The 57,671-nt window shown below is 73.0% G+C and carries 46 protein-coding genes (2 of these 46 cut by a window edge); 24 read left to right on the plus strand and 22 right to left on the minus strand.

From position 1 onward, the window contains the following. On the minus strand, nt 1-282 hold the 5' portion of the coding sequence (locus tag ACZ7L0_RS36590; protein WP_471246881.1) for a hypothetical protein. The gene continues 240 nt to the left of window position 1, outside the view; the window shows 282 of its 522 coding nt (coding positions 1-282); its start codon is at nt 280-282; its stop codon lies beyond the left edge, outside the window. A gap of 10 nt (nt 283-292) precedes the next feature. Continuing rightward, a complete protein-coding gene (locus ACZ7L0_RS36595; RefSeq protein ID WP_471246882.1) occupies nt 293-799 on the minus strand; it encodes a SigE family RNA polymerase sigma factor in 507 nt (168 codons plus the stop codon). Between the two features lie 201 nt (nt 800-1,000). Here ACZ7L0_RS36595 and ACZ7L0_RS36600 point away from each other — a divergent pair, with 201 nt between their 5' ends. From ACZ7L0_RS36600 to ACZ7L0_RS36615, 4 genes are all read left to right on the plus strand, one after another. After that, nucleotides 1,001-1,348, plus strand: coding sequence for a DUF1330 domain-containing protein (locus ACZ7L0_RS36600; protein WP_471246883.1), 348 nt, complete (start codon nt 1,001-1,003; stop codon nt 1,346-1,348). A 110-nt stretch (nt 1,349-1,458) separates the two neighbouring features. Further along, nucleotides 1,459-2,115, plus strand: coding sequence for an RNA polymerase sigma factor (locus ACZ7L0_RS36605; protein WP_471246884.1), 657 nt, complete (start codon nt 1,459-1,461; stop codon nt 2,113-2,115). Further along, a complete protein-coding gene (locus tag ACZ7L0_RS36610) occupies nt 2,108-3,046 on the plus strand; it encodes a CU044_5270 family protein (protein ID WP_471246885.1) in 939 nt (312 codons plus the stop codon). Before ACZ7L0_RS36605 ends, ACZ7L0_RS36610 begins: the two co-directional genes overlap by 8 nt. A 117-nt stretch (nt 3,047-3,163) precedes the next feature. Continuing rightward, entirely contained in the window at nt 3,164-3,409 is a 246-nt protein-coding gene (locus ACZ7L0_RS36615) for a hypothetical protein (protein ID WP_471246886.1), read from the plus strand. Here ACZ7L0_RS36615 and ACZ7L0_RS36620 read toward each other — a convergent pair. Then, nucleotides 3,348-4,361 carry an Lrp/AsnC family transcriptional regulator gene (locus ACZ7L0_RS36620; RefSeq protein WP_471246887.1) on the minus strand — a complete coding sequence of 338 codons (1,014 nt, stop codon included), beginning with the start codon at nt 4,359-4,361 and terminating at the stop codon, nt 3,348-3,350. The genes ACZ7L0_RS36615 and ACZ7L0_RS36620 overlap by 62 nt on opposite strands. 145 nt (nt 4,362-4,506) lie before the next feature. Then, nucleotides 4,507-6,054, minus strand: a complete 1,548-nt coding sequence (locus ACZ7L0_RS36625) for an MFS transporter (protein WP_471246964.1) — start codon at nt 6,052-6,054, stop codon at nt 4,507-4,509. Between the two features lie 304 nt (nt 6,055-6,358). On the opposite strand from ACZ7L0_RS36625, the gene ACZ7L0_RS36630 reads away from it, so the two are divergent. Further along, a complete protein-coding gene (locus tag ACZ7L0_RS36630) occupies nt 6,359-6,796 on the plus strand; it encodes a Fur family transcriptional regulator (protein WP_471246888.1) in 438 nt (145 codons plus the stop codon). Nucleotides 6,797-6,829: 33 nt separating this feature from the next. Then, entirely contained in the window at nt 6,830-9,049 is a 2,220-nt protein-coding gene (gene katG, locus ACZ7L0_RS36635) for a catalase/peroxidase HPI (protein ID WP_471246889.1), read from the plus strand. A 75-nt stretch (nt 9,050-9,124) separates the two neighbouring features. Here katG and ACZ7L0_RS36640 read toward each other — a convergent pair whose 3' ends face one another. Next, nucleotides 9,125-9,982: a DMT family transporter gene (locus tag ACZ7L0_RS36640; RefSeq protein ID WP_471246890.1), complete on the minus strand. Its 858-nt coding sequence runs from the start codon at nt 9,980-9,982 to the stop codon at nt 9,125-9,127. A gap of 220 nt (nt 9,983-10,202) precedes the next feature. Between ACZ7L0_RS36640 and ACZ7L0_RS36645 the strand changes: the two genes are divergently transcribed. From ACZ7L0_RS36645 to ACZ7L0_RS36695, 11 genes are all read left to right on the plus strand, one after another. Beyond that, a complete protein-coding gene (locus tag ACZ7L0_RS36645) occupies nt 10,203-10,928 on the plus strand; it encodes an FAD binding domain-containing protein (RefSeq protein ID WP_471246965.1) in 726 nt (241 codons plus the stop codon). Between the two features lie 130 nt (nt 10,929-11,058). Beyond that, nucleotides 11,059-12,498, plus strand: a complete 1,440-nt coding sequence (locus tag ACZ7L0_RS36650) for a WGR domain-containing protein (RefSeq protein ID WP_471246891.1) — start codon at nt 11,059-11,061, stop codon at nt 12,496-12,498. 81 nt (nt 12,499-12,579) lie between these two features. Continuing rightward, a complete protein-coding gene (locus ACZ7L0_RS36655; protein WP_471246892.1) occupies nt 12,580-13,002 on the plus strand; it encodes a DUF6003 family protein in 423 nt (140 codons plus the stop codon). Between the two features lie 116 nt (nt 13,003-13,118). After that, the gene (locus tag ACZ7L0_RS36660) at nt 13,119-14,813 is read left to right on the plus strand and encodes a purine-cytosine permease family protein (RefSeq protein ID WP_471246893.1); all 1,695 of its coding nucleotides are present in this window, start codon (nt 13,119-13,121) and stop codon (nt 14,811-14,813) included. Between the two features lie 178 nt (nt 14,814-14,991). Next, the gene (locus tag ACZ7L0_RS36665; RefSeq protein ID WP_471246894.1) at nt 14,992-16,863 is read left to right on the plus strand and encodes a M1 family metallopeptidase; all 1,872 of its coding nucleotides are present in this window, start codon (nt 14,992-14,994) and stop codon (nt 16,861-16,863) included. Between the two features lie 289 nt (nt 16,864-17,152). After that, nucleotides 17,153-18,622, plus strand: coding sequence for an acyl-CoA carboxylase subunit beta (locus ACZ7L0_RS36670; protein ID WP_471246966.1), 1,470 nt, complete (start codon nt 17,153-17,155; stop codon nt 18,620-18,622). 127 nt (nt 18,623-18,749) lie between these two features. Further along, entirely contained in the window at nt 18,750-20,498 is a 1,749-nt protein-coding gene (locus ACZ7L0_RS36675; RefSeq protein WP_471246895.1) for a fatty acyl-AMP ligase, read from the plus strand. Then, nucleotides 20,495-24,484, plus strand: a complete 3,990-nt coding sequence (locus tag ACZ7L0_RS36680; RefSeq protein ID WP_471246896.1) for an acyltransferase domain-containing protein — start codon at nt 20,495-20,497, stop codon at nt 24,482-24,484. The genes ACZ7L0_RS36675 and ACZ7L0_RS36680 overlap by 4 nt, the downstream gene beginning before the upstream one ends. 21 nt (nt 24,485-24,505) lie before the next feature. Next, nucleotides 24,506-25,450 carry an alpha/beta hydrolase gene (locus ACZ7L0_RS36685; protein WP_471246897.1) on the plus strand — a complete coding sequence of 315 codons (945 nt, stop codon included), beginning with the start codon at nt 24,506-24,508 and terminating at the stop codon, nt 25,448-25,450. Between the two features lie 122 nt (nt 25,451-25,572). After that, nucleotides 25,573-26,802, plus strand: a complete 1,230-nt coding sequence (locus ACZ7L0_RS36690) for a PucR family transcriptional regulator (RefSeq protein ID WP_471246898.1) — start codon at nt 25,573-25,575, stop codon at nt 26,800-26,802. A 142-nt stretch (nt 26,803-26,944) separates the two neighbouring features. After that, a complete protein-coding gene (locus ACZ7L0_RS36695; RefSeq protein WP_471246899.1) occupies nt 26,945-27,586 on the plus strand; it encodes a cutinase family protein in 642 nt (213 codons plus the stop codon). 65 nt (nt 27,587-27,651) lie between these two features. Here ACZ7L0_RS36695 and ACZ7L0_RS36700 read toward each other — a convergent pair whose 3' ends face one another. From ACZ7L0_RS36700 to ACZ7L0_RS36720, 5 genes are all read right to left on the minus strand, one after another. Continuing rightward, nucleotides 27,652-29,382 (minus strand): hypothetical protein, encoded by a 1,731-nt coding sequence (locus ACZ7L0_RS36700; protein WP_471246900.1) that lies wholly within the window; start codon nt 29,380-29,382, stop codon nt 27,652-27,654. A gap of 152 nt (nt 29,383-29,534) precedes the next feature. After that, nucleotides 29,535-35,159, minus strand: coding sequence for an Ig-like domain repeat protein (locus ACZ7L0_RS36705; RefSeq protein WP_471246901.1), 5,625 nt, complete (start codon nt 35,157-35,159; stop codon nt 29,535-29,537). A 31-nt stretch (nt 35,160-35,190) separates the two neighbouring features. Next, nucleotides 35,191-37,563: an ATP-binding SpoIIE family protein phosphatase gene (locus tag ACZ7L0_RS36710; protein WP_471246902.1), complete on the minus strand. Its 2,373-nt coding sequence runs from the start codon at nt 37,561-37,563 to the stop codon at nt 35,191-35,193. 83 nt (nt 37,564-37,646) lie between these two features. Continuing rightward, nucleotides 37,647-38,528, minus strand: a complete 882-nt coding sequence (locus ACZ7L0_RS36715; protein ID WP_471246903.1) for a YegS/Rv2252/BmrU family lipid kinase — start codon at nt 38,526-38,528, stop codon at nt 37,647-37,649. A gap of 66 nt (nt 38,529-38,594) precedes the next feature. Next, nucleotides 38,595-40,190 (minus strand): FAD-binding oxidoreductase, encoded by a 1,596-nt coding sequence (locus ACZ7L0_RS36720; protein ID WP_471246904.1) that lies wholly within the window; start codon nt 40,188-40,190, stop codon nt 38,595-38,597. 48 nt (nt 40,191-40,238) lie between these two features. Between ACZ7L0_RS36720 and ACZ7L0_RS36725 the strand changes: the two genes are divergently transcribed. The 5 genes from ACZ7L0_RS36725 (at nt 40,239) to ACZ7L0_RS36745 (ending at nt 43,611) form a co-directional block, all read left to right on the plus strand. Then, on the plus strand, nt 40,239-40,883 hold the full coding sequence (locus tag ACZ7L0_RS36725) for a TetR/AcrR family transcriptional regulator (RefSeq protein WP_471246905.1): 645 nt from the start codon (nt 40,239-40,241) through the stop codon (nt 40,881-40,883). Then, nucleotides 40,880-42,466, plus strand: a complete 1,587-nt coding sequence (locus ACZ7L0_RS36730; protein ID WP_471246906.1) for a glycerol-3-phosphate dehydrogenase/oxidase — start codon at nt 40,880-40,882, stop codon at nt 42,464-42,466. The genes ACZ7L0_RS36725 and ACZ7L0_RS36730 overlap by 4 nt, the downstream gene beginning before the upstream one ends. A gap of 71 nt (nt 42,467-42,537) precedes the next feature. After that, a complete protein-coding gene (locus ACZ7L0_RS36735; protein ID WP_471246907.1) occupies nt 42,538-42,699 on the plus strand; it encodes a hypothetical protein in 162 nt (53 codons plus the stop codon). A gap of 3 nt (nt 42,700-42,702) precedes the next feature. Continuing rightward, nucleotides 42,703-42,978 (plus strand): DUF4190 domain-containing protein, encoded by a 276-nt coding sequence (locus tag ACZ7L0_RS36740; protein ID WP_471246908.1) that lies wholly within the window; start codon nt 42,703-42,705, stop codon nt 42,976-42,978. Nucleotides 42,979-43,104: 126 nt separating this feature from the next. Beyond that, nucleotides 43,105-43,611, plus strand: coding sequence for a MarR family winged helix-turn-helix transcriptional regulator (locus ACZ7L0_RS36745; protein WP_471246967.1), 507 nt, complete (start codon nt 43,105-43,107; stop codon nt 43,609-43,611). A gap of 7 nt (nt 43,612-43,618) precedes the next feature. Here ACZ7L0_RS36745 and ACZ7L0_RS36750 read toward each other — a convergent pair whose 3' ends face one another. The 6 genes from ACZ7L0_RS36750 to ACZ7L0_RS36775 all read right to left on the minus strand — a co-directional run bounded on the left by ACZ7L0_RS36750 (nt 43,619) and on the right by ACZ7L0_RS36775 (nt 49,499). Beyond that, entirely contained in the window at nt 43,619-45,376 is a 1,758-nt protein-coding gene (locus ACZ7L0_RS36750; RefSeq protein WP_471246909.1) for a PP2C family protein-serine/threonine phosphatase, read from the minus strand. Next, nucleotides 45,360-46,433, minus strand: coding sequence for an ATP-binding SpoIIE family protein phosphatase (locus ACZ7L0_RS36755; protein ID WP_471246910.1), 1,074 nt, complete (start codon nt 46,431-46,433; stop codon nt 45,360-45,362). Before ACZ7L0_RS36755 ends, ACZ7L0_RS36750 begins: the two co-directional genes overlap by 17 nt. Beyond that, complete coding sequence (locus tag ACZ7L0_RS36760; protein ID WP_471246911.1) at nt 46,430-46,879, minus strand: ATP-binding protein; 450 nt, start codon at nt 46,877-46,879, stop codon at nt 46,430-46,432. Before ACZ7L0_RS36760 ends, ACZ7L0_RS36755 begins: the two co-directional genes overlap by 4 nt. Then, nucleotides 46,876-47,295: an STAS domain-containing protein gene (locus ACZ7L0_RS36765; protein WP_471246912.1), complete on the minus strand. Its 420-nt coding sequence runs from the start codon at nt 47,293-47,295 to the stop codon at nt 46,876-46,878. The genes ACZ7L0_RS36760 and ACZ7L0_RS36765 overlap by 4 nt, the downstream gene beginning before the upstream one ends. Next, nucleotides 47,292-48,191, minus strand: a complete 900-nt coding sequence (locus tag ACZ7L0_RS36770; RefSeq protein ID WP_471246913.1) for an STAS domain-containing protein — start codon at nt 48,189-48,191, stop codon at nt 47,292-47,294. Before ACZ7L0_RS36770 ends, ACZ7L0_RS36765 begins: the two co-directional genes overlap by 4 nt. A gap of 147 nt (nt 48,192-48,338) precedes the next feature. After that, on the minus strand, nt 48,339-49,499 hold the full coding sequence (locus tag ACZ7L0_RS36775; RefSeq protein ID WP_471246914.1) for a PP2C family protein-serine/threonine phosphatase: 1,161 nt from the start codon (nt 49,497-49,499) through the stop codon (nt 48,339-48,341). A 145-nt stretch (nt 49,500-49,644) separates the two neighbouring features. Between ACZ7L0_RS36775 and ACZ7L0_RS36780 the strand changes: the two genes are divergently transcribed. Further along, on the plus strand, nt 49,645-50,130 hold the full coding sequence (locus tag ACZ7L0_RS36780; RefSeq protein ID WP_471246915.1) for a MarR family transcriptional regulator: 486 nt from the start codon (nt 49,645-49,647) through the stop codon (nt 50,128-50,130). 170 nt (nt 50,131-50,300) lie between these two features. On the opposite strand, the gene ACZ7L0_RS36785 is transcribed toward ACZ7L0_RS36780, so the two are convergent. From ACZ7L0_RS36785 to ACZ7L0_RS36795, 3 genes are all read right to left on the minus strand, one after another. Beyond that, nucleotides 50,301-51,512, minus strand: coding sequence for a GDSL-type esterase/lipase family protein (locus tag ACZ7L0_RS36785; protein WP_471246916.1), 1,212 nt, complete (start codon nt 51,510-51,512; stop codon nt 50,301-50,303). A 16-nt stretch (nt 51,513-51,528) separates the two neighbouring features. After that, complete coding sequence (locus tag ACZ7L0_RS36790) at nt 51,529-52,107, minus strand: TetR/AcrR family transcriptional regulator (RefSeq protein ID WP_471246917.1); 579 nt, start codon at nt 52,105-52,107, stop codon at nt 51,529-51,531. Nucleotides 52,108-52,196: 89 nt separating this feature from the next. Further along, nucleotides 52,197-52,700 carry an O-methyltransferase gene (locus tag ACZ7L0_RS36795; RefSeq protein ID WP_471246918.1) on the minus strand — a complete coding sequence of 168 codons (504 nt, stop codon included), beginning with the start codon at nt 52,698-52,700 and terminating at the stop codon, nt 52,197-52,199. Between the two features lie 197 nt (nt 52,701-52,897). On the opposite strand from ACZ7L0_RS36795, the gene ACZ7L0_RS36800 reads away from it, so the two are divergent. Beyond that, complete coding sequence (locus tag ACZ7L0_RS36800; RefSeq protein ID WP_471246919.1) at nt 52,898-53,557, plus strand: DUF8017 domain-containing protein; 660 nt, start codon at nt 52,898-52,900, stop codon at nt 53,555-53,557. Between the two features lie 25 nt (nt 53,558-53,582). Here ACZ7L0_RS36800 and ACZ7L0_RS36805 read toward each other — a convergent pair whose 3' ends face one another. The 3 genes from ACZ7L0_RS36805 to ACZ7L0_RS36815 form a co-directional block, all read right to left on the minus strand. After that, nucleotides 53,583-55,382 (minus strand): SMI1/KNR4 family protein, encoded by a 1,800-nt coding sequence (locus tag ACZ7L0_RS36805; RefSeq protein WP_471246920.1) that lies wholly within the window; start codon nt 55,380-55,382, stop codon nt 53,583-53,585. 61 nt (nt 55,383-55,443) lie between these two features. Continuing rightward, nucleotides 55,444-57,012 carry a hypothetical protein gene (locus tag ACZ7L0_RS36810; RefSeq protein WP_471246921.1) on the minus strand — a complete coding sequence of 523 codons (1,569 nt, stop codon included), beginning with the start codon at nt 57,010-57,012 and terminating at the stop codon, nt 55,444-55,446. A gap of 102 nt (nt 57,013-57,114) precedes the next feature. Continuing rightward, a protein-coding gene (locus ACZ7L0_RS36815; protein WP_471246922.1) for a ferritin-like domain-containing protein crosses the window boundary here: on the minus strand, nt 57,115-57,671 show its 3' portion. It continues 148 nt past the right edge of the window; the window shows 557 of its 705 coding nt (coding positions 149-705); its start codon lies beyond the right edge, outside the window; its stop codon occupies nt 57,115-57,117.

Below are 57,671 nucleotides of genomic sequence, written 5' to 3' on the forward strand. Positions count from 1 at the left end.
CTCCGAGGTCGGCGACGGCTGCGGGCTCGGGGAGGCCGGGCTCAGCACGGGCTGCGGCAGCGGAGCCTGCGGCCTGTCCTCGACACGGTCGTGGGGCAGCAGGAAGATGCCGATACCGAGCCCGGCGACGGCCAGGACGGAGCCGACCGCCTTCTGTGCCGCGCGGGCACGGCGGCGGGCCCGCACCCGGGACCGGAGACGGACCTGGTGCTCGCTGTTGAAGGGGGTGTGCTCGTGGGCGTCGCGCATCATGCGCGCGAGCTCCCGCTCGAAGTGATCCATGGACTCCCCTTCACCCCACCGGCTCGATGACATCGGCCAGGATCCGGCGCAGCCGTGCCACGCCACGCGACGCATGGGATCGAGCGGTGCCCACCGGGCACCCCAGCACCTCGGCGACCTGTCTCTCGGACAGGTCCTGGTAGTAGCGCAGCACCACCGCGGCCCGCTGCTTCGGCGGCAACTGGGCGAGCGCGGCCTCCAGTCGCGAGCGCTCCGCCACGGAGGCGGACATGTCACCCGCCGCCGCCAGGTCCGGCAACTGCTCCACCGGGCGCTCGCCCCACCAGCGCCGGCGCGCCGAGCGGGCGGCCGCTCGCGCCAGCACCTTGCGTACGTACGCCTCCGGGGCCTCGTCCGCGATCTTGGGCCAGACGAACCAGAGCTTGACCAGCGCCTCCTGGAGCAGATCCTCCGCCCGGTGCCGGTCACCTCCCACCAGGAGCCGTGCGAGGTGGAACAACGCCGACCAACGGGCTGCCACGAACCCGTCGAACCCATCGGCCCGATCCTGCTCCATCCGCACCGTCCCCGCTCCGGCCAACCCCCTACACCTGGAGAAAGACGCTGACTCCCGCCCAGCGATGCACTCCGGCCATGTGATCCGGGTCACGCGAACCTTCCGCGGTCCCTTACCCGACAGGTCATCGACCCCGGTGGGTGCGCATGCCACGCTCATCGACGTACCGAGCCGACCCACCCGACCGAAGGGAAGGACCCCATGGCCGCCTACGCCATCGCCCACCTCCAAGAGGCCGCGCCGCACCCGGAGATCGCCGAGTACATGGAGCGCATCACGGCCACCTTCGAGCCGCACGGCGGCCGTTTCCTCGTCCACGGCACGCAGCACGAGGTACGGGAGGGCAGTTGGCCCGGGCACGTCGTGGTGATCGGCTTCCCCGGGATCGCCGAGGCGCGGGCCTGGTGGGACTCCCCCGCGTACCAGGCGATCGCCCCGCTGCGGTCTCGGCACATCCAGGGCGACATCATCCTCGTGGAAGGCGTCCCCGAGGGCTACGACGCGACCACCACGGCGAAGGCGCTGCGGGAGTCCCTGCCCGCCGAGTAGTCGTGACCCACGTCACACGCAGAGCGTGGAACTCGGGTGTGGTCAGCGGCGAACGGCAGAGGACGATGCCCGCGACCACGAGGGAAGTTCATGAACCGAAGAGGCGAGCAGTGACCGTCTCACCGAGCGTCGGGATCCGCCACGCGTCCGGCACGGACGACGTCGCCGACTCCGACGCCTCGGTCGTCGAACGGTCCTGGCAGGATCCTGATGCCTTCGCCGAGCTGTTCGAACGGTATGCCGACGACATCCACCGGTACGTGGCCAGACGGCTCGGTACCGACGTGGCGGACGATCTCATGGCGGAGACCTTCGTCATCGCCTTCCAGCGACGCCGCCGCTACGACCTGTCCCAGCCGCACGCGCGACCATGGCTGTACGGGATCGCCACCAACCTGGTCGGCCGGCACCGGCGGGCCGAGGCACGCCGGCTGCGCGCACTGTCCCGTGTGACGTCCCTGATCCCCGGCGAGGGCGGGGACGACGGCGAGCCCCTTGCGGACCGGATCGCCGACAAGGTCAGCGCCGAAAGCTCCCGCGCCGCACTCGCCGGGGCGCTGGGCCGGCTTCCCGCCCGTCACCGCGACGTGCTGCTGCTGATCACCTGGGGTGATCTCGACTACCGGGAAGCGGCGCGGGCCCTGGGGATCCCCGTGGGCACGGTGCGCTCCCGGCTGCACCGGGCCCGCGGCAAGGTGCGCCAGGCACTGGGCGAGCCGGCTTCCACCCTCCCGCACGAAGACCACAAGGAGACCCGTCATGGATGACCTCACCTCGGTACGGGAGTGGGCGGCCGACACTCCCCCGCTCACCGACGAGGCGCGCGCCGCGGCGCGTACCAGGCTGCGGCGGGCCATCGTCCAGGAGCGGCACCGGACGGCGCCGGCCGGTCTGCCCCGGCGGCTCGTGCTGCGCGGTGCGCTCGCGGGAACGGCCGCCGCGGCGACGGCGGGTGTCGTCCTCGTGGCCACGCGGGACGGCGGGGGCACCGACGCGCCGCGGATCGCCACGCTCAGCGCGGCCGAGGTGCTCCGCAAGGCCGCGGACAGGTCGCGAGCCGACGGCGACCGGCTTCCGGTGCCGCGCGACGACCAGTACTTCTACACCAAGACCTACATCACACGGACACCTCTCAAGGGCGGCAAGACCCGTACCTGGACGGACGAGAGCTGGATGTCGGTGGACGGCTCCAAGCCCTCCTGGCGCGAGGAGTACGGAAAGGTCCACCACGACCCGCCGCTGGGCAAGCACGAGGTGCGGTGGCCGCCCACCGTCTACTCCAAGCTCGCCACCATGCCGACGGACCCGGACAAGCTCCTCAGCGGCTTCCGCGGCCCGAAGAGCGCGTCTGCGACCGACCTCATGGTGTTCGTGAATGTGTGCATGCTGATGATGGGCCCCCGGGTGATGCCACCGGGGCTGCAGGCCGCCGCCTTCGAGGCCCTCGCGAAGATCCCCCGGGTCAGACTCGACTACGACGAGGTGGACGTGCTGGGCCGGCAGGGGGTCGGAGTCTCCTACCCGGGGTCCACCTTCACCTTCCTCTTCGACCGGCACACCTACGACTACCTGGGGATGCGACTCAAGGGCAGCAGTGCCAAACGCGTGCACCACGAGTGGCGGCAGGTCGGCTGGTACCACGAGACGAGGAGCCTGCGGCAGATCGGCGTGGTCGACCGAATCGGCCAGCACTCGTAGGCCTACGCGGACCCGGCACCGGCGGGCTCCAACTCCCTTGATATGTACGTCGCTTGATCCACCGTTTATTGTCAACCCTGCCAATAGGGGGGACGACATGACGGCGCGACGGCGCAGATGCTCGCCGACGGGCCGGACCGGGCCCGGATCGAGAAAGTGGTCCTGCTCGCGCTGCCCGCCGCGTACGGCTACGCGCTCGACAGGCGGTCGTGGCTGGCCGGGCGCCACGGCCCTGCCGGGCTGCCAGTGCACGTGATCCATCCGGACCGCGGCCGGCTGACCGAGGAGGAACTGGCCGCCGTCACGGAAGCGCTCGGGCACCCGGTTCGGCAGATCCTCTCCCACTTCTGGGCTCGTAGGTGAGCTGCTTCACCTGACGGAGAGTCAGGGTCGTCTCCACGGCCCGTACGCCGTCGAGGGCGCCGATCTTCTCGCTCAGGTACGTGTAGAGATCCCCGACGCCGGTGTGCAGCGTGGAGGCCGCGATGTTGGCCGGGCCGGTGATCGCCGCGGCGAAGCGGACTTCGGGGTGGGCCGCGAGCGCGTGGCCGACCTCGGCGAGCTTGGCCGGGGTCACGGTGAGCCAGAGCATGGCGTCGACTTCCTGGCCAAGGGGTTCGTGGTCGTGCTGCACGTCGAAGTAGAGCAGGCCCGTCGCCCGCAGGCTCTCCAGGCGCCGCTTGACCACGGACTCCGTCAGCCCGGTCGCGGTCTGGAGTTCGGTGAGGGGGGCACGGCCGTCGCGCCGGAGGACGGCGAGCAGGCGCTCGTCGTCCGCGTCCAGCGACACGGGGCCCGGGGCCGGTTCGCACTGCTCCGGCCGGAGAGCGGCCTCCTCCTGCGGCGTGAGGGCGTTGACCTTGGTGAGCCAGCCGAGGGGGCCGCCGTAGAAGGAGTGCAGCACACAGTGGGCGCTGACCGAGGTGACGCGCGGCGTGCGCTGGAGACGGTCGAAGAGCAGTTCGTCCCGCTCCTGCCGGCTGCGTGGCTTCATCGCGCACATCACCTCCGTACCGCCGGAGATCAGGACGACGTACGCGGTGTCGGACCGCCTGGCGAGCGCTCCGGCGAGCCGGTCGGCCACGTCCGGGGTACAGGTCAGCCGGACGATCCAGGTGTCGCGGCCGAGCCGGCCGTCGTCGGTCATGCCGAGCACACGCAGCCGTGCCGTGTCGTGCAGACGGCGAAAGCGCCGGGCGACGGTCTGGTCGGACACGCCCAGTACCTGTGCGATGCGGCTGAAGGGCGCCCGCCCGTCGAGTTGCAGCGCCTGCAGCAGCTTCAGGTCGAGCGCGTCGGGTGCGCGGGAGTTCACCGGGTCGTCTCCTGCCGGGGATGCGTCGGGGGTGCGAGGGGGATGCGTGAGGCCATCGTCCACGGCGTCGACGGCCGCGGCCCGGAACCCGCGTGACGTGGCGTTCCGGGCCTCGCGAGGGCGTCCAGGCGGGGACGCGCCGCCCTCACCGCTCGAGCGGCTCCCCGGTGGCGGTCGGCTGCCGCGGGACGGCCGCACCGCTCCCGGCCACCGCTTGCGAGGTCCCGCGCGGGCGGCGCAGCAGGACCGCGCCGATCACCGCGGCGAGCAGCATCAGGGCCGCGGAGACGAGCAGGCAGAGATGGAGACCGTCGAGAAAGGACTCGGAGAGGGCGCCCAGGGCCCGCCCCCGGGCCGCTCCGAGGTCCATCGGGGCCACCGCGGCGAGGCCGTTCGCCTCCACCGCGGAGGTGACGCGCTCGGCGGTGGCGCCGCCGATACCGGCCTCGGCGAGGTGCCCCGGCAGTGTGTCCACGGCCTCGGTGGTCAGCAGCGTGCCGAGGACGGCCGGTCCCAGTGCGGCGCCGACCTGCCGGAAGGCGTTGTTGCCCGCCGCGGCCATGCCCGCCAGGTGGTGCGGCACCGAGGCGACCGCGGTGGCCGTGATCGAGGTGAACGCCGTGCCGAGCCCCAGCCCGAGCAGGGCCAGCCGCCAGGCCAGCGAACCGAACGAGGTGTCCGCGTCGATCGTCGTCAGCGTCAGCAGCGCGCCCGCGGTGACGAGCAGGCCGCCGGTGATCAGGACGCGGGCCGGCACCCGGTGGGAGAGGCGGCCGAACACCCCGCCCAGCACGATGGGCGTCATCGTGACCATCAGCAGCCGCAGACCGGCCTCCAGCGTGCTGAGCTGCTGCACCATGCCGAAGTAGAGGCTGAGGACGAAGAAGAAGCCGATCAGCCCGAGGAAGCTGATCAGGATGACCACGGTCGTCGCGGTGAAGGCCGGGCTGCGGAAGAGGGTCAGGTCCAGCATGGGGCTGTCGGCGCGCCGCTCCGCCAGGACGAAGGCGACCGCGCCGGCCGCGGCGGCGAACAGGGCCAGCATCACCCGGGTGTCCGTGAAGGAACCGGCGCCGCCTTCGATGACCCCGTACACCAGGGCGGTGATGGTCAGCGCGGCGGTGATCTGGCCGGGCCAGTCCAGGCGGCGCGTGCCGGGGGCGCGGGAGTCGGTGAGCAGCGGGACGGCGAGCGCCATCACGAGGAGCGACACCGGGACGGGCAGCAGGAAGATCCAGCGCCAGGCGAAGTGGTCCAGGATCACCCCCGCGATCAGCGGGCCGACCGCGAGCGCCCCCATGAGGGCCGTCGCCCACAGGCCGATGAACTTTCCGCGCTCCCTCGGGTCCGGCACGGCGTGGCTGATCAGCGCGAGCGTCATCGGCAGCAGCGCGGCCGAGCCCACGCCCGAGAGCGCCTGCCCCGCCCACAGGGTCTCCACCGACCGCGCCGACAGGGACACGGCCGCCCCGAGCGCGCAGAAGGCCAGGCCCGCCTGGAACACCTTCTTGCGGCCGTGCACGTCACCGAAGACGCCGGCGGTCAGGATCAGCGCGGCCACCGGCAGTACGAACGACGAGGACACCCACGACAGCTGGGACGTCGACGCGTGCAGCGCCCGCTGGATGGCCGGCAGGCTCACGGAGACGGTGGTGACCGGCAGATAGGCGACGAACACGCCTACGCAGGCCATGACGAGCGTCACCGCCCGTCGGTCCGCCGGCGCGTTCGTTGTTCTGGCGTTCAAGTGGCCCTCCCTCGTTGCGCCGGGCAGCCCGCCCGGCTTCGACCGCGCTCACCTTCCGCTTCGAGTCGGGACGGAGCCAGCCACGTACGCCGGAATCCTGGAAATCCGACATCGGGCCCGCTGTGGCAAGGGTTTTCTTCCACGGATGCGGGCCGAGGCGGAGCGAGTGGCTCCGGGGCGACGCGGCACGCCAAACTTGAATCATTCGTTTTACTACACAGATCGTGTTTATGGAGGTAGGTTGGCCCGCATGTCCGCATCCCAGAGTCCGACCACAGCCGAGGAGCTGCGCGGTGCCGGCCTGCGGGTGACGGCCGCCCGCGTCGCGCTGCTCCAGACCGTCCGGGACGGTGATCACCTCGGCGTCGAGGCGATCGCCTCCGGAGTGCGTGAACGCGTGGGCCATATTTCGCTCCAAGCCGTCTACGAGGCGCTCCACGCGCTCACCACGGCGGGTCTCATACGCCGCATCGAACCGGCCGGCAGCCCGGCACGGTTCGAGGGACGCGTAGGAGACAACCACCACCATCTCGTGTGCCGGTCGTGCGGTGCCGTCGCGGACGTCGACTGCGCCGTCGGCGACGCGCCCTGCCTGGCCGCCTCCGACGACCACGGCTTCTCGATCGACGAGGCCGAGGTCATCTACTGGGGCCAGTGCCCCGACTGTTCCACCGCCCGTAGTTCCTGAGCACCGTGATCCACACAGTTCGGAAGGACTCCCATGACTGAGAACCATGATGCGATCGTCACGGACCCGAAGCCGGAGGAGACAGGCGGCTGCCCGGTCGCACACGGGCGCGCGCTGCACCCGACCCAGGGCGGCGGAAACCGCCAGTGGTGGCCGGAGCGGCTCAATCTGAAGATCCTTGCCAAGAATCCCGCCGTGTCCAACCCGCTCGGCGAGAAGTTCGACTACGCCGAGGCGTTCAAGGGCCTCGACCTGGCGGCCGTGAAACAGGACATCGCCGAGGTGCTGACCACCTCGCAGGACTGGTGGCCCGCCGACTTCGGCAACTACGGCCCGCTGATGATCCGCATGGCATGGCACAGCGCGGGCACCTACCGCATCAGCGACGGCCGCGGCGGCGCCGGCGCCGGCCAGCAGCGCTTCGCCCCGCTCAACAGCTGGCCGGACAACGGCAACCTCGACAAGGCCCGCCGTCTGCTGTGGCCGGTCAAGAAGAAGTACGGCCAGAGCATCTCCTGGGCCGACCTGATGATCCTCACGGGCAATGTCGCGCTGGAGCAGATGGGCTTCACGACCTTCGGCTTCGGCGGCGGCCGCGAGGACGTCTGGGAGGCCGAGGAGGACGTGTACTGGGGTCCCGAGACCACCTGGCTCGACGACCAGCGCTACTCCGGCGACCGTGAGCTGGAGAACCCGCTCGGCGCCGTCCAGATGGGCCTCATCTACGTCAACCCGGAGGGCCCGAACGGCAACCCGGACCCGCTGGCCGCGGCCCGCGACATCCGTGAGACGTTCCGCCGCATGGCGATGAACGACGAGGAGACCGTCGCCCTCATCGCCGGTGGCCACACCTTCGGCAAGACCCACGGCGCGGGCCCGGCGGACCACGTCGGCGCCGACCCCGAGGCCGCCTCGATGGAGGAGCAGGGCCTGGGCTGGAGGAACACCTTCGGCACCGGCAAGGGCGCGGACGCCATCACCTCCGGCCTGGAGGTCACCTGGACCACCACGCCGACCCAGTGGAGCAACGGGTTCTTCAAGAACCTCTTCGAGTACGAGTACGAGCTCACCCAGAGCCCGGCCGGCGCCCACCAGTGGGTGGCGAAGGACGCCCCGGAGATCGTCCCCGACGCGCACGACCCGTCGAAGAAGCACCGCCCGATGATGCTCACCACCGACCTGTCGCTGCGGTTCGACCCGATCTACGAGCCGATCTCCCGCCGCTTCTACGAGAACCCCGACCAGTTCGCGGACGCCTTCGCCCGCGCCTGGTACAAGCTGACCCACCGCGACATGGGCCCGAAGTCGCTGTACCTCGGCCCGGAGGTCCCGGCGGAGACCCTGGTCTGGCAGGACCCGCTGCCCGAGGCCGAGGGCGAGCCGATCGACGCCGCCGACGTCGCGGCCCTCAAGGCCAAGCTGCTCGACTCGGGTCTGACCGTGTCCCAGCTGGTCTCCACCGCGTGGGCCTCGGCCTCGACGTTCCGCGCCAGCGACAAGCGCGGCGGCGCCAACGGCGCGCGCATCCGCCTGGAGCCGCAGCGCGGCTGGGAGGTCAACGACCCCGACCAGCTCGCGACCGTCCTGCGCACCCTCGAGGGCGTCCAGCAGGAGTTCAACGCCGCCGGCGGCAAGAAGGTGTCCCTGGCCGACCTGATCGTGCTGGGCGGCTCCGCGGCCGTCGAGCGCGCCGCCAAGGACGGCGGCTTCGAGGTCGAGGTGCCCTTCACCCCGGGCCGGGTCGACGCGACCGAGGAGCACACCGACGCGGAGTCCTTCGCCGCGCTGGAGCCGACCGCCGACGGGTTCCGCAACTACCTCGGCAAGGGCAACCGCCTGCCGGCCGAGTTCCTGCTGCTGGACCGGGCGAACCTGCTGAGCCTGAGCGCTCCGGAGCTGACGGTCCTCGTCGGCGGCCTGCGTGTCCTGGGCGCCAACCACCAGCAGTCGCAGCTCGGCGTTCTCACCAAGACGCCCGGCGCGCTGACCAACGACTTCTTCGTCAACCTGCTCGACCTGGGCACGACGTGGAAGGCGACCGCGGAGGACCAGAGCGCCTTCGAGGGCCGCGACGCCGCAACGGGCGAGGTCAAGTGGGCCGGCAGCCGTGCCGACCTGGTCTTCGGCTCGAACTCCGAGCTGCGCGCCCTCGCGGAGGTCTACGCGAGCGACGACGCGAAGGAGAAGTTCGTGCACGACTTCGTCGCGGCATGGACCAAGGTCATGAACCTCGACCGGTTCGACCTCGTCTGATCCCGGCCCCGTCCGGTACGACGCCCGGGCCGGCCCGCGAGGGTCGGCCTGGGCGTCGGCGCGTTCAGGGGCGCCCTAGTGAACGAGATCGGCGAGCCGGGGAACCACCCGGGTCAGCCGGAGGACGCCCCACACGATCAGCAGGGCCCCCGCCAACTCGGGCAGCAGCCACCAGCCGGTACGGATCTCCTCGTCGAACAGCGTCACGCCCAGCGCGAGGCTCACGGTGGCGTCACCGATGGTCAGCGCGGGCTGCGAGGCGGCCAGCGGGCCGGCCTGCAGGGAGTTCTCCAGCAGCAGGAGCGCGCCCACGCCGACGAGTGCGAACCCGTAGGTCTGCCAGGTGGTCAGGAAGGCGGGGAGGCCGGCGTCGGCGAGCCGGTCGGTGGCCGACTTCATCAGGGCGGCGGTCAGGGCGTTGCCGATCGCGGCGGCCGCGGCGAGTACGGCCGCCCGGAAGAGGGGCGAGCGTGCGGGGCGGGCGAGGACCACGGCCCCGGCCATCGCACCCAGGCACAGCGCCAGGGCCGGCACCCAGCGGTCCATGGCCGCCTGGTTCCGGGTGCCCGAGGGATCCGCCGCGAACAGCACCAGCGCCAGTCCGGCGACCACTCCCCCGACCGCCTGCCAGCCGGCCGCGGGCAGCCGGCGGTGCAGCAGCGGGCCGGCGATCAGCAGGGCGAACGGCAGCTCCAGGATGAACAGCGGCTGGACCAGGGCCATGGGCCCGTTCACCAGGGCCACGGCCTGGAACAGCGCGGCGCCCGCGACGCCCGCGATGCCGATCATCCAGGCCGGGCGCCGAACCAGAGCGGCCAGGAGGCGCAGGCCACCGCCCCGCGACACCGTGGACGCGGCCTTGCGCTGGAACGCCGTTCCCATGGCATTGCTGGCGGCACCCAGGACGGCGAAGAGCACGGCGAGCACGATCACACGTTCACCATGCCTCGCCCCGGACGGTTCGGCCGCGTCGGCCACGGCCGCCGGGCCCTGCCGCGCGGACACATCGCCCGGATGCCCGAGGGGCGCACGGTGGGCCGCGGTGAGCCCTGTACGCGCCCCCGCGTGTGTGGGCAGAATGCGCCAAGTCCCCGTTCGGATGGCCGAGATGGTGTTCCCCGCCGCCACCTCTCCAGGAAAGCAGGTCGGCTCCGTGCTGTTGCGTCTTCCCACGTCCGTGTCCGAAGCACAGGAGTGCCTGTCCGAGGGAGCGGTGCCGGTGGGCGGCGCGACGCTCGTGTGGGCCACCTGGCAGCGGGACGGCTTCCCGGAGCAGGCCCTGTCCCTGCGTGACCTCCCGCAGGCCAATGTGGTCGGGCGCGAGGTGCTGGGCTCGGCCGTGGTGCTGAACCGGGTCGACGGCGCCGTGCCGGAAGTGCTGCGCCGGGCGGCCGCCTCGGTGGGGACCGGCGCCGTGCGGCGCACGGCCACGGTCGGCGGCAACCTCGTCGGCAGCACACTGCGCTGCCTGCTGCCCCCGGCGCTCGTGCTGGACGCCCGGTGCACAGTGCTCGAACCGCACGGCCTCTACGAGACCGACCTGGCCGAGGTGCTGGCGAAGCGTCAGCTGCTGGTCAGCCTGAGCTGGCGCGAACCGGTCGCCAGCGGGTACCGCAAGCTGCCCGGTGACGCGGGCGGGGCGCCGCCCCTGGTGGTCGCCGCCGCCGTGCACGCCGACGGCGGTTCGGACCGCCGCCTCCGGGTCGCCGTCCGCGACGGCTACGAGGTGCTCGGCGAGAGCGTGCCCTGCGGTACGGACAGCGGCGCCGAGCAGGTCCTCGACGACCTGCGGCGGACGGACCTCGGTGCCCTTCCCCCCACGGCCTGGGACGTCGTCCGCCAGGAGGTCACCGCCCTCCTGGCCCGCGTCGCCCCCTGACAGGCGGGCTTGCGTCGGCCCGATGCCTGGTCAGGGCCCATTGTCAGTGCCCTCCCGTATGTTTCGATCATCGAGGGCGGGCCGTCTGTCGGCCGCGCCGCTGTGGGGACTTACGCGGGAGGGGCCGGTCGTGGCGGAGACGACGTATCTGGAGCTGTCCGAGGACGGCGGCGGGGCGCACAAGTTCTACGAGGTGACGGTCGACGGGACAGCCGTCACGGTGCGCTACGGCCGCATCGGTTCGTCCGGCCAGGTGCAGGCGTCGTCGTTCGCGACACCGGCCAAGGCGCAGGCGGCCGCGGCGAAGAAGATCGACCAGAAGGTCCGCAAGGGCTACGCGGCGGCCGTGCCAGGAGGGCGCGCTCCGCGTGCGGTGACACGGCGCCAGGTCAGCTCCGCACCGTCCACGGCGCGGGCCACGGCGCCGGTGCTGTGGCGCTTCCGTACGGGCTCGGCCGCGTTCGGCATCCATGTCGACGAGGAGCGCGTCTGGGTGGGCAACCAGGCGGGCGACGTCTACACACTGGGCCACGACGGCGAGGTGCTGGCCCGTTACCGGCTTCCCGACGGCGTCAAGTGCCTGGTCGCCGACGACTTCTGGATCTACGCGGGGTGCGACGACGGCAGGGTGTACGACCTGTCGTCGAAGCTGCCCTTCGCCGCGTACGAGATCGCCGCGAACGTCGACATCTTCTGGCTGGACATCCATGAAGGGGTGCTGAACGTCTCGGACGAGTCGGGCGGTCTCACCGTGATCGACCACGAGGACGAGCACCAGTGGTCCAGGCGGTCGTCCGGCCGCTCGGGGTGGATGGTGCGGGCCGACGAGCACGCCGTCTACCACGGGCACGGCGAGGGTGTGACGGCCTACTCCCCGGACGGGGGCGGCGAGTTGTGGCACGCCGGCACCAGCGGAGGTGTGCTGTTCGGGTGGCAGGAGGCCACGTCGGTGTACGCGGGGACGGACCGCCGTGTGGTGCAGCGCCTGTCGAAGGCGAGCGGGCGGGTCGAGGGCGTCTACACGTGCGACGGCGCGGTGTACTCGTGCGCCACCGCGCCGGGCGGCCGCTATGTCTTCGCCGGCGACAACGCCTCCTCCGTCTACTGCTTCGACGCGTCCGGCACCCGGCTGTGGAAGCTGCGCACGGGCAGCGGCTCGGCCCTGTCCATGCAGTACTTCGACGAGCGGCTGTATCTGGTGACCACCGACGGGGCCCTGGTGTGCGTGGACACCTCGGAGGCGGCCATCGCCGCCGCCCAGCAGGGTTCGGTGCCGGTCGCCGTCGACGTGAAGTCGGCCGCCGCGCTGCCCACCTACGACCCGGCGACATCGGCGTCCGCCCTGGCGACCGTCAGCGCGCCGCCCGCGGGCGGGGTGGTCGTGGAGTGTGTCCAGCTGACCGGTGGCAGGCTGCGCGTCCACGTGGTGTCCGACGGCTTCGAGCCCGGCTGGAACGTGCAGTTCCCGCGCGAGATACGGGAGCCGGGGGCGCGCTACGTGGTCGACGCCGTCCATCCGGCGGCCGGCGGTTTCTACCGGGTGCGCGGCGAGATACGCCGGGTGCGGTAGACCGCGCCGTCCCATGATCCGGCGGCGACGGGGTAGAGGGAGCAGTGATCAGTCCCACCGTTCCCCCAGGAGAAGCCGAGGATGACGGACGACGCCTATCTGTTCCTGCTGGACGACACGACCGCACCGCTCGGTCTGCCGCCGACCGCCGTCGGTGAGCTCGCCTGTATGGAGACTCCCGCCGTGCGGGCATGGCTGGACGCGCACGGTGTGACGGCGACGTCCCCGAACCTGCGGCTGGTGCCGCCGGAGGACACCACGGCCATTCCCGAGGACGCGGAACGGCTGCCGGTGCCGCTCGGCGAGGAGGAACTGAGCCGGCTGCGGCAGCACACCGCCCCGGAGGCCGTGGCCCGGATCGAGGAGGAACTGCTGGCCTACCGCGACTGCGCCGACGGCCGGGACGCCCTGCTCGGCCGGGCGGTGGCGGCGGGTGTGCCGCTGGACCGCATCGCACGGCTGACCGGCGAGGACCCGGCGGCCGTGGCAGCCGCCGCGAGATGAGGGAGTGGGGGGCGCGGGGCGTGCGGTGACGGTGGACCTTAAAGCGCGGGAAACGGTCGCGAAACAGTGCGACGGGACTCTTCCCTGGAACTGCCCCTGCGGAAGAGGGAAGAACCGTGACGGACATCGTCGACAAAGAGACCTCGGCAACGACCACAGGTGGACGGACCTACAACGGCTGGACGCAGAACGACACGTTGGAGGACTACTCGCTGCGCTACGCGCCTAAGTCCTTCCGGCGGTGGACTCCCTACGTGGTGGCCACCACGGCGCTGGGCGGCATCGCCTACCTGGCCGACTTCGCCATCGGCGGCTCGATCGCGATCTCCAACGGCTTCTCCAGCGCCCTGGTGGCGATCCTGGCCGCGGCCGTGGTCATCTTCCTCACCGGCATCCCGATCTCGTACTACTCGGCGAAGTACTCCATCGACATGGACCTGCTGACCCGGGGTGCCGGCTTCGGCTACCTCGGCTCCACGCTCACGTCGGTGATCTACGCGAGCTTCACGTTCATCTTCTTCGCCCTCGAGGGCTCGATCATGGCGCAGGCCCTGGAGCTCGGCCTGCACATCCCGCTGGCGGTCGGCTACCTCATCTGCTCGCTGGTCATCCTGCCGCTGGTGATCTACGGCATGACGGCGCTCTCGAAGATGCAGGTGTGGACCCAGCCGGTCTGGCTGGTGCTGATGGTCGCGCCGTTCGTGTCCATCGCCGTCCAGGAGCCGGGCACGTTCTCGGAGTTCACCCACTTCGCCGGGAACTCCCCCACCGGTTCCGGCATCAGCATGCTCGGCATCGGCGCGGGCGCGGGTGTGGCGCTCTCGCTGATCGCCCAGATCGGCGAGCAGGTCGACTATCTGCGCTTCATGCCCGACAAGACGCCGCAGAACGCCAGGAAGTGGTGGGGCGCGGTGCTCTCCGCCGGCCCTGGCTGGGTGGTGCTCGGCGCGGCCAAGCAGATCGGCGGCGCGTTCCTGGCCTTCTACATCGCCGGCAGCGTGGGCCTGGCCAAGGCGAACGAGCCGATCCAGCAGTACGTGCACGGCTTCAAGACCTTCGCGGCGCCGGTCGCCCTGGGCCTGGCGACGTTCTTCGTGATCCTGTCCCAGATAAAGATCAACTCGACGAACGCGTACTCCGGTTCGCTGTCCTGGTCGAACTTCTTCTCCCGGCTGACCCACCGCCACCCGGGCCGCGTGGTCTACATCTTCCTCAATGTCGGCATCGCCCTGGCCCTGATGGAGGGCGGCGTCTTCGGGTTCCTCAACACGGTGCTCGGCTTCTACTCCAACGTGGCCATCGCCTGGATCGGCGCGGTCGTCGCCGACCTGGTCATCAACAAGCCGCTGAAGCTCAGCCCGTCGTACATCGAGTTCAAGCGGGCCCATCTGTACAACTTCAACCCGGTCGGCTTCGGCTCGATGCTGATCGCCTCGGCGGTCTCCATCGCCGCGTACTTCGAGGCGTTCGGCGACTACGGCAAGGCGTACTCCCCCTTCATCGCCCTGTTCCTGGCCATGGTGCTCTCGCCGCTGTTCGCGGTGCTCACCAAGGGCAGGTACTACATCGCCCGCGCCGATGACCTCGACGAGCCGCTGCTCGGCGCGGACGGTCTGCCGTCGGCGGCCACCCTGACCTGCTCGGTGTGCGCGACCGAGTTCGAGCGGCCCGACATGGCGGGCTGCCCCTTCCACGAGGGCGCCGTCTGCTCGCTGTGCTGCAGCCTGGAGAAGGACTGCCACGACTCCTGCAAGAGCGGTGACGGCACCCCCGTGGACCTCGCCATGCCGGCCGTGCGCACCGCCGACTGACCGCATCGGTTCGGAGAGATCGCCGGTCTCAACGACTCGGCCTGGCATGGTCCGGTCAAATCTGCGACGCTTCCGAGTGTTCAGCCGATCCACACAGTCCATGGCCGCCCCGGCGCACCCCAGCCGCCCGGCGGTCACCGAGCAGGCCGGAATCCCGGCCGCGGTAAAGGAGTTACGTGTGAGACCGACCCCCCACAGGAGCGTCAGCGGCCGCGGATCGCTCGCCGCGGGCGCCCTCGCCGTCGCCGTGCTGACCGCCCTCTCGCTGCCCGCCGGCCCGGCGGCAGCCGCGCCGCCCGCAGCGCCCGCCGCCTGCACCCCGGCGCAAGTGGTCACCAACGGCGGTTTCGAGAGCGGCACTTCGCCCTGGAGCCAGTCCTCGACCAGCGTGATCACCAGCCGGACCGGCCAGACCGCCCACGGCGGCACCTCCTTCGCCTGGCTGGACGGCGTCGGCGGTACGCACACCGACGCGCTCTCGCAGAGCATCACCGTCCCGGCCGGATGCGCCGGCGCCACCCTCAGCTTCTGGCTGCACGTCGACACCGCCGAGACGACCTCCTCCACCGCCTACGACAAGCTGACCGCGAAGATCGGCAGCACCACGCTGGCGACATACTCGAACCTCGACAAGAACACCGGCTATGCGCAGAAGTCGTTCGACGTGTCGGCGTTCGCGGGCCAGACGGTGAACCTCGCCTTCACCGGCACCGAGGACTCCAGCCTCCAGACCAGTTTCGTCGTCGACGACGTCACCCTGAACACCTCCGGCGACACGACGCCGCCCGCGGACTCCGCGCGCACCCCGGCCGCACCCTCGTACACCGTCAGCCTGAGCAGCAACACCAGCGGCACCGTGTGGACCGGACACGAGACCGCGACCTTCACCAACGCCTCCGCGACCGCGCTCGGCGAGGTGTACCTGCGGCTGTGGGACAACTACCACGGCACCTGCTCCGCCATGCCGATCACGGTCGGCAACGTCACCGGCGGCACCGCGGGCTCCCTCTCGGTCGGCTGCACGGCCCTGCAGATCACACTGCCGACGCCGCTGGCGCAGGGGCAGAGCGCCACCATCGGCTTCGACCTCGGCATCACCGTGCCCAGCGGCGCCGACCGCTTCGGCCACGACGGGGCGTTCAGCTTCATCGGCAACGCGCTGCCCGTGCTCGCCGTCAAGGACGGGGCGGGCTGGCACCTGGATCCGTACACCAACAACGGGGAGTCGTTCTACTCGCTGGCGGCCGACTTCAAGGTGACACTGGACCACCCCACCACCCTGCTGGTGCCCGCCACCGGCACCTCGGTCGACACCCCCGGCTCCAGCGGACGCACCGTCACCACCGCGACCGCCACCAAGGTCCGGGACTTCGCCTGGGCGGCCGGCCCCTTCACCAAGATCTCCGGCACGTCCTCCGCGGGCACCCCGATCAACGTCTACTCCGTCTCCGGCATCAGCTCGGCCGGCGCCCAGTCGATGCTCACCACCGCCAAGACCGCGGTCGACGCCCACGCCACCCGCTTCGGCGCCTACCCGTACGGCGAACTGGACGCGGTCATCGACAACAACTTCTGGTTCGGCGGCATGGAGTACCCGGGGTTCGTCCTCGACCTCGTCAGCACCACCGCGCTCACCCACGAGATCGGCCACCAGTGGTTCTACGGCATCGTCGGCGACGACGAGTACAACAGCCCCTGGCTGGACGAGGCGTTCACCGACTACGCCACCGACCTGGCGCTGGGCAAGACCGGCACCAGCTGCTGGAACAGCGTCTCGTGGGCCTCGTCGGCTGAGAAGATCACCAACTCGATGGCCTACTGGGACGCGCACTCCTCGCGCTACTCGACCGTGATCTACGGCTACGGCAAGTGCGCCCTGCACGACCTGCGGCGCGTCCTCGGCGACACCGCCATGGCGAAACTGCTGAAGGACTACGCCACTTCACACTGGTACGGCGTCTCGACCACGGCCGAGTTCAAGGCCGCCGCCCAGGCCGCCACGACCACCGACCTGACCGGCTTCTGGACCACGCACCGCATCGAGGGCTGACCCCGGCACCGGTCCGCCGCGGTCGCGCCCTGCGGCGTCACCGCGGCGAACCGGCGCGGCGGACGCCTTGTCACGCCAGGACGAAGCCCGCTCGCGCATGACTCACATCCCGCACACAGAGAGCCGATCCACTCGGTCCGCCCCCAAGTCGCTGCCATATTCGAAAGCCACTTCGGAGGTGGCTGTGACGACAGAGGCGACGACATCCGAGGCACCGGCGACGGCGGCACACGTGTCCGACCGCACCGCCGGCCGCATCACCGAGCTGGAACACCGTCGGACGCGGGCCATGGCACCGGGCGGCCCGCGACGACGCGGGGAGTTCACCGCCCGGGAGCGGATCGACCGGCTGCTGGACACCGGTTCCTTCACGGAGACCGGGCAGTTCGTGCGGGCCAGGTCCACCGGGGACGGCGCGCGCCGCCCGTACGGCGACGGGGTGGTCACCGGGCACGGCACGGTGGACGGACGCCCGGTCTGCGTGTTCGCCCAGGACTCCACGGTCTTCGGCGGCAGCATGGGCGAGGCCTTCGGGGAGAAGACCCTCGCCCTGATGGAGCTCGCGCTGAAGACCGGCTGCCCGGTCATCGGTCTCAACGACGGCGGAGGCGCCCGCATCCAGGAAGGTGTCGCCTCGCTCGCCCTCTACGCCGAGCTGGTACGCCGCAACGTGCGGGCGTCCGGCGTGATCCCGCAGATCTCCGTCATCCTGGGACCGTGCGCCGGCGGGGCCGCGTACTCGCCGGCGATCACCGACTTCACCGTGATGGTGGACCGCGCCTCGCACATGTTCGTCACCGGGCCCGACGTCATCCACGCCGTCACCGGCGAGCGCACCAGCGCCGAGGACCTGGGCGGCGCCCGCACCAGCAACACCGTCAACGGCAACGCGCACTTCCTCGCCGCCGACGAGGAGGACGCCCTCGGCACCGTACGCGACCTGCTGTCCTACCTGCCCGCCAACAACCTCGAAGGGCCCCCGCGGTACGCCCCGGGAGCGGCACCCGACGACGAGCGGCTGGACCGGATCGTGCCGGACCGGCTCGGGCAGGCCTACGACATGCGCGAGATCCTGCGCGCGGTCGTCGACGACGGTGAACTCCTGGAGGTCCAGGAGCTGTTCGCGCCGAACATCGTCTGCGCGCTGGCCCGCGTCGAGGGCGGGTCCGTCGGGGTCGTCGCCAACCAGCCGCTGCACGCCGCCGGGGTCCTCGACATCGACGCCTCCGAGAAGGCGGCGCGCTTCGTGCGGTTCTGCGACGCGTTCGGCATTCCGCTGCTGACCTTCGCCGACGTCCCCGGCTATCTCTCCGGCGTCCGCCAGGAACAGGGCGGGATCATCCGGCGGGGCGCCAAGCTGCTGTACGCCTATGCCGAGGCGACCGTCCCGAAGGTCACCGTGGTGGTGCGCAAGGCGTACGGCGGCGGGTACGCGGTGATGGGCTCCAAGCACCTGGGCGCCGACATCAACCTCGCCTGGCCCACCGCCCGGATCGCCGTCATGGGCGCCGAGGGCGCGGTGGGCCTGCTGCACCGGCGTGAACTGGCCGCCTCCGCCGACCCGGAGGCGCTGCGCGCCCGCCTCGTCGCCGCGTACGAGAGCACCCACGGCACGCCCTATCTCGCCGCCGAACGCGGATACGTCGACGCGGTCATCGCCCCGCGCGAGACCCGTGCCCAGGTCTGCCGCGCCCTGCGCGCCCTGCGCGGCAAGCGGGCCCCGATGCCGGAGCGCCGGCACGGAAACATCCCGCTCTGACCGGCCTGACCGGCCCACCGCCCCGGCCGGTCCCACCGAGCCGACCGGTCCCACCGCCCCGACCGCGCCGACCGCCGCGACCGGCGCGACCCCCAAGCCGATCCCGCGATGTGAGGAGCCCCGCCCGATGGACAGCCGCCGCCCCCCGCTCGCGCCCGCGTACCGGACCCTGCCGGAACACGTAAGGCACTGGGCCGAAACCACCCCCGACCGCAGGGCGTTCACCTTCGTCGACCATCCCGCCCCGCAGTCGCGCGGCGTCCACCGCACCCTGACCTGGCGGCGCCTGGACCTGCGGGTGCGGGCGCTGGCCGCCCGGCTCGCCGAGCGGGCCGAGCCCGGGGAGCGGGTGGCCCTGCTGTGCCCGCAGGGGACGGAGTACGTCACCGCCTTCCTGGCGGCGCTCGCCGCCGGGCTGGTCGCCGTACCGCTGTTCCCACCCGGTCTGCCCGGGCACGGCGACCGGCTCTCGGCGGTCCTGGCCGACGCGCGTCCGGCGGCCGTCGTGACGACGAGCCGTGCCCTGGAGGAGGTGCGGGAGTTCTGCGCGGGCACGCCGGTGCGGATCGTCGTCGCCGACCAGGTGCCCGACGACGCCGCCGGGGACTGGCGGCCCATCGCGCCGGACGACGCGGCCATCGCCTACCTGCAGTACACCTCCGGCTCGACCCGCACCCCGGCGGGCGTGGAGATCACCCACGCCAACGTCGTCGCCAACGCCCGCCAGGCGCTGACCGCCTACGGTGCCGACGACCATCCGCTCACCTGCGTCGGCTGGCTGCCGCTCTACCACGACATGGGGCTCGTGCTGAGCGTCGCCGCCCCGGTCGTGCGCGGTCTGCTGTCGGTGCTCATGGATCCGGTGGCGTTCCTGCACGAGCCCGTGCGCTGGCTGCGGCTGCTGGGCGCGCATCCGCGCGTGGTGAGCGCCGCGCCCAACTTCGCCTACGACTACTGCGCCTCGGCCGTGCCCGACGCGCAGAAGGCGGGCCTGCGGCTGGACGGCGTCGCCGCGCTGATCAACGGCAGCGAGCCGGTCCGGCCCGGTACCGCCGACCGCTTCCACGCCGCTTTCGCCGCGCAGGGGCTCGCGCCGCGGACCCACTGCCCGTCGTACGGGCTCGCCGAGGCCACCGTGTTCGTCAGCGCGGCCCGGCCCGGGGAGCCGCCGCGCCGGTTCTCGCTCGACCGCGATGCCCTCGCCGCCGGGAAGGCCCTGCCCGCACGGCCCGACGACCCCACCGCCGTGCCACTGGCCGGCTGCGGCACTCCGGCGGGCCAGCGGGTCCGCATCGCCGACCCGGTGTCCCGCGCCGCCCTGTCCGAGGGGGAGGTCGGCGAGATCTGGGTGCGGGGCCCGAATGTCGGGCGCGGCTACTGGAGCCAGGACGAGCAGACCCGGCGCGTCTTCGGCGCCGCCTTCGCCGACGAACCGGCGGAGCCGGGGGGCTGGCTGCGCACCGGCGACCTGGGGACCGTCCTGGACGGGCAGTTGATCGTCACCGGCCGGCTGAAGGACCTGATCGTCGTCGACGGCCGCAACCACTACCCGCAGGACGTGGAGGCCACGGCGCAGGACGCGCATCCGGCCGTGCGGCGCGACCGGCTCGCCGCCTTCGGCGTCCCGGGCGGCGAGGGCGAGCGGGTGGTCGTCGTCGCCGAGCACACCCGGACCACGACCCTGGCCGGGATCGACGTACCGGACCTGGTGCGCGCCGTGCGCGCGGCCGTCTCCGCCCGGCACGGGCTGCGGCTGGCCGACGTCGTCCTCGTCCCGCCGGGCGCGGTACCCCGTACGTCCAGCGGCAAGGTGGCCCGGGCGCTGACCCGCGCACGCTACCTGGAGGGCGTCTACGCCACGGAGAGCGCGGAATGAGGGCCGTCGACGAGGGCGCGCTGCGCCGCCTGATCGCACAGCGGGTGGCCGCCTGGAGCGGCACCCCCGCCGAGGACGTGCCGATGGACCGGCCGCTGGCGGACCTCGGCATGGCTTCGCGGGACGCGGTCGTGCTGGCCGGGGAGCTGTCCCGGCTGGCGGGCCGGGAACTGCCGCCGACGCTGCTGTGGGAGGCGCCCACCGGCGCCGACCTGGTGGCCCGCCTGTGCGACACACCCGTGGAGGTCACACCCGCGGCGACGAAGGCCGCCGCGGCCCCGGTGGACCCCGGTGAGCCCGTCGCGGTCGTCGGGATCGGCTGCCGGCTGCCCGGGGGTGTGCACGGGCCGGGCGACTACTGGCGGCTGCTGAGCGAGGGCGTGGACGCGATCCGGCGCGTCCCCGGGGACCGGTGGCGCGACTTCACCGCCTTCCCGCCCTCCGACGCGCCACCGTACGGCGGCTATCTCGACGACATCGCCGGGTTCGACGCGGACTTCTTCCGCGTCACCCCGCGCGAGGCCGCCGTCATGGACCCGCAGCAGCGGATCCTCCTGGAGGTCGTCCACGAGGCACTCGACCACGCCGCCGTCCCGGCCGCCTCGCTCGCGGGCACCGCCACCGGTGTCTTCGTCGGCGTGTCCGCCCCCGAGTACGGGCAGCTCACCGGCGCCGACCCGGCCGCCGTCGATCCATGGGCTCCCGCGGGGGCGGCGCTGAGTGTCACCGCGGGCCGGCTGGCGTACGTGCTGGACACCCGCGGGCCGAGCATGGCCGTCGACACCGCGTGTTCCTCGTCCCTGGTCGCGGTGCACCACGCGTGTGTGAGCCTGCGTACGGGCGAGAGCGACGCGGCGATCGCCGCCGGGGTCAACCTGCTGCTCTCCCCCACCATCGGTGTCGCCTTCGGGCGGGCGGGGGCCCTCGCGCCGGACGGGCGGTGCAAGCCGTTCTCGGCGGCGGCCGACGGCATCGGGCGCGGCGAGGGCTGCGCGGCGGTGCTGCTGAAGCGGCTGTCGGACGCCGAGCGGGACGGCGACCGTGTGCTGGCCGTCATCCGCGCCACCGCCGTCAACTCCGACGGCCGGTCGGGCGGCCTCCTGGCGCCCAACCCGGCGGCCCAGCAGGCCCTGCTGCGCACCGCCTACGGGCGGGCCGGGCTCACCCCGGCACACGTCGACTACGTGGAGGCGCACGGCACCGGCACCCCGCTGGGCGACCCGATCGAGGCGGGCGCGCTCGGCGCCGTGCTCGGGCCGGGCCGGGACGCCGACCAGCCGCTGCTGCTCGGCTCGGTCAAGGGCAACCTCGGCCACCTGGAGTCCGCCTCGGGCGTCGCCGGGCTGGTCAAGACGGTGCTCGCGCTGCACCACGACGTCATTCCGCCGTCCCTGCACTGCACCGGGGGCAGCGCCCTGGAGGACGTACGGCTGCGGGTGGTGACCGAGGCCGAGCCGTGGCCCCGCTACGGCGGCACGGCCGTCGCCGGGGTCTCCGGGTTCGGCTTCGGCGGCACCAACGCCCATGCCGTGCTGGAGGAGTGGCGTCCCGGCCTCCTGGCGCCGCCCGCCACCGAGGAACCGGCCGCCCGCCTCCACCTCCTGTCCGACGTCGACGCCGAACGCGTCCGGGACACCGCTTCCCGGCTCGCCGACTGGCTCCGCACTCCGGAAGGCGCCGCCGCACACCCCGCCGACGTGGCGCGCACGCTCGCGGGACGGGCCGGCCGGGGGCCCGTGCGCGCCGCCGTCGTCGCCGGTGACCGCGACGAACTCGCCGACGGACTGGACGCGTTGGCGCGCGGCCTGCCCCATGCGCGGGTGGTGGGCGACGACCGCGAGCTCGTCGGGCGCGGACCGGTGTGGGTCTTCTCCGGGTACGGCAGCCAGTGGGCCGGGATGGGGAGGCGGCTGCTGGCCGAGGAACCCGCCTTCGCCGCCGCCGTGGAGAAACTCGACGCGCAGCTCGCCCCGGAGTGCGGCCTGTCCCTCTACGACCACCTGGCCTCCGGCGGCGACCTCGACCGTCTGGAGGTCGCCCAGCCCGTCCTGTTCGGTCTCCAGGTAGCCCTCGCGGAGCTGTGGCGGTCCCACGGTGTCGAACCCGCCGCCGTCATCGGGCACTCCCTGGGCGAGGTGGCCGCCGCGGTGTGCGCGGGCGCCCTGGACGTCTCGGACGCGGCCCGGGTCGTCGCGGTACGGGCCCGGCTGCTCAGCGGGCTGCGCGGCGGCGCGATGGCCGTCGTCGACATCGACGACGGCGAACTGGACGCCCTGGAACGGGACTTCCCCGGCGTGCACGTCGCCGTCCACTCCTCGCCCACCCAGAAGGTGGTCACCGGGGAGGAACCGGCGGTGGCCCGGCTCGTACGGCGGCTGGAGCGGGAGGGCCGGGCCGCCCGGGCCATGCGGGTCGCCGGCGCCGGGCATTCTCCCCAGGTCGATCCCCTGCTGCCGGAGTTGACCGGGGCGCTGGCCGACATCCAGGGCAGAGCCCCGCGCGTTCCCGTCTACTCCACCGTCCTCGACGATCCGCGCGGCGCCTGCCCGTTCGACGCCGCCCACTGGGCCGCGAACCTGCGCAGGCCGGTGCGTCTGGACCGGGCCGTCGCGTCGGCCGCGGCCGACGGGCACACCGCGTTCGTCGAGATCTCGCCGCATCCGGTGCTGACGCGGGCCGTCACCGACGCCGTACCCGGCGCCCTCGCCATCGGGACGCTGCGCCGGGACGCGGACGGCTCCGCCGGGTTCCTCGCGCGGCTGGGCGCCCTGTACGCGGCGGGCGGGCGGCTGCCGCTGCCGCCCGGCCGGGTCGTCGACCTGCCCGCGCCGCGCTGGCGGCATGTCCGGCACTGGTGGACGGACGGCCGCACCGCCACCACGGCCACCCGGGAACCGGCGGCAGCGCCCGTGGAAGAGACCGCCGTCGCGGACGACACCTCGGTCCCGGCCCGGCTGTGCCACCACATCGCCGCCGTCACCGGACATCCGCCGGCGCGTATCACCCCGGCCACCGCACTGGCCGACCTCGGCCTGGACTCGCTGATGGCGGTCCGTATCCGCACCGCCGTGGCCCGCGAGTTCGGGATCGACCTGCCCCTGCGCGACCTGCTCGGCGCCGCGACCGTCCAGGAAGCGGCGGACCGCGTCGGGCGGGCGCTCCCCACGAGCGAGGACTCCCCGCTGCGGCCCCTGCGCACCACCGGCGGCCGGGCCCCGCTCTTCCTCGTGCACGCCGCCGGCGGCCCCACCGACGTCTACCGGCCGCTCGCCGACCGGCTCGGGGACGACCGGCCGGTGTACGGGCTGGACCGGGTCGAGGAGGCCCGGACGGTGACCGAGAAGGCCCGCCGCTACGCCGAAGCGGTCACCGCCGCCCACCCGAACGGGCCGCTGCTGCTCGGGGGTTGGTCCTTCGGCGGGTTCGTCGCCCAGGAGGCGGCGCGGCAGCTGTCCACCGCCGGGCGGGAGGTGGAGCTGGTGGTGCTCATCGACTCCGTACGGCCCCTCCCCCAGCCCGGACGCACCCCGGCCGACCGGATCCGCGCCCACTTCACCGGCTTCGCCCGCCACGTCGCCGACGCCTACGGGGTCCGGCTGGAGCTGCCGTACGACGAACTCGTGGCGACGGACGACGACCGCGAGCGCATCGACACCGTGCTGCGGGCCCTGCGCGAGGCCGCAGACCTGCCCGCCGCCGCGCTGGAGCACCAGCGCTCCTCCTACCTGGACCTGAGGATCGGCGAGGCCCACCGCCCGGGCCGCTACGACGGGCGGGTGGTCCTGTACCGGGCCACCGAGCCCGCCCCGCACACCGTGCGCGACCCGGCGTACGAGCGCGACGACGAGGCGCTCGGCTGGGACGAGGTGTGCCCGCGCCTGACGGTCGTACCGGTCGCGGGCCACCATCTGTCGCTGCTCGACCCCCCACACGTCGACGAGATCGCCGCCGACCTGCGGCGCGCACTCGCCGCGCAGAGCCGCTGAACCGGATCACGAGGAGCCGCCATGCCCCACCGCACCACAGGAGTGTCCCGACGCGCCGTCACCAGGGCCGCGGCGGCCACCTCGCTGGCCGTCCTGTTCGGCGCCGCGACCGCTACCGCGCGCGCCGGGGCCGCGACCCGGGTCGGACCGCGCACCCTCGACGTCACCGTGTCCTCCCCCGCGCTCGGCCGGAGCGCGCCGGTACGGCTGATCCTGCCGTCGGACTTCGACACCCAGACCGGGCGGACCTACCCCGTCCTGTACCTGCTGCACGGCGCCCACGACGACTACACGTCCTGGACGCGGGAGACGGACATCGAGGCCTTCACCAAGGGCCGCGACATGATCGTGGCGATGCCGGACGGGGGCCCCACCGGCATTCCCAGCGCCTGGCGCAGCGGGCCCGACTACGAGACCTTCCAGCTCACGGAGGTCCCGGCGCTGCTCGCCCGTGACTACCGGGCCTCCGGCGTACGGGCCGTCGCCGGGGTCTCCACCGGCGGCTACGGCGCGATGGCCCACGCGGCCCGCCATCCGGGCGTGTTCTCCGCCGCGGCCTCCTACAGCGGGATCCTCGACACCACCGCGCCCGGGGTGCCCCCCATCGTGGACGCCATCGTGGCCCGCGAGAACCTGCTGCCGCTCACCCTCTGGGGCAATCCGATCCTGAACCTGCTCACCTGGCGGGACTTCAACCCGCGGGCCCGTGCCACGGGACTGCGCGGCACCCCGCTGTACGTGTCGAGCGGCAGCGGACTGGCGGGCGGCACCGACGAGTTGCTGCCCGAGGCGCTGGAGAGCGCCCTGTGGCTCTCCGCCCACGCCTTCACCGACACGCTCGCCCTGCTCGGCATCCCGGTCACCACCCACTACTACACCGGAGGAGCACACAGCTGGACCTACTGGAAACGGGAGTTCACCGCCTCGTGGCCGATGCTCGCCCGTGCACTGGGAGTGCCGGAGTGATGTCGGTGCCGTCGGGGCACGGAACGGAGCGCAGGGGACGTCCGTCCAACCCAGGACATGCCCCTCGCCCCACGGGCAACAGCCCGAGGGTGAGCCGGTTCCGGGTGAATGGAGTGTCCGCGATGGCCGTCCCCACCCCGCGCGGCGTGCCGGCCGGTCCGGCGGTGCCGCCCATGCCCCCCGAGCTGGCCGAGCTGCTGCGCGCCCAGCTGGAGGCGGTGGCCGACGAGGTGGAGGAGGAGGTCCGCGGCCAGGTTCCGGAGTACGCGCGGCCGGCCGACGGGACGTACGGCAGGAACCTGCGGGCCGGGGTGGTGCAGGCGCTGACCCTGTTCGTGGACCACATCGCCGATCCGCGCGGCCGGGGGGAGGCGATCGCGGCCACGTACTACGAACTCGGGCGCGGCGAGGCCCTGGAGGGCCGCAGTCTGGACGCGCTGCAGTCCGCGCTGCGCGTCGGGGGGCTGCACGCCTGGCGGCTGATGGGCCGTACGGCGGAGGAACTGGGGCTGGACTCCGCGGTCGTGGCCGCGCTCGGGGAGCTCGCGTTCCGGACCGTGCACGAGGTCGCCGAGGCGGCGGCGGCCGGTTACGCCGAGGCCCAGCTGCGCAGCACGGACGAGCTGGAGCGGCGGCGCAGGCGGCTGCTGGAGATGCTGCTGAGTGACGGAGCGGTGTCCTTGGAGGCGGTGCAGGACCTGGCGCACGGCGCGCGGTGGTCGGTGCCCCGGCAGGTCGCCGTCGTCGCGCTCGCGGCCACCCCGGAGCAGCGCGAGGAGGACCGGCCGCTGGCGGCGGCCGGGGCGCTGGTCGACATGGCGTCCCGGCCGCCGCGGATGCTGGTGCCCGACCCGGACGGCTCGGGCCGCTTCGGCGGGCGGGCGTTCGCCCTGGCGCTACGGGGCCGTCCGGCCGCGATCGGTCCGACGGTCCCGCTCCTCCAGGCGGCGCAGTCGCTGCACTGGGCCACCCGGGCCCTGGGGCTGATGGGCCGCGGGGTGCTGCCCCGCCAGGGCGTGGTGCGCTGCGCCGACCATCTGTCGACCCTGCTGCTACACAGCGACGAGCCGCTGCTCGCCCAGCTGGAGGCGCGGGTCCTCGCCCCCCTGGACGCGGTCTCCGAGGGCCAGCGGCCCCGGCTCGCCGAGACGCTGCTGGCCTGGCTGATCAGCGGCAGCAACGTGCCCGACGTCGCCGCACGGCTCCACGTCCATCCGCAGACGGTCCGCTACCGCCTGCGCCAGCTGGAGAAGCTGTTCGGCGACGCCCTGCACGACCCCGGCACGCGTCTGGACCTCATCCTGGCCCTGCGTGCCGAGGAACTGCGGGACCCGGGCACGTGCACCCCGTGACCCTTCACCCCCGCTCAATTCGGCAACAAAATCCCGGGAGTTTCTGAATTCCCGTCCATAACACCCGGTCAATAAACGCGAATACCTTCGGGGCGTCCTTTTCCGCAGGCGCGTCATCGCGCCCCACCCGCAAAGGATCCTCATGCGTATCCGCTTGTGCCTCGCCGCGCTCTCGCTGCTCGGCGGGGCCGGACTGACCACCCTCTCGGCACCCACGGCAACGGCCGCCACCTGCACGGACATCGACGTCGTCGCGGCCCGCGGCACTTTCGAGCCGGGCACGCTGGGCGCGATCGTCGGCGACCCGGTGTATTCCGCGCTGCAGAAGAAACTGACAGGAAAGAGCCTGTCCAGCTACAAGGTGAACTATCCCGCGGACCTTTCCCTCACCTCGGCCGCGCAAGGAAACGCGGACCTCGTGAACCACGTCAACAGCCAGGCCGCCGCCTGTCCGAACCAGCGTTTCGTTCTCGTGGGATATTCACAGGGCGCGAACGTCGTGGACAACTCCATCGGCATCAGCAGCGACGGCGCGGTGGTCGGCAGCCCCATCGTGGCCACCATACCCACCTCGCTCGCGCCGAGGGTGGCCGCGGTGCTGCTGTTCGGCAACCCGATCCGGGCCCTCGGCAGAAGCGTCACCGGCACCTACCAGAGCCGCACCATCGACTTCTGCGCCAAGGGCGACCCGATCTGCGAGAGCGGCGGGGGTGACGTCCTCGCGCATCTCGGCTACTTCAACAACGCCGACGCGGCGGCCACGTTCGCCGCGGGCAAGGTCTGAGCGAGGCCTGCCACGACGAGGGCCCGGGAGGAGATCCTCCCGGGCCCTTCGGGTGTGCGGTGGGGCTACCGGGGCGAGCGGGCGAACGCGGCCAGGCTGGTGGAGACGGGCTCGGGCCGCCCGTTGTTCTGCACCGGCGCCGCGGTCAGCACGTCGAGGTGCTGGTAGCCGTCGGCGACCACGGGGTGCAGGTCGGCGGGGATGCGGCCGGCCAGCAGTCCGTCGCCCGCGAGGACCGTGAGCGTCGGGTTGGCGGTGAGCCCCTGCGGGTGCGCGACGAGCCGCTTCACCTGCGGGGAGGTGGCCAGTTCGAGGTCGGTGACCAGCTTGGTCGGGAAATACTGCTCGGTGAAGTCCAGCGGCTGCTCGGCCAGGCTGCGGGCCAGTTCCTGGAGGTCGGTGACCTCCTTGCCGGCGCTGGTGAAGGGCGTGCCGTCGGCCGACCGGTAGCCGGGGTCGTCGGGGTCGCCGACACGGTCGTAATCCCGCCATGTGTAGAGCGGGCCGTGGGGCTTGTCCGGGATCGCCTTGTAGGCCGTGCCGAACAGCCCCGGCTGCTGGGAGTCGCCGTTGGCGACGGGGAAGCTCTTGTCGGCGATCGGGCCGCCGTCGAAGAAGCCCACGCTGCTCTGCAGGAACGCCAGCGGTACGGAGTTGTCGTCCAGCAGCGCCCCGAGCACCGCCGCGTTGGTGAGCCGGAAGTCCTTCACCGCGGGTGTGCCGGTGAGGAAGGCGGCGGCGTCCTTGGAGAACAGGAAGCGGTTGGTCGCCTCGATGTTGACGCCTGCGGGCAGGTAGCCCGGCAGGTCGGCCTCGGCGCCCGCGTCCTGTACGGCGCCCACGCCGGCGATGGCCAGCAGGGTCATCGTCTCGGGGTTGAGCAGGACCGGCGCGGACAGCGCGCGCGGCAGCACTCCGCTGTCGAGCCCGGCCTGCACGACACCGTAACCGAGGCCGATGTCGGGCAGGTTGGTGTCGTCCGGGATGCTGCCGCTGAGGTCTCCGAGGGAGGTGGAGACGGTGGTGTCGAGGGCGAAGTAGCCGGCGCACTGATTGTATCCGGCGTCGGCCGTGGTGGCGCCGTCACCGTCGAAGTCGGCGGCGGCGAAGTACCCGGTGATGACACCGCCGAGCGAGTGTCCGCCGCACAGCACCTTCCGCTTGCGCACTTGCTGGTCGGGCAGTTCGGCGGTGAGCAGGTCGTACTGGTCGCGGACGGTCTGCTCGATGCCGAGCTTCGCCATCCAGCCCAGCCGGTCGTTGCCGGTGAACCCGGCGAAGGTGCGCCCGTCGACCTGCTTGCCCCGGTAGTAGTAGTCGACGGCCGTGTGCTGGTCGCCGGAGGCGATGCCGGTGTGGTCCTCCAGGCAGTTGGAGCGCCGGTCCAGCGCCCAGAACTCGATGTGCTCGCCCTGCTCGGCGGCGCGGGCCACGGTGTTGCGGGCGACGCCGTCGAACGCCCCGGCTCCCTCCAGGATGCCCGGCTGGGCGATCAGGATCCGGTCGGCGTCGGCCGACGCGGCGGGCCCGTCGGAGGAGCGGTAGCGCAGGTAGGACAGCCAGTCGCATGCCGCCGGACGGGCCCCGAAGGACGCCGGCAACGGCACTCGCACCCGCACCGCCGACTCGCTCACGCCGGTGACCGGACTCGCCGAGGCCACCGGGGTCTCGGTCCGCGCGTTCGCCGCCCGGGCCCCGGGGGCCGCCGCGGTGAGCGTCCCGGTGGTCAGCAGCACCGCCAGCGCGGCGCTGTGCAGGGCCTTCGCGGTTCTTCCTCTGCTGCGACTCGTCTTCATAGCCGGACCGTAGGACCGCGGGGGCGGCGCGATCGGCTGATGCTCACAAGAACACAGCAGTTGAGAGTGCCTTTGTCACGCGGAAGCACCCCGATGAGGGTGACGCCCGACCGGAAACACCGGTCGGACGTCGATCATGGTTCCAGTGCTGATTACAGGCCGGTCTCGGTGGTTCCCTGATTCACCGTCTGCGTGTCCGTCGCGGTGTCCCCGGCGAAGTCGGTGTCCCCGCCGTAGGTCGCGGTGATGGTGTACGGGCTGCCCGCCGCGTCCGTGTAGACGTGCGTGGCCGTGGCCACCCCGCCTGCCACCGTCGCCGAGGCCGTCCCCGACCCGTCGCCGAAGTCGAAGATCACCGTCCCCGTCGGCGTCCCCGCACCCGGAGCGTCCGCGCTCACCGTCGCCGTCACCGCCACCGACTCGCCCTCCACCGACGGGTCGGGGGCGGACGTCACCGTCGCTGTGGTGGCGGCCTGGTTCACCGTCTGCGTGTCCGTCGCGGTGTCCCCGGTGAAGTCGGTGTCCCCGCCGTAGGTCGCGGTGATGGTGTACGGGCTGCCCGCCGCGTCCGTGTAGACGTGCGTGGCCGTGGCCACCCCGCCTGCCACCGTCGCCGAGGCCGTCCCCGACCCGTCGCCGAAGTCGAAGATCACCGTCCCCGTCGGCGTCCCCGCACCCGGAGCGTCCGCGCTCACCGTCGCCGTCACCGCCACCGGCTCACCCACCACCGACGGATCGGGAGCGGACGTCACCACGGCGGTCGTCGCGGCCTGGTTCACCGTCTGCGTGTCCGTGCCCGTGGTACCGGCGAAGTCGGTGTCCCCACCGTACGAGACGTTGATGGTGTAGGGACTCCCCGCCACGTCCGTCCAGGTGTGGAAGGTCGTCACGGTACCGCCGATGAGGGTTGCGGTGACGGCCGACGTACCGTCGCCGAAGTCGAAGGTCACCGCCCCCGTCGGCGTCCCCGCACCCGGAGCGTCCGCGCTCACCGTCGCCGTCACCGCCACCGGCTCACCCACCACCGACGGATCGGGAGCGGACGTCACCACGGCGGTCGTCGCGGCCTGGCCCACGGTCTGCGTGTCCGTGCCCGTGGTACCGGCGAAGTCGGTGTCCCCGCCGTAGGTCGCGGTGATGGTGTACGGGCTGCCTGCCGTGGTGGCGTACGCGTGCGTGACCGAGGCCACGCCGCCCACCAGGGTCCCCGTCGCGACGGGCGTCCCGTCGCCGAAGTCGAAGGTCACCGTCCCCGTCGGCGTCCCCGCACCCGGAGCGTCCGCGCTCACCGTCGCCGTCACCGTCACCGCCTCGCCCATCACCGACGGATCGGGAGCGGACGTCACCACGGCGGTCGTCGCGGCCTGGCCCACGGTCTGGGTGTCGGTTCCGGTGGACGGGTTGAAGTCGCCGTTCCCAGCGTAGACGGCGGTGATGGTGTACGGGCTGCCCGCCGTGGTGGCGTACGCGTGCGTGACCGAGGCCACGCCGCCCACCAGGGTCCCCGTCGCGACGGGCGTCCCGTCGCCGAAGTCGAAGGTCACCGTCCCCGTCGGCGTCCCCGCACCCGGAGCGTCCGCACTCACCGTCGCCGTCACCGTCACCGCCTCGCCGGCCACGGACGGATCCGGCGAGGAGGTCACCGTGGTCGTGGTGTCCACCGCGCCGACCGTGTGGGAGTCGGTGTCCGAGGAGCCTGCGAAGTTGGTGTCTCCACCGTAGGTCGCGGTGATGGTGAACGGGCTACCGGTCGTCGTGGCGTAGGTGTGGGGGGCCGTGGCCGTGCCGCCCACGACGACTCCGGGGACCGGCGTGGAGCCGTCGCCGAAGTCGAAGACCACGGTCCCCGTCGGCGTCCCCGCACCCGGAGCGGTCGCTGTCACCGTCGCCGTGGCCGTCACCTGCTCACCGACCAGGGACGGGTCGGGTGCCGACGTCACCGCGGTCGTCGTGGCCGACTGGTTCACCGTGTGGGTGTCGGTGCCGACCGACGGACCGAAGTTGCTGTTGCCGGTGTAGATGGCGGTGATGGTGTGGGGCCCGACCGTCAGGGCGCTGGTGGTGACGGTGGCGGTGCTCGCGGTGACGGGAGCGCTGAGGACCGGTCCGCCACTGACGACGAAGAACACCGTCCCGCCGGGCGTCCCCGCTCCGGGGGCGGTGGGCGTCACCGTGGCGGTGATCGTCACCTGCTCGCCGAGGACGGACGGGTCGGGAGTCGACGTGACCGTGGTGGTCGTCTGGGCCACGCCCACGATCTGGGTGTCGGTACCGGTGGAGGCGTTGAAGTCGGCGTTCCCGGCATAGGTGGCGGTGACGGTGTACGGGCTGCCCACGGTGCCGGTGTAGGCGTGGGTGACCGTCGCCGTCCCGCCCATCAGCGTCACGGTCTGGGCGGGTGACCCGTCCCCGAAGCTGACGGTCACCTGCCCGGTCGGCGTTCCGGTGCCGGGCGCGTCGGCGGCCACCAGCACGGTGATGCCGACCGGTTGGCCGACCACGGAGGGGTCGGGGCTGGTGGTGACGGTGGTGGTGGTTCCCGCCGCATTGACGGTCTGGGTGTCGGTGCCGATGGAAGTGGCGAAGTCGGGGTCGCCGCTGTAGGTGGCGGTGACGGTGTAGGGGCTGCCGGAGGTGCCGGTGTAGGTGTGGGTGGAGGTGGCCGTACCGCCCACCACCGCCGCCGTCACCGTCGCGCTGCCGTCACCGAAGTCGAAGGTCACCGTCCCGGTCGGGGACCCCGCCCCCGGAGCGGTGGGAGCGACAGCGGCGGTGAACGTCACCTGCTGCCCCACCACCGACGGATCCGGGCTGGAGCTGACGGTCGTCGTGGTCCCGGCCGCGGTCACCGCCTGGGTGTCGGTGCCGGTCGAACCGGTGAAGTCACCGTCACCGCTGTAAGTCGCCGACACCGGGTACGGGCTGCCGGAGGCGGAGGTGTAGGTGTGGGTGGAGGTGGCCGTACCGCCCACCACCGCCGCCGTCACCGTCGCGCTGCCGTCACCGAAGTCGAAGGTCACCGTCCCGGTCGGGGACCCCGCCCCCGGAGCGGTGGGAGCGACAGCGGCGGTGAACGTCACCTGCTGCCCCACCACCGACGGATCCGGGCTGGAGCTGACGGTCGTCGTGGTCCCGGCCGCGGTCACCGCCTGGGTGTCGGTGCCGGTCGAACCGGTGAAGTCACCGTCACCGCTGTAACTCGCCGACACCGGGTACGGGCTGCCGGAGGCGGAGGTGTAGGTGTGGGTGGAGGTGGCCGTACCGCCCACCACCGCCGCCGTCACCGTCGCGCTGCCGTCACCGAAGTCGAAGGTCACCGTCCCCGTCGGGGACCCCGCCCCCGGAGCGGTGGGAGCGACAGCGGCGGTGAACGTCACCTGCTGCCCCACCACCGACGGATCCGGGCTGGAGCTGACGGTCGTCGTGGTCCCGGCCGCGGTCACCGCCTGGGTGTCGATGCCGGTGGCCGCCTGGAAGTCGGCGTCGCCGCTGTAGTCCGCGGTGACGGTGAACGGGCTGCCGACTGCGGTGGTGTAGGTGTGGGTGGCCGTCGCGGTGCCGCCGGCGACCGGCACCGTCACCGTCGCGCTGCCGTCACCGAAGTCGAAGGTCACCGTCCCCGTCGGGGACCCCGCCCCCGGAGCGGTGGGAGCGACAGCGGCGGTGAACGTCACCTGCTGCCCCACCACCGACGGATCCGGGCTGGAGGTCACAGTGACCTCCGTCCCGGCCGCGGTCACCGTCTGAGTGTCGGTGCCGGTCGAGCCGGTGAAGTCGCTGTCCCCGCCGTAGGAGGCGGTGATGGTGTACGGGCTGCCGGTGGCGCTCGTGTAGGTGTGGGTGACCGTCGCCGTGCCGCCCACCAGCGTCACGGTCTGGGCGGGTGACCCGTCCCCGAAGCTGACGGTCACCTGCCCGGTCGGCGTTCCGGCGCCGGGCGCGTCGGCGGCCACCACCACGGTGATGCCGACCGGTTGGCCGACCGTCGACGGATCCGGTGAGGACGTGACCGTCGTGGTCGTGGCAGCGGGGCTGACGGTTTGGGTGTCGGTGCCCGAGGAACCGGCGAAGTCGCCGTTGCCGGCGTAGGTGGCGGTGATGGCGAACGGGCTGCCGGTCGCGGAGGTGTAGGCGTGGGTGACCGTCGCGGTGCCGCCCACCAGTGTGCCGCTCTGGGTCGGCGACCCGTCGCCGAAGACGAAGGTGACCGTGCCGGTGGGCGTGCCCGCGCCCGGCGCCACCGGCGCCACCGTCGCGGTGATGGTCACCGGCTGGCCCACCGCCGACGGATCCGGCGAGGAGGTCACCGTCGTCGTGGTGCCTGAGGCGCCCACGGTCTGGGTGTCCGTGCCCGACGACGCGGTGAAGCTCCCGGCGCCGCTGTAGGTGGCCGTCACCGTGAACGGGCTGCCCGTTGCGGTGGTGTAGGCGTGCGTGGTCGTGGCGGTGCCACCGGCCAGTGGCACCGTCACCGGCGGCGACCCGTCCCCGAAGGTGAACGTCACCGTCCCGGTCGGCGTCCCCGCACCCGGCGCCACCGGCGCCACCGCCGCGGTGATGGTCACCGGCTGGCCCACCACCGACGGATCCGGCGAGGAGGTCACCGTCGTGGTCGTCGCCGCCGGCAGCACGGTCTGGGTGTCGGTGCCCGTGGAGGAGTTGAGGTTGGCGTTACCGCTGTAGGTCGCGGTGACCGTGTACGGGCTGCCGGTCGCGCTGGTGTAGGTGTGGTTGGCCGTGCCCGCACCTCCCACCAGGGGAACCGTCACCGGCGGCGACCCGTCCCCGAACGTGAAGGTCACCGTGCCTGTGGGCGTGCCGGGTCCTGGGGGCACCGGCGCCACGGTGGCCGTGAAGCTCACCTGCTGCCCCACCGCCGACGGATCCGGCGAGGAGGTCACCGTCGTCGTGGTGGCTCCCTTGCCCTGCACCGTGTGCGTGTCCGTCCCCGACGACGGCAGGTGGTTGACACCCCCGCCGTAGATCGCGGTGATCGTGTGCGGGCCGACGCTCAGCGTGTTCGCGGTGACCGTCGCCGTTCCCCCCACCAGCGGTGCCGTCAGCGTCGGCCCCCCGCTGATGACGAAGGTGACGGTGCCCGTCGGCGTGCCCGTCCCGGGCGCGACCGGCACCACCGTCGCAGTGATCGTCACCGGCTGGCCGAAGACCGATGGATCCGGTGCGGAGACCACCGTCGTTTTGGTGGACGCCCGGATGACGGCCTGGGTGGTGGAACGCGTCGACGGGGTGAAGTTGGCGTCACCGCTGTAGGTGGCGGTGACCGCGTGGGTTCCGACGGAAAGGTTGTTGACCGTCGCCGTTGCCGTACCGCCCACGACGGGCACCGTCACGGTCGGCCCGCCGCTGACGGTGAAGGTGACCGTCCCGGTCGGAGTCCCCGGCCCGAGCGGGATGACGGTCGCGGTCAGCGTCACCGGCTGACCGAATACCGCAGGATTCGGCGCGGTCGTTACTAAGGTTACGGTCGCAGGCATGAGGAGGCCCTCCGAAGAGATCGAGGTGGTCGAGGCCGTCTCTCGTCTCTCACTGCCGAGGGCCGCTACTGGCGGTGACGGATGCAGGGCATCACTGATCGCCGTCCCCCGACAGGGAGATGGGCGGCTCCGGTCGGTGTCACCAGTACGCGTCCGACCGGTTTCGACACGCCAGAAACACGAGACCGAATCCTCCGACCGGCCGAGCGCACAAGCCGCGCGAGCAGCGCGGAGACCGCCCACGACACCGGCGCACAACGATCGCCGTGCGCCGGTCGGCATGGTCCGCCGGAAGGAGGCGTCGTCGCCCTGGTCAGCCGACCGGGAGGGACTGCTCGGCCCAGATGGTCTTGCCCCGGGGGGTCTGGCGGGTGCCCCAGCCCTGGGTGAGCTGGGCGACCATGTGCAGCCCCCGGCCGCCCTCGTCGTAGCTGCGGGCCCGGCGCAGATGCGGGGCGGTGCTGCTGGCGTCGGACACCTCGCAGATGAGGGTCCGGTCCCGGATCAGCCGCAGTCCGATGGGCACCTGGCCGTAGCGGATGGCGTTGGTGACCAGCTCGCTGACCACCAGCTCGGTGATGAACGCCGCGTCCTGAAGGCCCCAGGCGGCGAGCTGCCGGCTGGTCCGGGCGCGGGCGTCGGCCACGATCGCGGGGTCGGAGGGCAGGGCCCAGGCGGCGACCTGGTCGGCGTGCAGGGCCCGGGTCCGCGCGAGGAGCAGTGCCACGTCGTCCACGGGGCTGTCGGGCAGCATGGCCTTGAGGATGGTGTCGCAGGTGACCTCGAGCGAGGGAACCGGGGAGGCCAGCGCTTCGCAGAGGCGGGTCAGGCCGAGGGTGACGTCACGTTCGCGTGCCTCGATCAGGCCGTCGGTGAAGAAGGTCAGCAGACTGCCCTCGGGCAGTTCCATCTCGGTGGTCTCGAACGGCAGGCCACCGACGCCCAGCAGCGGTCCGGGCGTGAGGTGGGCGATGCTGACCGTGCCGTCGGGGAGCAGTACGGCGGGCGGGACGTGGCCGGCGCTGGCGAGGGTGCAGACGCGGGAGACGGGGTCGTAGACGGCGTACAGGCAGGTGGCCCCGATCTCACCGGTGTACGGCTCGTCCCCGGCGATGCCGTCGTCCTCCGAGGTGAGGTGGGTGACGAGGTCGTCGAGGTGGGTGAGGAGTTCGTCCGGCGGCAGGTCCACGTCGGCGAGCGTGCGCACCGCGGTGCGCAGCCGCCCCATGGTCGCGGAGGCGTGGATGCCGTGCCCGACCACGTCGCCGACGACCAGGGCGACCCGGGTGCCCGACAGGGGGACGACGTCGAACCAGTCGCCGCCCACGCCGGCGCTGGTGCCGGCCGGCAGATAGCGGTAGGCCACCTCGACGGCCGTCTGCTTGGGCAGGTCACGGGGCAGCAGGCTGCGCTGGAGGGTGAGCGCGTTGGCGCGCTCACGGGTGTAGCGGCGGGCGTTGTCCACGCCGACGGCCGCCCGGCCCGCGAGTTCCTCGGCGAGGACCAGGTCGTCCCGCGCGAAGGGCTCGGAGCCCGTTCCGCGCACGAAGACCGCCACCCCGAGGGTGAGGCCCCGGGCCCGGAGGGGGGTGGCCATGACCGAGTGGAATCCGTACTCCCGGACCCGGGAGGACCTCGTCTCGTCGCCGGAGATCCACCGGGTGAAGTCGGGGTCGTCCGTGCCGCTGAGCACGGGGTGCCCGCCGGCCAGGGCGCGGGCGGGGGGTGCGAACGGCGGGTAGGTGTCGATCGCGCCGAGGTCGACGACGGCCTCGGGCACGTCGGCGGCGCGGGAGTGGTGGGCGACGCGACGGAGCGCGACGGCGGCGTCCACGGATCCGGAGACCGGCTCCTCGCCCCGCATCACGGAGTCCAGCAGGTCCACGCTCACGAAGTCGGCGAGCCCCGGAACGGCCAGCACGGCGAGTTCCTGGGCGGTGCGCGTCACGTTCAGGGTGGTGCCGACCCGGATGCCCGCCTCCTTCAGCAGGGCCAGCCGCTGACTGGCCGAGCGCTGCTCGCTGCTGTCGAACGTCGCGGTACCCACCCCGGCGACCGCACCCGTGGCGGGGTCCCGGACGGGCCACAGCTCGATGGCCCAGGCGCGCTGGCGCGTCGGGCCGGGATCCGCCGCGGAGTGTTCGTAGCGCATCGGCCTGGCCTCTTCGGCGGCCCGGCGGACACAGCGCAGGAACCCCTCGTCGGCTCGGGCGGCCGAGACCTCCGCGCCGCCTTCCGCGTCCGGCAGCCAGGAGCGCGAGGCAGAGGTGTAGACGGAGAGCGCGATCGACGACTGGCCGAACGCCCACTCCACCATCCTCCGGTCGCGCTCCGACTCGGCGGGGTTGGTGGTGGCGGCCACCACGAACCCCCGCGTGGTGCCGTCGCCGCCGAGCGAGGGCTGGGCGTGCAGGGTCAGTTCGACACGGTGGCCGTCCCGGTGCCGCAGCGCCGCCGTGCCGCTCCATTCCTCGGAGCCGGTCAGGGAGAGGCCGGCCGCCGTGGGGCGCTCCCGGGTGATCAGGAGGTCGGCCGCGGCGCGCCCCACGACCTCCGCGGCGCGGTAGCCGAGCAGGCGCCGGGCGGCCTCGCTCCATCCCGTGACGACGCCCTCGGGGCTGATGGTGGCCGTCGCGGCCTCGGATGACCACGTGTAGTGACCATGCGTGTGATCATAAGCGGCCATTCTTACTCAATTCACACTGGTGACGTCACTCACAGTCCCAGCGTGCGCGCCGCGTATGGTTCGGACAAGTCGGGTCGCGCCCGTCAGTACAGCACCTTCAGCGCGCCCGGGAGCACCCTCGCCGTGACGGGCAGGGCCGCCTCGACCTCGCCGTCGGCGCCGTAGGGCACCTCGCGGTCGGCTTCGATACGGATCTCCCGGCCGCGCACGATGTGGACCTCGGGCCGCTGGACGTGTGCGCCGGACCTGAGCTCGTTCATCAGGGTGAAGAACAGCCGGCGCGGCGCCTCTCGGATCATCACGACGTCGAGGAGGCCGTCGTCGACACGGGCGCCGGGGGCGATCATGCGGCCGGAGCCGTAGTAGGGGGAGTTGGCGGCGACGACGGTGTAGCCGCGGTGCGTGTGGGGCCGGCCGTCGACGGTGACCTGGTAGGTCGCCGGGCGCCAGGTGGTCACGGCCCGCAGGCCGCCCGCGTAGTAGGGGGCGGCGCCGCGCAGCAGCCGGGCCTGGTTGGCGTGGCGGTTGGCCAGCGCGTCGACCCCCGCGTACACGCTGCCGAGGACCACCGCCGCGTCGTGGACGGCCGAGCGCACCTCGATGGTGTCCACCGGGCGCGGCTCCCCCTCCAGCAGGATCCGGGCCAGCGCCTCGGGTTCGCTGGGCAGCCCCAGCGCCCTGGCGAAGTCGTTGCCCCGGCCGGCCGGGACCAGGCCGAGTACGGAGTCGGTGCCGCTCAGCGCCCCGCCGACGCCGCCGGCGATGCCGTCGCCGCCGACCGCGAGCACCACCCGGCCCCGCTCCCCCGCGCCGCGCGCGACGTCCTGGGCGTGCGCCAGGCTGCGGCTGTACTCCGTCTCCAGCTCGGCCCCGGCCGCCCGCAGCACGCGGGCCACCTGGAGCAGGGTGGCCGCCGCGCCGGCCGATCCCGCGGTGGGGTTGACGACGGCGGTGAACTGTCGCATGGGTGAGCCTCCGGGGCGGTGACGCGGGCGGGGTGTGCGGGAGGGGCGGGCTGACGGCCGGACGGATCAGTCCGTGGGCAGGAGCACGCCGGGGTTGAGGAGCAGGTCCGGGTCCAGGCGCCGCTTGACGGCACGGAGGGCCTCGACGCCGAGCGGACCGGCCTCGCGGACGTACCAGTCCCGGTGGTCGGTGCCCACACCGTGATGGTGGGTGATGGTGCCGCCCGCGGCGAGGATCGCCTCGCCCGCCGCCCGCTTGGCGGGGGCCCAGTGGGCGACCGGGTCGTCGCCCTGGGCGGAGACGACGGTGAAGTACAGCGAGGCGCCGTTCTCGTAGACGTGGGAGATGTGGCACAAGACCAGGGGCGGGGTGCCCGCCTCGGTGAGCGTGGCGGTCAGGGCCGTGCGGACGGAGGCGTACAGCTCGGGGATGCGCGACCAGAAGGCCGCGGTCTCCAGCGTCTCGGCGAACGCGCCCGCGTCGAGCAGAGAGTCCCTGAGGTAGGGCGCCGAGTAGCGGCCGTGCGCCCAGCGTTCGCCCGGCTCCGCGCCGGCGTACGTGCCACCGCAGTCGCGCAGCACGGCACAGGCTCGCTCCCGGCGGTGGGCGGTGTCCTCCTCGGTGCCCTCGTATCCGACGATCGCGAGGCATCCGGCGTTCTGGGGCGCGCCCTCGGCCCCGATCGCGTCGGGCTGGGCGAGGCCGATCAGCGTCTCGGTCTCGTCGGACAGGCGCAGCACGGTGGGGCGCGGCCCGTCCTGGGCGAGCCGGCGCAGTGCGGCGGAGCCCTCCTCGAAGGAGGCGAAGCGCCAGCCCTCGTACCGGCGGACGTCCGGGACGGGACGGACCCGGACGGTGACGGAGGTGATGACGCCGAACGCGCCCTCGGAGCCGAGGATCAGCTGGCGCAGGTCCGGTCCGGCGGCGGAGCGGGGAGCGCGGCCGGTGTCGAGGGTGCCCTCGGGTGTGGCGAGGGTGAGGCCGAGGACCATCTCGTCGAAGCGCCCGTAGCCGGCGGAGGCCTGGCCGCTGGAGCGGGCGGCGGCGAAGCCGCCGATGGTCGCCCACTCGTAGGACTGGGGGAAGTGCCCGAGCGTGAAGCCGTGTTCGGCCAGCAGCGCCTCGGCGTGCGGGGCGCGCAGCCCGGGTTGCAGGGTGGCGGTGCGGGAGACGGGGTCGACGGCGAGCAGCCGGTTCATGCGGCGCAGGTCGAGGGCGACGAAGGGGCCCCGCCGGGCGGGGGCGAGGCCGCCGACGACGGAGGTGCCGCCGCCGAACGGTACGGCGGCGAGGCCGTGTTCGGCGCACACGCGCAGTACGGCGAGCACGTCGTCGTGGCCGGCCGGGAGGACGACGGCCGCGGGCACGTCCTGAACGTCCCCGGCCCGGATCCGCAGCAGGTCGGGGGTGGACTTGCCCCGGGTGTGCCGGATGCGGGTCTCGGCGTCGGTGCGGACGTGGGCGTCGCCGCCCACGGCGGCGGCCAGCGCCCGGAGCGCGGCGGAGTCGAGCGGTGACGCGGGGACGGTGATGTCCTCCAGGCCGAGCGGTCCGGCCGGCCGCGGCTTGACGCCCAGCAGGTCGCGCAGCAGTCCGGTCACCGTCTCGGGCAGCGGTGCCGCCTCGGCCGGGTCGCCCCAGCCACTCCACAGCATGTCCATTGGCGGTTGTCCTCACCGGTCGCTTCAGGGGGCGTTACACTGTGACACATGACGCCTATTCGTCACAACCATCGGGACGACGACCACCGGCACGAGGACCAGCGGACCGACAACCAGCGGGACAGCGATCCGGTGCTCGACGCGGTGCGCGACTGCGTGCTGGCCGTCGGCGTCCGCCGGACCACCCTGACCGACGTGGCCCGCCGCGCGGGGGTCTCGCGCATGACGCTCTACCGGCGCTGGCCGGATGTGCGCTCCCTCGTGGGGGACCTGATGACACGTGAGTGGGTCGGCGTGGCCACACGCGCCATGCCCGAACGCCGGCCGGACCGGTCCGCGCGCGAACTGGTCGTCGAGGGGCTGGTGGACGGCGTGGCGGCCTTCCGCGCCCACCCCCTCTTCCGCAAGATCGTCGACGTCGACCCGGAGCTCCTGCTGCCCTATGTGCTGGACCGCCGCGGCGCGAGCCAGGACGCCCTGCTGGAGCTGCTGGCCGCCGTGCTGCGGGACGGCCACGCCGACGGGTCGGTGCGGGCCCGCCACCCGCTGCGGCAGGCCCGGTCCCTGCTGCTGATCGTCCAGTCCTTCACCCTGTCGCTGCGGACCATGACCGACGAGGACGACCCCGAGCTGACCACCGCCGCCTTCCTCGCGGAGCTGCGGACCATCCTGGAGAGGACCCTCACACCATGAGCTCCACCAGCGGCTCGTCCCTGTCCGCCGCCCGCCGCTCCCGCGAACTCGCCGAGGCCGTCGGCGGTGAGGTGGTGGACGTCCTGGTCGTGGGCCTCGGTGCCACCGGCGCCGGAGCCGCCCTCGACGCCGCCGCCCGCGGACTGTCGGTCGTCGCCGTCGACGCCCACGACCTGGCCTTCGGCACCTCGCGCTGGAGCTCGAAGCTCATCCACGGCGGCCTGCGCTACCTGGCCTCCGCACAGTTCGACGTGGCCCACGAAAGCGCCGTGGAGCGGGGGGTGCTGATGCAGCGCACGGCCCCCCACCTGGTCCGCGCCCAGCCCTTCGTGCTCCCGCTCACCCCCCTGGTCTCGCGCGGCCAGGCCGCCCTGGCCCAGGCCGGGTTCCGGGCCGGTGACGCCCTGCGCCTGGCGGCCCGCACGGCCCGCGCCACCCTGCCCGCGCCCCGCCGGCTGTCCGCGGTGGAGACCCGGCACCTGGCGCCGGCGCTGCGCGCCGACGGGCTGCGCGGCGGTCTGCTGTCCTGGGACGGCCGGCTGACCGACGACGCCCGCCTGGTGACCGCCCTCGCCCGCACCGCCGCCGCCCACGGCGCACGCGTCCTGACCCGGGTCAGGGCGCTGGAGCTGTCCGGTTCGGGCGCCCGCGTCCGCGACGAACTCACCGGCGAGGAGGGGGAGATACGGGCCCGCGCCGTGATCAACGCCTCCGGCGTGTGGGCGGGCGACCTGGTCGACGGCATCCGCATCCGGCCCTCCCGGGGCACCCACCTGGTCCTGCGCGCCGAACGGCTCGGCCTGCTGCCGGCGGGACTGCACATCCCGGTCCCCGGCGAGACCAACCGTTTCGTGCTGGTGCTGCCGCAGGGCGACGGCCGGGTGTACGTCGGCCTCACCGACGAACCCGTCGAAGGTCCCGTGCCCGACGTCCCCGAAGTGCCGGAGACGGACATCGGCTTCCTGCTCGACGTACTCGGATCCGTCCTGGACGTCCCGGTCCACCGCGAGGACGTGGTGGGCGCCTTCGCGGGGCTGCGCCCTCTGCTGGACACCACACCGGGGCGATCGGGCCAGGAGGCCCGGACCGCCGACATCTCCCGGCGGCACGCGGTACTGACGTCCCCGGACGGCGTCGTCACCGTGGTCGGGGGCAAGCTCACCACCTACCGGCGCATGGCCGAGGACGCCGTCGACGCCGCCGTCTCCGCCCGCCGCCTGCCGGCCGGCCCCTCCCCCACCGCCTCGCTGCCCCTCGTCGGCGCCGACGCGCCGTCCCGGCTCCGCGCCCTGCCCGCGCCCCGGCGACTCGTCCAGCGCTACGGCACCGAGGCCACGGCTGTCCACGCCCTGGCCGCCCGGGACCGCCGACTGGGCGAACCCGTCGTGCCCGGCCATCCCGTCACCGGCGCCGAACTGCTGTGGGCCGTACGCCACGAGGGCGCGCTCGACCCGGCGGACCTCCTCGACCGGCGCACCCGCATCGGCCTGGTCCCCGAGGACCGCGCCACGGCGCTGGACGCCGCCCGCGGAATTCTGGACGACGCCGGGGAGCGGCTGCGTGACGAGGCCGATCGCGGGTAACCCGCGATGTCATGAACGCGTTGAGGAAACATCCGTACCTTTCCGCTCGCCGGGCCGAAGGGAGGTAGCCCGTGCTCTTCCTGGTTGCCGCCCTGCTCCTGCTGGGCGTCGTGGTGGGGGCCGCCGCGTATCTCCCCTGGCCCGTCACGCTCGTCCTGGGCTCGGCGATCGCCTTGTGGCTCCTGGTCTTCGCGGCCCGCGAACGGCGCCGCCGCCGGACGAGGAGGGCCTAGCCGATGCGACTGACCGCACCTCCCTCACGCCGGACGGGCCGACGGGACACCGAGGGCATGGCGGTGGCCTCCTTCGTCCTCGGACTCGTCGGCCTGCTGGTACTCAACATCGTCCTCGGCCCGATCGCGATCGCCCTGGCCGTCATCGCGCTGCGCCGCGACACCCCGCGCCGGTTCCGTGCGCTGCTCGGTCTCGGTCTGGGCATCGCCGACCTCGTGGTGCTCGCCGTGCTGACGGCCGTGCACGGTACGGCATCATGGTCCTTCTGGGGCGGATAGGAACGGGCGCACCGACTGCCGTCGACGGGGCGGCCCGGACTCCGCTTGCTCTGCGGCTCGTCGGGTAGGGCGATGGAGTGACGATGACACCCGTCCGACGCGGAGCTGATGGAAAGTGATGTGGTCGTGACCCATCCCGGCGGGCCCGGCAAGGAGCGAGCGCAGGGACCGGGCGATGGCCCGGAAGCCGTCGCGAGGGAGATCGCCGACGCCGTGGAGAACCTGACGACCCTGTGGTCACTGGCCGCTCAGGAGGCGGCTCTGCGGCTGTCCCTCCACCAGTTGCGGGCGCTGCGGACCGTGGAGGCGGCGCCGGGGGTGAACTTGACCGCTCTGGCGGAACGGCTGGACATAGGTCTCCCCACCGCCAGCCGGCTGTGCGACCGGCTGGAGGCGGCCGGGCTGCTCGAGCGAGCCCTCCATCCGCACAAGCGGCGCGAGGTGCAGCTCAGGCTCACCACCCACGGACGGCATGTGCTCCGCGATGTCGCGGCGCGCCGCAGGCAGGCCTTGGCGGCGGCGCTGGCGGCGATGCGGCCCGCCGAACGCTCGGCGCTGAGCCGCGGCATGGCGGCCTTCCTCGCGACACGGCACACCGGGCCGCCCGGCCGGGACGGCCCCGGCACGTCCTGACGTCCGGTCAGGCGCCGTCGCCCTCCCGAGCCCCGTTCGGCCCGACGGGCTCGGGCACGGTGCGGCACAGCAGGAGGCAGATGTCGTCGTCGCGTTCGGAGTCGTGCAGCATCGGCTTGAGCAGGGAGTCGGCGCAGGCGTCGAGGTCCTCGAGCTCCGCCGGGCTGAGCGCGGCCAGCGCCTGGGCGAGACGGTCGATGCCGGGATCGATTCCCTGCGACCGCCGCTCGACCAGGCCGTCGGTGTACAGGGCCAGCGTCGAACCGGGCCGGACGCGGACGACGTGGTCCTCGTACTCGTAGGAGACGGGCACCCCCAGCATGATCCCCGGTTTGGTGTCGAGGACGTGCACCTCGCCGTCGGGAGAGCGCAGCACGGCGGGTGGGTGCCCGGCCGCCGCCCACAGGACGTCGGGGTCGCCGGGCCGGAAGCGGGCGATGACGGCGGTCGCGTACAGCTCGGGCTGCTGGTGGCGGAGCATGTGGTGCAGCCGGGTCAGGATCCGGGCCGGGCTGTCGCCCTCCACGGCGTAGGCGCGCAGGGCGGTGCGCAGCTGGCCCATGATCACGGCCGCCCGCAGCCCGTGCCCGGTGACATCCCCTATGACGGCGAGCACGCTGCCGTCGGGCTGGGCGAAGGCGTCGTACCAGTCGCCGCCGATGTTGAGGCCGTGGGTGGCGGGAAGGTAGCGGGCGGCCAGGAACAGGCCCTCGGTGCTGGGGAGTTCGGTCAGCTGGGCGCGTTGCAGGGCCTCGGCGGTGTCCCGGTGCTGTTCGTAGCGGCGGGCGTTGTCCAGGGCGATGGCCAGGCGTCTGGCCAGTTCGAGGAGCATGACGCAGGTGTCCGGGTCGAACCGGGGGCCGGGCGCGGTCAGCGTCAGCACGCCCAGGACGCCGCGTGCGGTGAGCGGGACGCACAGCAGCGGCCGGTCCGGGGACAGGACGGAGGGCGGGTGGTCCTCGACGCCGGGCAGGCCGCCGGGGTGGCCGGCGGCGTACTGGGGGCGGCCGGTGCGGGCGGCGGCGACCGCGGCGGCCGGGCGACCGCCGTGGTGGGCCGTCTGTTCGTCGTCGAAGAGCCAGATCTCGACGTGGTCGGCGTAGTCGGGGACGAGGAGCTGGGGCAGCCGGCGCAGGATGTCCTCGTGGTCGAGCGAGGCGGTCACCACGGCGCTGGCGGTGGCCAGGAAGGTCAGCAGGCGCCGCGCGTTCTCCGCCGCGGTCCGCGCGGCACGTTCGGCGTCGAGGAGTTCGCGCTGGGCGCGGGAGGCGGCGTCGAGTTCGGCGTGGAGGGCCAGGACTCCCTGGTTCGTCTGGTGGAGTTCCTCGCGGTGGAAGCGGACCAGTTCCTCCAGCTCGTCGAGTCTGCCGAGGACGGCCGCGGTGTCCTCGTCCGCGGCCAGGAGCCCCTCGGCCAGGTCGAGGCCGTCGCACTCCGCCGGGCGGTCGGTCCCGGTCCGCCGTACGGAGCGGGGGCAGTCCAGCGTGAACCGCCACGGCGGTGTCTCCCGCGCCGGATCGGCGGCCGGCCGTACGTCGACCCGTACCCGCCGGTCCCGGTCGGCGTTGGGCTGCTCGGTGGAGACGACGAGTTCCGCGCCGCCCTGATCGAGGCACTGCCGCAGCCGGGCGGTGAGGGCCGTCAGGAAGCGGGCGCGTTCGAGTGGAGGCGCGCCGGCGGCCGCCGCGAGACGTGCGGCGGCGGTACGGGCACGCGCCGCGTCGGCGGCCGAGGCGATGTGCCAGACATCAGGGGCTGTGGTCATGGGTGCTGGTCCGGCGGTCGGGGGCGAGTACGGCCACGCTGGTGTCGTCGCGTACGGGTCGGGCGGGGCTGCTGGCGTCCCGCAGGATGACCGCGGCGACCACCGCCGGGTCCTGCCGGAGCAGTCCGGTGTCGTCGGGTGGTGACCAGCGGCTGGGCAGTCCGTCGCTGTGCAGGACGAGCACGCTGTCGCGAGTCCACGGCACCCGCCGCACGGGCACGCCGGCCGGGAAGTGGGCGCCGACGATGCCGGGATGGGAGACCAGCGCCTCCCACGCCTCGGCGGTGTGCAGCCGGGCACCGATGTTGCCGACGCCGGCGAAGTGGAGTTCCTCGGCGTCCTCGTCCAGTTGTGCCACGGCGATCGCCGCTCCCCGGGTGCGGCGCAGCGCCGTGTGCAGGCGGCGCAGGAGGTCGGCGGGCGGCAGATGCGCCGCGCGGTGCAGCTCCTCGACCGCGGCGGCCGACGCCTCGGCCGCCTTGACGCCGTGGCCGAGGCCGTCGGCCAGCATCAGGGTCGTACGGGGGCCGGAGCGCGCCCAGCTCCAGGCGTCGCCGGAGTGCTCGGCCTGGGCGAGGGGGATGTTGATCCCGCCCGCCCGGGTGGCGGGGGCGGGAGCCGCCCGCCGGGTGGCGGCTTCCTGGTCTATGCGTGCCATGGCCACGGTTCCCCGGCCGCGCGCGCTGTGCAGGTCGAAGGCGCTGGAGATGCGCCGGCAGGTGCCGAGGCCCGCGCCGAGGGAGGTGGTGGCGGTGGTGTAGCCGTCGCGCATGGCCGCGGTGACGTCGGTGATGCCCGGACCGTGGTCGAGGGCGAAGAGCTGCACCGACGGTCCGTGGGCCCTCTCGTCCGCGGGCGGGGTCCGGACGAGGTTGATCACGACCCGGCCGCCGCCCGCGTGCTTGAGCAGGTTGGTCGCCAACTCCGTGGCGGCCAGCGCCGTGACCGCGGTGCGGTGCGGGCCGAGGCAGGCCCGGGCGCTGGCTTCCTCGGCCGCCACCCGGACGTCCCGCACCCGGGTGGAGTCGTGCACCGGGATGTCCCACACCCGGCTCATCGCGGCTCCGAGCGGGAGGCGGGCACCCCGGCGGCCCAGGCGATGACGGTGACGGTGGTGCCCCGGCCGGGCTCGGTGTCGATGGTGAGCTCGTGCACCAGCCGCCGGGCCCCGCTCAGGCCGAGGCCCAGGCCGCCGCCGGTGGTGTAGCCCTCGGTCATCGCCAGCTCGACGTCCCGGATGCCGGGGCCGGTGTCGGTGAAGGACAGCCGCAGTCCGCGGGTGCGTCCGTTGTCCAGGGGGATGATCTCCGCGTGGCCCCCGCCGCCGTGCACGAGGGTGTTGCGGGCCAGTTCACTGGCCGCGGTGACCAGTTTCGTCTGCTGCACCAGACCGAAGCCCAGATCGGCCGCGGTCTGGCGCACCTGCTGCCGTACCCAGGCGAGGTCCGCGTCCGAGCCGATGGGCAGCGTCGTCGCCGCAGCGGGGCGGGAGGCCGGCCTCACGTGCCTCCCTTCCTTCGGTCGACGTGCCGGTCGGCGGAGGCCGCCGGTACGGGCTGGGAGAGCAGTTCCATCGCGCGTTCGACGTCGAGGGCGGTGGCGAGGCCGGGCAGGGTGAGCCCCAGCTCGACCAGCGTGATCGCCACGGCGGGGCGCATCCCGGCCAGTACCGTGCGGGCCGCCAGCAGCCGGGCGCTGGAGGCGATCTCGGCGAAGATCCGGCCGAGGAAGGAGTCGACGATGTCCACGCCGGAGACGTCGATGACCACGCCGGTGACCCGGCTGTGGGCGATGCGTTCCGTGATGTCCTGCTGGAGCTGCTCGGCCATCTCGTCGTGCAACTCGCCCTGGAGGGTGACCAGCAGGACGTCTCCCAGTGCCAGGACCGGGACCGTGGGCCCGGGGAACGTACCGGTCACCGCGGGCTCACTCCGGCGTCCGTGCTCGGCGAGACCTGGATGCCCTGCTGGCTGAGCGCGTGGGCGAGGGCGTCGGCCAGGGAGGCGCGGGTGAGCACCGAACCCAGGTCGATGCCGAGGTGCACGATGGTCTGCGCGATCGCGGGCCGGATGCCGGAGACGATGCACTCGGCGCCCATCAGCCGTGCGGCGGCCACCGTCTTCATCAGATGCTGGGCGACCAGCGAGTCGACCGTGGCCACGCCGGTGATGTCGAGGATGGCGAACCGGGCGCGCTGCTCGACGATCGCCTCCAGCAGGCTCTCCATGACGATCTGGCTGCGGGCGCTGTCCAGGGTGCCGATCAGCGGCACCGCGACGGTGCCCTCCCAGAGTTTGATCACCGGGGTGGCCACTTCCAGCAGTTGCTGCCGCTGCCGCGAGATCAGCTCCTCGCCCTCGCTGAGGGCGGTCTCCATCACGAGCAGGCGCAGGGTGTCCAGCAGTACGGTGAGGGCCAGCAGGCTCTCGACCGCCCGCGGGCCGGACGGGTCGGCGAACTCGTCCCGCAGCAGTTCGACGGCCGGCGGGCGCAGACCGGCCACCTCGCGGGCGGTCTGGGCCGGGCTGAATCCCGTGCGGGACAAGGACGCGGCCATCCGGCCGAGTTGGTCGCGCACCGCGTCGAAGCCGGGCGCGTCGATGTCCTCCAGCTCTCCGGAGCGGGCCACTTCGACCAGGGCGTCCACCACGGTCTTGCACGCCTCCACGGCCTCGTCCCGGGACACGGTGAAGACCGTACGGAACAGGGTGGCGTCCGCCCAGCGCTGGGCGATCTGCTCCCGGCGCCGCTCCAGGAAGTCACCCACCTGACGCGCCACCGGTTCGTCCGCCGCCTGCTGGTCCGACACTTGCATCGTCTCCCTCTGCCCGGGCTTCGCGCCTGGGGGTCGTCGGCCCGCTCCGGCCGATCATTGCCGTATGACAAACATTAGCGCTGCGCGCGCGGCGCGAACAACACGTGATCGCGACGGCCCGGCAGCCCTCTCTTCTTGCTGTGCCCGTCAGCGCCCGTGCCAGTCCAGACACACCACCAAAGCGTCATCCCCGGGCAAGCCTTGACCCCGGTGACCCGACAGCTCACGCAGGATGGCCCTGGGGACCTCGGCCGCCGGCAGCAGCCGGGTGGCCGTGATGGCCCGGGCCAGGGCGGATTCCCCGTAGGCCTCTCCGCCGGGGGAGGCGACCGCGTAGACGCCGTCGCTGACGAAGACGAGCCGGTCGCCCGGTTCGACCTTGAACTCCTGTGCCACGTAGTCGGTCTCCTCGAACATGCCCAGCGGCAACTGCGCGTCGAAGGTGACGTGTTCCACGTCGCCGTCGCGCAGCCGCAGCAGCTGCGGGGAGCCGGCGTCCACCACCCGGGCGCGTCCGGTGGCCAGTTCGAACTCGAACATGAGTACCGAGAGGTAGCAGCGACCCCGGTAGTGGGCGTAGACGGCCTGGTCGGCGAGCGCGGCCTGGTCGGCCATCGGGATGCCGGCCCGCCGCGCGTTGCGCAGGGCGTTGATGGCCAGGTTCGTCAGCAGGGAGGCCTCTATGCCCTCGCCCATGCCGTTGGTGACGTAGAGCATGAGGTGGTCCGCCGTCGCCGACCAGTCGAAGTTGTCGCCGAAGATGGCGTACGCCGGTTCCAGTTGCGCGCCCAGCTCGTACTCGGGGCGCGCGCAGGAGCGGCCGGGCAGCAGCTGCCACTGCATCTCGGCGGCGAGGGTGAGCCGGTCCTTGCGCCGCGCCTGGACGTAGAGGTCGGTGTCCCGTTCGGCCACCACCAGCTCGTGCCCGAGCACCTCCGCGATGTCCGCCAGCTCGCCCAGGCGGCCGCGCACCGGGACCCCGCCCAGCAGGGTCACCGACAGCACGCCGAGCCGGTCGCCGCGCACGGTCACCGGCAGGTGGACGCATGCCCGGCCGTCGCGGAGGGCTTCCACGAACGGCTCCTGGGCGCCGAAGGCCCGGCCGGCCGGGCTGGTGTGCACCGGTACCGGTTCGAGCGTGTGCGGCAGCACGGACACCGGCTGCAGCACGGTCAGGCCGTAGTCGGCCATGAAGAGCTCGACGGACTCCGCCGCGTACTGATCCGTCAGTACGCGGCGGGCTGCGTCGAGCAGGGCATGGGGCGCCGCCTTGCGCAGTGCGCGCTCGGCGGTGACGAATCTGTTCACGACGGTAAATACACCAATCCTTCACCGGACACCTACAGACCTCGTTCCCCGTACGAGGCGGTTCAGTTCAACCGGGCCGCGGTCCGGGCCTCTTCGGCCGGCCGCCGCCTAGTACGCTGACGGGCGTCCCAGTGCCTGCGAGAGTGTGACCGTGACTACCTTCCGCCCCCGCCCGGAGCCCGCCGAGGTCGCACGGGTGACCGCGACGGCCGCGGAGCTGCTGGAAGTCCTGTGGGGCCGGGCCTCGACCGCGCCGGCGTCCGCGTCGCAACTGCGCGTCCTGCTCATCCTCGAACACCACGAGGGCATCAACCTGCGCACGCTCGCCGACTCCCTCGCCTCCACCCCGCCCTCGACCAGCCGCCTGTGCGACCGGCTGCAGGCCGCCGGGTTCGTCCGGCGCGTGGTGAGCCCGGCCGACCGGCGCGAGGTGCGACTGCACCTCAGCAGCCGGGGCCACGCGTTCCTCGCCGATCTGCGGACGCGCCGGGAGAGCACGTTGCAGGCGGTGCTGGACCTGATGCCCACCGGCAAGCGGACCGCGCTGCTGGAGGGGCTGGAGGCGTTCTGCGACGCGGCGGCCACGCAGATACACGACGATGCCGAGGGCCCTGGCAGCCAGACCGCCTGAATCGCGGGCCGCGGCGCGGACGCGGAGCGGCGCGAGCCGACCGGAACATTCCAGATCCTTCCCCGTGCCCGTCCGACACGGTTACTTTGTTGCCCCGCGACTATTGTTGTCAAACGGCAACTGTTCTGCTGGGTGGGCCTGTGTGTTCCCCCAGGTACCCGCGGTTCCGGCTACTTCTCCCCGGTGTGGCCAAGGTCTCGGCGGGGACGGTCCGAGAGGGCGCCGCCCTCGGTGAGGGCCAGCTTCGCGAAGCGTTCGCCGATGCGGCGGTGGGTGGCGGCGTCCGGGTGCAGTCCGTCGGGCAGCGGCAGTTCCCCGGAGTCCGCCTCTCCGTAGAGTTCGCGGCCGTCGAGGTAGTGCAGGTTCGGGTCGTCCGCCGCCCGCTCCGCCACGATCCGGGCGAGCTCGTCCCGGATGACGCCCAGGGTCAGCTTCCCGCTCGCGCGTTCCGCCGGATCACCCATGGCCACGAACCGCAGCCGGCCGGCGCGGAGGCCGGTGAGGTCCGGGGCGCTGGGGCCGGGCGTGTCCTCGTGCATGGGGCACAGGATCGGCGAGACGACCAGCAGGGGCGTGTCCGGGTGGCCTTCGCGGACGGTGTCGAGGAAGCCGTGGACGGCCGGGGTGAAGGCGCGCAGACGCATCAGGTCGGTGTTGACCAGATTGATGCCGATCTTGACGCTGATCAGGTCGGCGGGGGTGTCGCGCAGGGTGCGGGCGGTGAACGGGTCGAGCAGGGCGCCGCCGCCGAAGCCGAGGTTGATGAGTTCCACGCCGCCGAGGGAGGCGGCGAGGGCCGGCCAGATGGCGGTGGGACCGGCCGCGTCGGAACCGTGGCTGATCGAACTGCCGTGGTGCAGCCACACCCTGCGGTCCGGGACCGGTGCGGGCTCGACGGGGGCGTCGGTGCGCAGGGCGACGATCTCGGTCGTCTCGTTGTGCGGGAGCCAGATCTCGACGTCCTTGACGCGGTCGGGCAGGCCGGTGAAGCGGAGAGTGCCGACGGGGCCGGACTGTCGCTCGGTGGTCCCGGTGGCCAGGTCGATGGTCAGGGTGATGCCGCCCGCCACGCTGCCGCGGCCGGCCGGGCGGCCGTCGACGAGCAGCTCGTACATGCCGTCCGGGCGGGGCGGGGCACCCACGTAGACCCGCTTGGTGGGCAGCGTGTCCAGTTCCACGGCGGTGGCCCGGGTGCGGAACGCGAGCCGTACGCCGGAGGGCTGGGACTCGGCCATGGCCAGTTGCGGGTCGGTGCACTGGGCGCGGGCCCGGGCGGGCAGCCGGTGCGGCAGCACGCCGTGCTCGGTGCGCTCCACTTCGAGGGCGCCGCGCAGGAGCTCCGCGGTGACGGGTGTGGTGATCCAGTCGTCCTGGGTGTGCATTGCCTCAACCTGTCGTTCAGGGGGTCCGGTCGGCGGGCCAGTTGCGCAGCAGGGCGTCGAGGGCGTCGATGATCCGTGTCCAGGTCTCCTGGGAGTCGGGGGCACTGTGGCTGAACCCCCCGCTCAGCTCCAGGCTGACATAGCCGTGGAAGACGCTGCCCAGCAGCCGGACGGCGTGCGTCCGGTCCGGCTCCGTCAGTTCGTAGCCGCGCAGGATCGCCCGCGTCATCTGGGCGTGCCGGCCGCCCGCGCTGGCCGCCGCGGTGGCCGGGTCGAGCCGCAACTGGGCCGCCGCGTAGCGGCCGGGGTGCTCCCGGGCGTAGTCGCGGTAGACGTTCGCCAGAGCGGCCAGCGCGTCCTTGCCGGCCCGCCCGGCCAGTGCGGCGGAGCCCCGGTCGGCGAGCTCCTCCAGGGCGAGCAGGGCGATCCTGGTCCTGAGGTCCTGGGAGTTCTTCACGTGCGAGTACAGGCTCGCGACCTTGACGTCGAACCGCCTGGCGAGTGCGGAGACGGTCACCTCGTCGAAGCCGACCTCGTCGGCCAGTTCGGCGCCTGCCCGGGCCAGCCGGTGCGGGGTCAGTCCTGCGCGCGCCACGCTCTCCCTCTCACTCGGAAGAGCCGATTATGCGGTTTCCTAAACCCTTTAGGCAACTCCACCTGCCTCTTAGGCATGCCTGACCGCCGTCAGCAGGCGGTGAGTTGCTCACGGTGGCTCACCGCGTTGTCGACCGCCACGACTCCGTACGGGGCGAGTACCCGCCGCAGGTGCGTCCAATAGTCCACGTAGGCGGGCCGTTCGGCGTCGAGGACGACGAGGTCGTACGACGCATCCGGGGCCTTCGCCAGCGCCTCGCCGCCGTCGCCGTGCACCACGTCCGCGTGGTCCGCGAGTCCGGCGCGGGCGAGGTTGCGGCGCGCCGCCGCCACCCGCTCCCCGTCGATCTCGACGGTGGTCAGCCGGCCCCCGGTGTCGCGCAGGGCGTCGGCGAACCAGATCGCGGAGTAGCCGTTGGACGTGCCGATCTCCAGCACGCGCGCGCTGCGCTGGACGCGGATCAGCAGGGCGGTCAGCCGGGCCGCCGCGGGGGTCATGTTGCGCAGTCGCAGCAGCCGGTCGGCCAGCGGCTCGTCGTGCGCACGGCCCTCGGCGTGGAGACCTTCCAGAAGTCCGGCCAGGCGGTGGTCCATCGTGGCGCCTCGGGTTCGGTCGGATTCGGCGGCGATCAGTTCGTACCGTACGGCCCGGCGGCCGGGCGTCCGGCTCCCGCGGCACACCGGCGAGTGCCCGGCCCCGATCAGGGTGAGGGCGAGCCTGGGTACACCCGGAAACACAGGTGAGTACGACGACTCAGGCGAGGCCCCGGGGCAGCCCGGAGGATGAAGGCATGACAACGCCCTCGCCGATCGCCCAGCCCCAGTTCCCCCACTCCGGCCCCGTGCCGGGCCCTCGGCCGGGCCCGTCGCGCCCGCGCCGCCGTCTGCTGCTGCTCGGCGGCGTCCTGGCCCTGGCCCTGTTGGCCGCGGGCGCCTGGTGGTTCGAGCGGGACGCGGGCGGACCGCTGGCGGGCCGGCCCCGGGTCACCGACACCGAGGCGGGACTGTCCTATGCCGTCCCGGAGGGCTGGAAGCACGACGCCGCCAAGGACAAGGACCTGATCGGCGCCTTCTCCTCGCAGATCACCAAGAAGTCGGGCGAGGGCGAGGCCGGCGGCTCCGTGGTCGCCGGCCGGGCCGGCCGGGCCGTGCCGCGCGCCGACCTGCGCGAGGTGACCGAGTCGGCCGCCCGCTCGAACGCCGAGTTCTTCTTCCCTGATCAGCCGGTCACCCTGGAGGAGTCCCGGGCCGCGACGGTCGACGGCCAGCCGGCTCACACGGTCGTGCTCGGCGTACGCGACGGCGAGGACGGCACCGCGCACCTGGAGATGACCCTGGTGACGGTCCACGGCGAGCGCACCTCCTTCGTCCTCGGCATCGCCACCGGCACACCGGGGACGGCGGCCGAGGCGGAGATCGACGCGATCCTGGACAGCACGGCCGTCGCCTGAGCGCGGGCCACTGGGAGAACCGGTGTCACGAGGCCTCCAGGTCGGCGGCCAGCTCCGTCCGCCAGGACACGGACATGCGCCGGGCCAGGATGGTCTCGGCCGCGACGGGCACCGGCAGCCGGACGAACTCGCGCAGCGCGTGGAGGGCCTGCTCCCTTACCGTCCAGGCGCCGAGGTCCTCCTGGCTCACCGGGCCCTCTCTCCACCGCCCCGGCCCGTAGACCAGCTGCCGGGCCGCCCACGTCTCGGCGGCGACGGTGCGGATGCGCAGGTCCAGGGGGCCGTCGGGCGCCAGGTCCACTGGCTCACCTCGCCCGATCCCCGCCATGGCGTCCGCCACCTCCCGGTATCCGTCGACACGGGTCTCCGCCGCCAGCCGCGCGAGCTGCGCCGCCATCGCCGTGCGCAGCCGCCTCGGCGGTGTCCGCTCGACCAGTCCGGGCAGGTCGAAGTCCCGTATCCCGGAGACGTACCGGTGCTCGTCCTCGTCGAGGTCGTCCAGGATGGGCAGCAGCAGGGCGCTGGTCAGCTCGGCGTCCGCGTCGTCCTCCGGCCGGTACCGGATCCCGAAGTCCCGCTCCAGGTCCGCCAGGAAGCGGGTGTACGCGGCCGAGGAGCCGGGCCACGGATCCGGGCCGAGACGCAGGACGGCCTGTGCGGGACCGGGCACCGCCGCGTGGCCCTCGCGTGGGGAGTCGGCCTGGTGGGCCCGCTCCGGATCCGGCACTCCGTTCTCGGCGACGGTGACCCGGACCCGCGGTCCCTGCTTGGTCAGGACGATGGCCCGGGTGCCCGCGGAGACTCTGCGCACCACATCGGGCCGTACGAGCTGGGCGGCGACCCCGTCCTGCATCCCGTACGCGCCCTCCTGCGTCGCGTACGCCCAGCCGCCGACCGTGCCGGCACGGACCATCGGACGGTAGGCCGCCCATGGCGCGACGGCCGACTCGCGTGCCCGCCGCCGGCTGCGGGGCCGGAGCGTCTCGGGTATCGCGCCCATGCGGCGCAGGAGTTCCTCGGGGGTGATGCCTGCCACGAACACCACGTCGGGCTGGATCGGCGCGGGCGCCGGAGGACTGCTGTGGCGGAACCTGACGAAGAGGAGCCGCTGCCCGCCCGGCCCCCGGACGGGGTCGGGGTCCGGTTCGGCCGGGGCGGACGGTTCCGGTTCCGGTTCGCCTGCCGCCAGGGCGAGGGGGGAGACCGGGTCGGGGACGGCCGTCGTCTCTTCGTCCCACAGCAGGACGCCGTCCACGGCCAGCGGCGTACGGCCGTTGAACGTGGTGCCGTTCTCCAGCGCGTCCGCGTAGTCGGCCAGGACGTGACGCAGCGACGGCCACTCGGTGAAGGACGGGGCGTCCTCGTCGAAGTAGCGGCCGGGGCGGCCCCAGTTCGGACCGGCATGGCAGGACAGGAAGAGGCCGTCGGAGGACTGCCAACCGATGCCGAGGGTGATCAGCAGCCAGTCGTGGTGCCAGTAGGCGGCCAGTTCGTCGTAGTCCTCGTCGTCCTCGTCGAGGGCGTCGTCCGGATCGAGGTCGGCGCCGATACCGCGCAGGAACACGGTGCTCTCGACGATGGCCGCGATGCTCGACGGGGGCCCGTAGTAGGCCAGCACGGGGGCCCCGTCCTCGAGTTCCACGCCGTCGTGGCAGCGCAGTGAGGCTCTCAGGTCGGGGTGGAAGGCGACACCGAGCGCGCGTTCGGCGGCCTCGATGTCCGACGCGGCGGCGGGCGGGCGTAACCGGGCGTGGCTGAGGGGAGCGTGCCGGGCCAGCCAGGTGTCGATGCGGGCCCAGGAGTCCTCGACGGCGGGAGTGCTCATGGGCCCGACCCTACGGTCCGCCACTGACACCCCCCGGACGACGAGTCCGGGGGGTATGTACTCAGTAACTCGACCCCAGCGACTGGGTCGTGTAGGCGCACTCGGTGTAGATGTACCCGGAGCGGATCTTGGCGGTGTCCGAGGCGGGTGTCGCGGTGCTGTCGTGCGGTTTGTGCACGAAGTACGTGGTGCCGACGGGCAGGCTGATCGTCCGCTGCGGGTAGTTCTTGCCGCTGCTGCAGGGCTTGAATCCGCTCAGCAGCGTGCTGGAGAGGGAGTACGCCTTGCAGCTGCCGCAGCCCTTGAGGGTGAAGCTGCCGGTGACCGGGCCGGTGTAGAGGACGGTGATGTCGTGCGGGCTGTCGTTCTTGACGGTGACGGAGATGCTGCCGCCGGAGGCGGTGGTGGGCAGCTTCTTCCCGGCGGCCGGAAGCGTCTGGGCGACCTCGGCGGCGATGGACACCTTCTTGGCGCGGTCCCGGTTCTTGCTGTGCTTGTTGTCGGCGACGAACTCGTCCATGGTCTTCTGGGCCGCGTCGAAGTCGCCGTCCTTGTACTCGTCGACTCCGCAGGCGTACTGCCCCGCGTCGCCGCTCTTGCCGGCCCGGGCGGCGGCCTTTCCGAGACCGTCGGCCGCGCCCTGGGCCTGCTCCGACAGGGTGCTGATCCGGGTGTCCAGGCTGTGCAACCGCTCGACCGCGGCGCAGGGTTCGTCACCGCGGACGGCCTTCTCCGCCTCGCCCACCGCGGAGTCGACGGCGGGTACCACCTCGGTCGCCGGATCCGACTGGGGGAAGGTGTTCAGCAACTCGCCGAAGTGCGTGACCCAGTCCGCCTCACCGTCCGTCAGACTGCCGGACCCGCACTCGTACAGGGAGGTGGCCAGCCGGTCGTCGGGCCAGCGCGCCAGCGAGCCGAGCTGTTTCCTCGGCATGGCGCGGGGCACCGTACGCAGGTACTTCAGCGGCTCGATCGCGTCGCAGTATTCCTTGTGGCCGTAGGCCGCGCCGACCGTGGCGTAGTAGGTCCGCATCCGGTCGGGGACCTCCCCGGCGGCGCGGGAGCCGGAGTGGTTGACCGCGAGGTCCCTGTAGACGTCCAGGGCCGTGCGGTAGTCGGACCTGCCGGTGTCGAAGGAGTGCCGGCCGGCCGCGGTCACCAGGCGGTCGGCCCGTTCCAGCCGGTCGAGCAGGGACTGCTCCACGGCTTCCTTGTGGGCGTCGTCGTACCAGACGGCCCCGCCTGCCGGTACGGCGAGGAGCAGCACGCCCAGCACAAGCGCCAGGGGCGGTCGTCCCGGCCAGGTCAGCCGGGTGCGCAGTCCGGCGATCGCGCCGTGGACGGCCGCGAGCAGCAGGAACACGGCGTAGACGGTGAGCGCGAACCCCGGGACGCCGTCGGCGTCCGCGGGCAGGGCGACGAGCAGCAGTACGACGGTCGCCACCAGGCAGGCGGCCATCGAGACCCATCTTCGGATGAGCGCGTATCCGAGGCCGAGGCCGCTGAGGTTGAGCACGGCGACCGCTGCCGCCCGCAAGGCGTCCGGCGGCGCCGGCGGCGGACTCGACGGCATGGGTGGTACGGCGAATTGCTGGTTCGGGTCGTACGGACCGTACGGATTCCCTGACATGATGGCTCCCCCCTCAAAAGCGCCCGCATGTCTGCGGGTTGGCAGTGTACGGCCGAGGGCGCGGACTCGACAGAGGAGTCTCACGACGACGGTACGGTGTGATCAGGGCGTCAGAACCGCGTGGACCACGGTCTTGGACGACGCCATGACGTCGGCCACGAACCGCGAGGGTGCGAGGCCGAGCCGGCGCAGGGCACCTGCGTGGTCGGCGGCAACCACCAGGCAGACCGCGCACAGCAGGAGCTGCCACGCGGCCGTCACCGGCCGGCGCAGCGGGCGCGGCAGTTCCCGGAAGGAGGCGTGCAGCCGCTCGCAGTGGAACGGCACGTGGCGTTCCTCGTCGGCCAGGATGCGGCCCGCCACGTCCGAGGTGAGCGGGTCGCCGGCGCCGTCGCGCAGGGCGCGGTAGTACCGCAGGGCCACCACTTCCGCGATCATCAGCACCAGCAGTTCCGTACGCAGCCCCATCAGCCGTCGCAGCCGTACGAAGGCCTTGTCGCTCCAGTGCCCGTCCAGCGTCGGCATGCCGCCGGCGGCGAGCAGGCGGGCCAGCAGCCGGGCGTGGTTCTGTTCCTCGGCGACGAACAGCTTCACCGCGTGGGCGTAGTCCAGGTCGCCGGCCTGTTCGGCCTTGGCGATGAGGTTGGCGCCGTCGCCGT

This window comes from Streptomyces sp. NPDC039424 (assembly GCF_055639495.1).

Excerpts from the sequence above, each read along its gene's own strand:
- ACZ7L0_RS36595 (WP_471246882.1), bottom strand. The coding sequence starts at position 799 with ATGGAGCAGGATCGGGCCGATGGGTTCGACGGGTTCGTGGCAGCCCGT.
- ACZ7L0_RS36600 (WP_471246883.1), top strand. The coding sequence starts at position 1,001 with ATGGCCGCCTACGCCATCGCCCACCTCCAAGAGGCCGCGCCGCACCCG.
- ACZ7L0_RS36610 (WP_471246885.1), top strand. The coding sequence starts at position 2,108 with ATGGATGACCTCACCTCGGTACGGGAGTGGGCGGCCGACACTCCCCCG.
- ACZ7L0_RS36615 (WP_471246886.1), top strand. The coding sequence starts at position 3,164 with ATGCTCGCCGACGGGCCGGACCGGGCCCGGATCGAGAAAGTGGTCCTG.
- ACZ7L0_RS36625 (WP_471246964.1), bottom strand. The coding sequence starts at position 6,054 with ATGGCCTGCGTAGGCGTGTTCGTCGCCTATCTGCCGGTCACCACCGTC.
- ACZ7L0_RS36630 (WP_471246888.1), top strand. The coding sequence starts at position 6,359 with ATGTCCGCATCCCAGAGTCCGACCACAGCCGAGGAGCTGCGCGGTGCC.
- katG (WP_471246889.1), top strand. The coding sequence starts at position 6,830 with ATGACTGAGAACCATGATGCGATCGTCACGGACCCGAAGCCGGAGGAG.
- ACZ7L0_RS36655 (WP_471246892.1), top strand. The coding sequence starts at position 12,580 with ATGACGGACGACGCCTATCTGTTCCTGCTGGACGACACGACCGCACCG.
- ACZ7L0_RS36670 (WP_471246966.1), top strand. The coding sequence starts at position 17,153 with ATGGCACCGGGCGGCCCGCGACGACGCGGGGAGTTCACCGCCCGGGAG.
- ACZ7L0_RS36675 (WP_471246895.1), top strand. The coding sequence starts at position 18,750 with ATGGACAGCCGCCGCCCCCCGCTCGCGCCCGCGTACCGGACCCTGCCG.
- ACZ7L0_RS36680 (WP_471246896.1), top strand. The coding sequence starts at position 20,495 with ATGAGGGCCGTCGACGAGGGCGCGCTGCGCCGCCTGATCGCACAGCGG.
- ACZ7L0_RS36685 (WP_471246897.1), top strand. The coding sequence starts at position 24,506 with ATGCCCCACCGCACCACAGGAGTGTCCCGACGCGCCGTCACCAGGGCC.
- ACZ7L0_RS36690 (WP_471246898.1), top strand. The coding sequence starts at position 25,573 with ATGGCCGTCCCCACCCCGCGCGGCGTGCCGGCCGGTCCGGCGGTGCCG.
- ACZ7L0_RS36695 (WP_471246899.1), top strand. The coding sequence starts at position 26,945 with ATGCGTATCCGCTTGTGCCTCGCCGCGCTCTCGCTGCTCGGCGGGGCC.
- ACZ7L0_RS36700 (WP_471246900.1), bottom strand. The coding sequence starts at position 29,382 with ATGAAGACGAGTCGCAGCAGAGGAAGAACCGCGAAGGCCCTGCACAGC.
- ACZ7L0_RS36705 (WP_471246901.1), bottom strand. The coding sequence starts at position 35,159 with ATGCCGACCGGCGCACGGCGATCGTTGTGCGCCGGTGTCGTGGGCGGT.
- ACZ7L0_RS36710 (WP_471246902.1), bottom strand. The coding sequence starts at position 37,563 with ATGGCCGCTTATGATCACACGCATGGTCACTACACGTGGTCATCCGAG.
- ACZ7L0_RS36715 (WP_471246903.1), bottom strand. The coding sequence starts at position 38,528 with ATGCGACAGTTCACCGCCGTCGTCAACCCCACCGCGGGATCGGCCGGC.
- ACZ7L0_RS36720 (WP_471246904.1), bottom strand. The coding sequence starts at position 40,190 with ATGGACATGCTGTGGAGTGGCTGGGGCGACCCGGCCGAGGCGGCACCG.
- ACZ7L0_RS36725 (WP_471246905.1), top strand. The coding sequence starts at position 40,239 with ATGACGCCTATTCGTCACAACCATCGGGACGACGACCACCGGCACGAG.
- ACZ7L0_RS36730 (WP_471246906.1), top strand. The coding sequence starts at position 40,880 with ATGAGCTCCACCAGCGGCTCGTCCCTGTCCGCCGCCCGCCGCTCCCGC.
- ACZ7L0_RS36740 (WP_471246908.1), top strand. The coding sequence starts at position 42,703 with ATGCGACTGACCGCACCTCCCTCACGCCGGACGGGCCGACGGGACACC.
- ACZ7L0_RS36750 (WP_471246909.1), bottom strand. The coding sequence starts at position 45,376 with ATGACCACAGCCCCTGATGTCTGGCACATCGCCTCGGCCGCCGACGCG.
- ACZ7L0_RS36755 (WP_471246910.1), bottom strand. The coding sequence starts at position 46,433 with ATGAGCCGGGTGTGGGACATCCCGGTGCACGACTCCACCCGGGTGCGG.
- ACZ7L0_RS36770 (WP_471246913.1), bottom strand. The coding sequence starts at position 48,191 with ATGCAAGTGTCGGACCAGCAGGCGGCGGACGAACCGGTGGCGCGTCAG.
- ACZ7L0_RS36785 (WP_471246916.1), bottom strand. The coding sequence starts at position 51,512 with ATGCACACCCAGGACGACTGGATCACCACACCCGTCACCGCGGAGCTC.
- ACZ7L0_RS36795 (WP_471246918.1), bottom strand. The coding sequence starts at position 52,700 with ATGGACCACCGCCTGGCCGGACTTCTGGAAGGTCTCCACGCCGAGGGC.
- ACZ7L0_RS36800 (WP_471246919.1), top strand. The coding sequence starts at position 52,898 with ATGACAACGCCCTCGCCGATCGCCCAGCCCCAGTTCCCCCACTCCGGC.
- ACZ7L0_RS36805 (WP_471246920.1), bottom strand. The coding sequence starts at position 55,382 with ATGAGCACTCCCGCCGTCGAGGACTCCTGGGCCCGCATCGACACCTGG.
- ACZ7L0_RS36810 (WP_471246921.1), bottom strand. The coding sequence starts at position 57,012 with ATGTCAGGGAATCCGTACGGTCCGTACGACCCGAACCAGCAATTCGCC.